This window comes from Acetobacter sp. DmW_125128 (assembly GCF_008704325.1).
In the GTDB taxonomy this organism is placed as follows: Bacteria; Pseudomonadota; Alphaproteobacteria; order Acetobacterales; family Acetobacteraceae; genus Acetobacter; species Acetobacter oryzifermentans.
Genome location: NZ_VHOP01000022.1, coordinates 1 through 57,671 on the forward strand (window position 1 = coordinate 1; position 57,671 = coordinate 57,671).

Sequence of the window (57,671 nt, forward strand, 5' to 3'; positions counted from 1 at the left end):
CCCACCATAATATAACGTCAATCCCTAAAATCAGAAAAAATGTAACCACCTGAAAATAAACAATATCCTTACAAACACCCGATTCCTAGCAGAACGACCACAGCCTCAAAAATGGCAGTTTTCCTAGGTTACCGTGAGATTACCTTTCTGTAGCGCTTTTAAATAAACTGAATTTTCTGCCCTAACGGCGCACCTGATTTCAGGTTACACACGCTTTATTCCCTATTTGCAGGAGAAATTTTTATGCCTTCCTCTCCTCGAACAATCTATCTTTCGACTGCCTTGCTCGTTTCCCCTGCCAAAAACATTCTATTGGTTCGGAAACAGGGAACGCACTTTTTTATGCAACCTGGCGGCAAGCGTGAAACGCATGAAACACCAGAGCAAACACTGGAACGCGAACTACAGGAAGAAATATCGCTGACAGTTTCTGTTTCTGCACAAAACCATATTGGCCGCTTTCGTGCTCCAGCGGCCAATGAACCCGACCACATTATTGAAGCCGAACTATTCCAATTGCCTATTCAGACAGAAATGCTTTCACCCGCGGCCGAGATAGAGCAAATTATATGGATAAACCCTTTTAATTTTGCGGATGATCTGCCTTTGGCGCCATTTACAAAGGACACCGTTATCCCACTAGCACGCACTTTACTTTCTTGAGCATTCATTAGGTTCATTTCAAACCATGTTTCTACGCCAGCTTTCTTATTTGATTGCCCTAGACAAATATCGCCATTTTTCACGCGCGGCAGAGCATTGCGGTGTTTCTCAACCCGCGCTTTCTGCTGGGATACGTCAGTTAGAAAGCGAGCTGGGAATTACCATTATAAATCGGAACAGGCGCTTTAATGGTCTGACGGAAGAAGGCCAACGTGTTCTGGCATGGGCACGCCAAACGGTTTCAGACTTAACTAATTTGCGCCAAGAAGCTGCCTTTGCTCAGGATGTTGCCGGTGGTTCCTTAGCTATTGGCATTATGCCCCCCACCATGCAGGTAATACCATTACTGATAGAGAGCCTGAGAGCCGCTATTCCGGCTTTACATGTAAGCATCACGGTTTATTCCAACGCTGAAATTTTACACCAACTCAGAGAACACCAGATCCAACTTGGCCTGATGTATCTGGATCAGATTCCCCCAGAAGGACCTTTTGATACGCACACCCTCTATCAAGAACAGCACGTATTAGCTGCTGGCGAGGGCATAACACTACCTCACACGCGCCATTGTTCATGGGAAGCAATCAGCCGGTTGCCTTTGGGGCTTCTCAACCCACAGATGCGTAGTCGGCAATTTATAGATGCTGCGTTTCGTGATGCGGGCATAAGACCCCATATCATGCTAGAAACAAATGCTATGGAACTCCTGCATACAGAAGTACTTGCCAGCCGCCTTGCAACAATCTTGCCGGTGGCGGCTCTTCCTGAACGGAGCAGCATATTACAAACACGCTTGTTAGAAAATCTGCCCACCCCTGATGTCGGCATTGTGCGCTTGCAACAAACTATTATGCCCACCCTATCCATGCGCGCCTGGGAAATTTTACAGAAGTTGGATTTTCACCACTCTTACTCTATCTAAAATGTTCACTGAATTTGTTGTGTTTTCATCATAAATATTACTTATGATATAATTACAACAAACACTTGGACGGCTGTTTTTGTATCCGGCAGCGTGCGTTTTCCGACCTGCAGGAAACGTTATGCGCACACTTACCGCCGCAATAGGGCAACCTTTTAACAAATCAGCTTTAGCGTGGCTGCTGGCACCTAGCGTGCCAGATGTTCTGTTCGCACTCCGTACCGCGAGTGCGGCCTGCCTCTCGTTGCTAATTGCCATGTGGATGGAGCTAGACAGCCCCCAATGGGCACCATTGACTGTATGGGTGGTGGCTCTTTCCTCCCGCGGGGAAAGTCTTTCAAAAGCACGGTGGCGTATTGTTGGCACGCTTATTGGCTGCTGCGCCGCTTTTGTATTGATTGCAGCATTTCCCCAAGAACCCGGCCTATTTTTTTGCAGCCTTGCTCTGTGGATTGGCGTGTGCTGCGGATTGGCAACTTTTGGCACCGGTTACCGTGCCTATGGCTTGCTGGTTACCAGTTTCACTTCAGCCATTGTGGCATCTGGCGCCATTATGCAGCCAGACAATATCTTTGATATCGCTATGGCCCGTAGTTCCTACATTATCTTGGGAATTGTGTGTGAGGCCACTTTGGCCGTGGTGTTTATGCCGGGCTTGCAGGAACAAGCACAAAAACGCCTTTTAGAGCGCCTGAGCACAACCCTGCTCAGCACAAACCAAAGTATTGCTTCACTTATCCATCGCCCTCGCGCCATCACACTGGAGCCAGCATTATCTGCACTTCTCAATGCCAATGCGCGCGCAGAATATGATGCGCTGGAAATGGGCCCACATTCTCATGCCGCAGATCACGCACGCGCTGCTTTTGCAGGCATGATTACCATGCTGGCCCGCGGATATGGCCTTGCCCTAACGCATCAACTCACACCAACAAACCATACCATGTTGGCTGATGAAGCTGTAATCCGCCAGCATATTCAGGCTTGTATGCACCCAAAATCAGGAGATCATTTCCGCTTCAGGTTGCAATCTCGCAGGCATGCCGTAGAGGCAATGGATAACGGTATCCGGGCCTGCTTGGGTATTCTAGGGGCCTGGCTTGTCTGGGAAGTGACAGCATGGCCCGCAGGCCCAACGTTTTTTTCTTTTGTTTCTCTCGTATATGGCTTGCTGGCTACGCGTGAAAATCCGCTTTTAGCGGCAGCTCCTTTTTTTAAGGGTGCTTTATGGTGCGGGTTAATTGCTGCTTTGTACGCGTTACTTGTTATTCCCGCCATAACGGCACCAGAACTTCTGGTTCTGCTACTGTTTATTCCAATGATTATTGGTGGACTGGCCGCGCGCCACACACAAACAGCAGGATATGCTTTTTCATTCAACATGTTCCTGCCAGTGCTGCTAGGCCCTGCCAATCAGGGACGATTTGATGAACAATCTTTTTTCAATACTACCCTAGCGTTTCTGGGCGCTGTGTTATTCACCCGGTGGACTTTTCTGATTATCTTTCCATTCCGGCTTGATTCCCACATGCGCCGCACACGCCGATGGATTGAAAAAAGTCTGAACCATCTGGCACGCACGGGTGATAAAACCCAACCCCATATCTGGCTTTCCAGAAATGCCGAAAGCCTTGTGAGAATTATCAATACCTCTAAAGCTCTCCCTCAGGAAAAGACGGAGCAGTATATTCAGGAACAAATCTTATACATGGTGAAAGGCCTGTATCTGATTTTTCTACGGGATACTGTGAAAGACAAAACGTTTCCCGATGCCTTAAAAACCGAACTCAAAAAAATCCTTCGCATCTGGGCATCTGGCAGCTCCATGCGCATGCAACAAACTCAGGATCTTCTAAATAGACTGAAACAGAAAGATGTCATTCCGTCTGCTCCAGACCAAGCGCTCATACAAAAAATATGCACATATCTGCATGTTCTGGCTGCCCCCATGAAATAATGGTTTTTCAGCCCTGTTCACGGTCTTACATATTTGGTGCTGAGACACTTACTGCCCGAGAGAATGCGCCGTATGCCCAAACCTAAAAACGACACACCAAACACAGATCGGGCAACCCAACGGGCATCTTCCTCTCAAACAGGAGCCAACTTGGGAAGTGGCGCGGGTATTACCGTATTTTTGGGTTTTATCGGGTTTATTGCTTCCCCACGCGCAAGCCTGCGTAGCTTGTTAGAAGATGCAAAAGACCATTACCGACGCAAAAAATAGCCAATCATTTCAAAGGATGGTGGACCCGGCGCGATTCGAACGCGCGACCTTTGCCTTCGGAGGGCAACGCTCTATCCAGCTGAGCTACGGGTCCGTGCGCCTTCCCTAACGCAATTCAGGGGTATTTGCCAAGCCTCTATCTGCATTATCCTGATAACTTCCCGTAGATAGATTTTTTTCTTATTCTGAGTCTGTCATTCTGTCTGGATGAATTTAACGCGCCAAACTATCCAACCATGAGGCCGGAAACCACTTTCCCTCTGTCTTTGCCGGGTTTTGTGCTTGCCATGCACTGGCGGCAACATCTCCGCCTGATGGTAAAAAGCTGTCTGGCTGCGTTATCCAGGTCAGCATGTCCTGCATCACCTGTTTTCCGTTCTTGTCACGCAGCAACAAATGATGCCCGCCAGAAATCAGGTCCAACCGTGTGCCTTTGGGCAGAGTTTCCCATACCTTAGCCATTGCCTTGGAAGGCACGAGTTGATCTTTATCTCCATACACACAGAGCAACTGCCCTTTCATTTGCGGTGCTGCCGTGGCTGCCTGTTTCATCAAGCTTACCAACCCACGTAAAGCCTCAAGCTGGGTGGCTCGCAGAGTAAGCGGGTCAAAATACAGGCGCAAAAGAGCTGCCGGATTATCACTTGCCACCACGTGCACGGGCAGTTCTTGCCCCGTTACCAAATGGTGCGGAAAAAGCGTTGCCAGAACATCCAGTGGAATATCGGCCCCAAGCCCCAGATTCCACACAGCAGGTGCCAACAGCAATGTGCCTGCAACAGATGGTGCATCCGTGCCAGACATCAAAAGCATGAGAATAGCGCCACCCATGCTTTCGCCCGTAAGATAGAGCGGTATTTGCGGGTTTTCTTGCTGAAGAATGGCAATTTCCTCCCGCACATCCTGCACCATGCGGTCTGAACCTGCCCATTCTCCACGGTTTGGGGCTTCTCCAAACCCGCGTTGGTCTGGGGCCACCACAGTTATGCCCTGCCCGGCAAAAAATGGTGCAGGTTGCTCCCATGCATCACGGCTATCATTAAACCCATGCAGCGCAAGCAATATGCCACGAGGTTGTCCTTGTGCCTGCCATACGCGCGCAGGAAGATCTGCACCATCCGACAGTGTAAACATACGGTCAGGCGGAACCAACCGGGCGGCTGCCGCAAAGCGTGGGGGAGGCTTGGGGGGATCAGGAAGTTTCATGCTACATCCTGTCATACTCAAAAACACAACCAGTAATGCGCAGCAATAGCGACCATGCTTGCTCACGCGCATGGGAAGATAAGAAAGGTGCAAAACCACAGCCCACCCAGCTATCATGCACACAGCCTGCACATGTCTTTCATTTAGGCATCATAGCAAAAAGGGGATACCACACCTATGTTGATACAACTTGCCAACCCTGTGCCACACCCCAAACTGGGGCATGTTGAAACCATTATGGTGGACAAACGCAAAATTGCCTGTGATGGCGGCTTAAGCGAACTTGGACACCCCCGTGTATGGCTGAAAATTGGCGGACATCAAACTGTATGCCCCTATTGTTCACGCCTGTTTGTGCTGCAACCAGATGCCGAAGGACAGGCAGAACACTAACTGCTTTTTCTGCATCCTTTGCTTTCACCAACAGCAGGTTACAATTACAGGCAAGTTTGGCCTATGCTGCGCGCTCCTTATCGCAGAATGCACCATGAGTTTGCCTGTTATGTCCTTCCCACGTCTTACTGCTTCTGGCCTATCTCATTCTCTTACCTGGATGCAGGCAAGGCGGAACAGGCATGGCTTTACAGGCTGGCGGTCTGGGTTTGTGGCCATTTTGATGATGGCATGTGTTTTTTCCAGTGCTTCAGCAATCGCAGCGGAAAGCCCACAGGTTAAAACCGGCCATAGCATCGCAAGCCTGATAACAGCATCTGATACCGCTGATGCCAGTGCTCCCTTACACATTGCCTTGCGGCTTCAGCTTCAAAACGGTTGGCATACCTACTGGCAAAATCCGGGAGATGCGGGAGATCCGCCAACTATCACCATAAATGCTGATGGCGCACTGCAAGGCAGCACGCAAATCATCCATTGGCCGGTACCTCAGCGCATTCCCGATTCTTCGTTAATGTCTTACGCCTATACAGGCGATGTTATTTTGCCTTTGGATCTTCCCCTTCAGACCGCAGACCAGAAATCAGACAAAATAAACATTAAGGCACATGCAAACTGGCTGGTGTGCGAGCACGTCTGCGTGCCAGAGGAAGCTGATCTTGCGCTTACGCTGAATAAAGGCTCTCCAACGCCCTCCGCTCAAGCACCTTTATTTGAGCAAACCTCACAGCACATGGCTGTGCCCTCACCTTACACGGCAACATTTTCCTCCAACGGTATTTTACAGCTGACTGGCAAGGATCTGAGCCCCACATCCGTATCCGATGCGTGGTTCATGCCAGAACAGCAGGGAAAAATTGCCGAAGCTGCCGAACAAAAATCCACTATCCGCAATGGCTCTGTCACACTGCACCTTAAACCGACTGCGGATTTTTCTGCCCTACGGTTCTTAGCTGGCATTGTGGTTTTGAAGGACAAAGCGGGCACAGAACGGGCACTGCAAATAAATGCCACCCATAGCGCATTAACTGATACACCAGAAAATACGCTCGCTGCTTCCCCCAGCTTTATACAGCAAATGCTGTTTGCCTTTATAGGCGGCATTATCCTCAACCTGATGCCATGCGTCTTTCCCATTCTGGCCATGAAGGCTTTAGCGATCACCCGGCTAGGCCATGCCGCAAAGCGGGAACAGATCCTAAGTGCATCCTGTTACGCGGTTGGGGTTATTGGCAGTTTTACCCTTCTGGGCGCAATCATGATGGCAGCACGTCTTACAGGTGCTGCAACGGGCTGGGGCTTTCAGTTTCAATCCCCTCTTTTTGTGGGGATGGTCTGTTGGCTCCTTTTTGCCATGGCCCTGAATCTTCTGGGCGTATTTTCTTTTTCTGCCGTTTCTATCAGCAGTGCACCACATACGCGCCACAGCTTGTGGAATGATGTTTTAACAGGCGTACTTGCTGTTGTTGTGGCCTCACCTTGCACCGCCCCTTTTATGGGCGTGGCTATTGCAGGAGCACTTTCTGGCCCCCCAATTGCTGGGCTTACCGTATTTGCCGCACTCGGTCTGGGGTTGGCGCTGCCTTATCTGTTGATTGCAGCTTACCCTTCCTGCGCCAGAATGTTGCCCCGCCCCGGCGCATGGATGGTTTATTTGCGCCAGTTTCTGGCATTCCCCCTGTTGGCATCCTGCGTGTGGTTGCTATGGGTTGCCACGCTGGAAGGTGGTGCTTCCATAATTGTGCTGCTTGGGTCTGGTATGGTGCTTTTAGGTCTGGCTGCATGGGTTTATGGTTTGGCCCAAACGCACCAGAACACATTATCTGATCGCAAACGCTTTGCCCTACACGGCTTGGCTTTATTGGCATTGCTTGGCGCATTATCCATGCTGCCCATATTACGGCAACAAACTGCGGCTCCTTCTTCCGCACAAGGCATGTCTTTGCCTGAAGGCGTAGAAGCTTTTTCCGCCACTAAACTGCAAACCCTACATGCCAGCAAAAAAAATGTGTTTGTAGATATGACGGCTGCCTGGTGCATTACCTGTTTGGTAAACGAACGCGTGGCGTTAGATGTGCCGGAAGTGCGCGAAGCCTTCAAAACCCAGAATGTCACCCTGTTGCGCGGAGACTGGACGACACATGATGCCGCTATTACGGCTTTCCTACGCCAACATGGGCGCGATGGCGTGCCTTTTTATCTGTTCATTCCAGCTAACGGAACGCCCGTAACACTGCCACAAGTGCTCACACCGGGGTTGGTTATGAAAACCATCAGTTCCGCACATTAATGTTGTATGGAACCTGAAAACACATTGATCACCAACACCCCGGCCATAATCAGGCCAATGCCAATAAGGGCCGGTGTATCCAGCATCTGTTTGAAAAACAAAGCGCCAATAGCAGAAACAAGCACAATGCCAACCCCGCTCCAAATGGCATAAACAATGCCTGTTGGAATGGTTTTGAGCGGAATGGACAGAAAATAAAAGGCACACCCATACGCTGCCAAGCTGGCAATAGCGTATCCCCAGCGCGCAAACCCATGCGAGGCTGTGAGCAAGGATGTGCCGATCACTTCAGATACAATGGCGATTGCCAAGTATAAGGTGGGTTTGGAAACCATTGTATCTAAGCCTTGCCCTTAGCTGATTTTTTCAATGCCCCCCATATATGGGCGCAAAACATCCGGTACGGTCACAGAGCCATCTTCGTTCTGATAGTTTTCCATTACCGCAATAAGGGTGCGGCCTACAGCAAGGCCAGAACCATTCAGCGTATGCACAAAAGCAGGTGCGGCCCCTGCCTGTGGGCGATAACGGGCGTTCATGCGCCGGGCTTGAAAATCCCGCGTATTGGAGCATGAAGAAATTTCCCGCCAAGCATCTTGCCCCGGCAACCATGCTTCCAGATCAAAGGTTTTTGCTGCACCAAACCCGGTATCTCCAGCGCATAGCAGCATACGACGATATGGGATATTCAGCTTTTCCAGAACTTTTTCTGCACAGCGCGTCATACGCTCATGCTCAGCATCACTTTCTTCTGGCGTGGTGACGGAAACCATTTCCACTTTTTCAAACTGATGCTGACGGAGCATCCCGCGCACATCGCGCCCGGCGGCCCCTGCCTCGCTCCGAAAGCATTGGCTTAGCGCTGTCATACGCAGCGGCAGTGCCGAACCTTCCAAAATATCCCCAGAAACAGAAGCCGTAAGCGGCACCTCTGCTGTGGGAATAAGCCAGCGGCCATCTTCCGTGCGAAAGGATTGATCTGCAAATTTTGGCAGTTTGTCTGTTCCGTACATGGCATCATCATTCACCATGACGGGCACCTGCGTTTCCGTATATCCATGCTCTGTCACATGCAAATCCAGCATAAACTGGCCCAAGGCACGTGCCAGACGGGCAATACCGCCACGCAGCACAACAAAACGTGAGCCAGAAAGCTTGGCGGCTGTTGCAAAGTCCATCTGCTTCAACGTTTCGCCCAGCTCAAAATGTTGCTTGGGTGTAAACGTAAAGGCAGGCTTTGTGCCCCATTCATGCTGCACCACGTTTGCGCTTTCATCCGGGCCTTCTGGCACGGTGGCATCCAAACGGTTTGGCAGGTTGGCGAGAAGGGCTGTGCTTTCACGACCCAGTGTATTAACCTGTTCTTCCAGCGCTTCCATTTCTGCGCGCAAGGCCAAACCTTCGGCCTCCAGATCACTGCTATCGCCACCACTCCGCTTTAGTGTGCCAATTTCACGCGCCAGCGCTTTCCGGCGGCCCTGCTTTTCCTGCAACACAGTTTGTGCTTGGCGGCGTTCTTCATCCCATGCCAGCAGCCGAGCCGAAACTGGCTCAATCCCGCGGCGGGCAAGATCAGCATCAAAAGCAGCGGGATCAGCCCGCAGGGCGCGAATATCATGCATGGGTTAGGGAACCTCCTGCTGGGTGTTGGATGTATCTTCCGCTTGGCTCGCCTTAAACTTAGGTTCAACCAAGCGCGCGCAGATAATGGAAATTTCGTAAAGTAAGACCAAAGGCACGGCCAGACCGATCTGGGTAATGACATCTGGCGGCATCAGAATAGCAGCAATAACAAAGGCACCTACAATGGCATAGCGGCGGAAACGGCGCAGCATATCCGCCGTAACAATGCCCACACGCGCCAGAAGCGTAAGCACCACCGGCAATTCAAACGCCACACCAAAAGCCATGATCAGTTTCATAACCAGAGAAAGGTATTCGGAAACCTTGGCTTGCAGTTCAATCTGCACCCCATCATGCCCAGCGCCTGCTGTTTGGAACGACAGGAAGAAACGCCACGCGATGGGAAAAATAAAGTAATAGGCCAAAGAGGCCCCAACCAGAAATAGAATGGGCGTTGCAATTAAAAAAGGTGCAAAAGCGCGTTTTTCCGATCGGTAAAGGCCGGGGGCTATAAAAATCCATGCCTGCATGGCCACAACGGGAAAAGAGAGGAACGCCGCCCCAAAAAACGCCACACGGATATAGGTAAAAAATGCCTCATACAGTGCCGTATAAATAAGATGTGGCTGTTCACCCTGCTGGCGCATAATTTCGCCCAACGGGCGCGCCAGAAACAGATAAATATCACCCGCGTAGTGGTAACACAGCGCAAAACACAGAATAAAAGCCGCTCCTGCCCACAATAAACGGCGGCGCAATTCCAGCAAATGTTCGATCAACGGCATTGGCTGATCGTGAATAGGATCTTCCCCCACGGTTTCATTCTCGTTCATGGTTGATAATCCACCACCTGCTGTTCTGGCTCAGCCCCTTTCGGCTGCTCTGGCTGCATATCCATATCCTGCTGCCATGCCGGTTTACTTGGGCCAGATACGCTCCCCAATCTTTCACCCGGCGCCACACTGCGCCCACCGTGCATGACGCGCACTGGAGGCAAAAATGCTGGCGGATGCAAGCGTTCCTGCTCCTTCAAAATGCGGCGCACAATATTGGGCGGCAATTCTGGCGGGGCACTAGCAATATCTTCATCTGTTACGGCTGGTTCATATGTACTGGGCACATAAGCCGAAACATTGGTTGTGCTTTGTGTGCTGGAAGTTGGCATATCCAATGCACGAGGGCCCGCAGGAATATGCTGTTCAGCAATTTGTGGCGGAGGTGCGAAAGAACTGCTTAACGTACCATCCGAATCAATGGCCTTCATGATCCGATTACGTACGTTGAGGTTTTTGAGGTCTCGGACTTGATCGCGCACTTCTGTCAGATCAGCTTCACGCACCATCTCATCAACGTGAGATTGAAACTCCCCAGCCAGTTTACGTGCCTTTTTTACAGCTCCAGCCAGCCCACGAATGGCCACGGGCAAATCCTTCGGGCCGATCACGACCAGAGCCACGGCGCCAATTAGCGCAATTTCAGACCAGGCAAAATCAAACATGGGCAGTTCCGTTGCTGCACGCACCGCACGGGAAAAACAAAAACGCCCGCACAACCAGATGCAGAGTATCTATCACGAGCCTTCTGGCGCGGGAACACGCGGTTTTACGCTTTCTTCCGCAACCTTTGGCGTTTTCTCTGCCTGCGCATCTGTATTTTCAGCACCTTCAACTGGATCAGCCTCAGCCTGTAGCTCACTATCCAGCACGGCATCAGCATCTGACGTATTGAGGGTATGCTCTGTTTGGTCTGCGGCCTCTTCCTCGCCCTTTGCAAACGTAATTTCGGTTTGAGGGCGCCCCATTGCTCCCGCATTTTCGGGCACTTCCACCAACAGTTCCTCCCTACGCGGCAGATCCGCCAAGGAGCGTAAGCTAAAGTGACGTAAAAAATCCTGCGTGGTGCCCCACAGCACCGGCCGCCCCGGCACTTCCTTGCGCCCTTTAGGCATAATAAGTGCAGATTCTATCAACGTATCCAGCACATTCTGCCCAAGGCTGACACCGCGTATTTCTTCTATCTGTACGCGTGTACAGGGCTGGTGATAAGCAATAATGGCCAGTGTTTCCATAACTGCACGTGAAAAACGGCGAGGCCGCTCCAATACACGCGTAAGAGCTGGTGCCAGATCTGGCGCTGTCCGAAACTGCCATCCTCCGGCTATTTCAACAGGCATCACACCGCAGCCTTCATAACGCTGCACAAGAGTTTGCAAAACAGCCGTTACAAACGTTGCCAGATTATCCACCCCATCTGGCACAAGCTGACGTAATTCCAGCAATTCCGCCAACCGGCGCGCACTTACGGGTTCGGTAGACGCAAAAATAAGCGCTTCAGCCAGACGCAAAGCCTCTTCTGAAACCATAGTGTTTTCAGACTGAACCACTTTAATGGCTCCTTCACTTTCAGAAGCAGGTTTATCCGCCATGTCAGTGATCATGAAGTTTGCGCTTCTTCTGCTGAAAGTATGTTTTCAGCACTATCATGCTCGGTTTCATGTATTTCTTCATGCGGGCGTAGCATGATCTGCCCAAAAACCTCTTCCTGCCGCAATTCCAGCCTTCCACTTTTTGCCAATTCCAGCCCCGCAATAAGTGTACCCGCCACAGCAGCACGCCGTTGGCGCACCGCATCTGCTCCTTCTGCCTGTTCAGGTAAAACATCTGGCAAAAAAGCATCCAGACTGCTCCAGCCCGGTGGTGTTTCACCTAGCAGACGTGTCAGTCTGCTTAAGGCATCCTGCACAGTCCAGAACCGTAAAGTGCGTGGGGCATAAATACGCTTGCGCGCATTACGCCGCATAGCCACCATATAAGCCCGCATAAGCTGCGGCATATCTAGCGCCAGACCAGAACGGTCTATTTCCACCAGATCTTCTGCCACGCCACGGGCAAATACATCCCGCCCCAATCTGGGCCTGTCATCCAACCAACGGGCCAGCTCACCCATGCAGGCAAGTTCTATCAGCCGCTCCTGCAACAGTTCTGCGGCTTCTTCACCCTCTACAGCAAGTTCATCATCCGGAGGCAGCAGCAGGCGGGATTTAAGCCACGCCAACCATGCCGCCATAACCAACCAGTCTGCGGCCAATTCCAGCCGAACCCGGCGGGCATTTTCTACAACGGCAAGATATTGTTCTACCAGTTGCAGAATGGAAATACGGGCCAGATCAACCTTTTGCGCCCGGGCCAGATCAAGCAGAAGATCCATAGGACCTTCAAACCCCTCTAACCGCAACAGCGGCACACGTGGCACCTGCTCTACCTGGGTATCAACATGAGCAGGCAACACGCCAGAAGCCTCTGCCGGGCTTAGCGCACTTTCAACATCTGCCTGCGTGTGTCCTGCTTCCATTCTGCCAGACCAGTTGCAGCTTACTGCCGCACTACCATGCAGGCCATGCCGCGTTCGCGCACCGCAGAACAGAATTCACGCGCAGTTGCCACAGAAGCAAAACCTTTTACGCGCAAACGATAGAACGTAGCGTTATTCTGCTCCGTCCGCACAAAGGAGGGAGTGCTCTCTCCAAACAAGGTGGGGTAACGCGATTTCAGACGTGACCATTCCTTACGTGCTTCATCTTCATTCTGCACCGCAGCCAACTGCACCTGATACTTTCCACCCTCTACACCGCCATGTGGCACAGTTGATGTTTTTGTATCAGCCGGTGCTGCTTTACTTGCTGCAGCAGTATCCTTATCCTTGGCCGGAACAGCCGCGTCTGGCTTGGGTTTCGGGTTATTGGCAACCGATTGCGCAGCCGCTGTATCCCCTTCCTCCCCGCTGGTAGAAGCTTCGGTTTCTTCCTGCGCAGAGGCGCTTGGTGCGCCTGCCGGAGGTGCCGCAGCCGCCTGCTGATCTGCTGCATGCCCAGCACCTGTCCCTTCTGCTCCTGTCGCCGGAACGGGCACCCCCTCCGGCTTCGCAGAATCACTTTCACCCTGTGCGCCATATTGGGCAGCCAAGGCTTCTGGATTAGGTTTTTCTGGGGCCGGAACAGGGTGTGCTTTTGGATCACCCTCCTCATCGGGCATGGCAACAGAATCAAGCTGCATCCCACCCGGATCAACCGGCTTTGTGCGCATGGAAACCGGTGGCGGCCCCATAATGGCGATACCATGCTGATGGTGCCCTATTAGCGCCCAGCCACCAATCCCCAACACCAGTAAACCACCCAGACCAGCCGCTCCGTAAACCAGCCGCCGCGTACCCGTATCACTGCTTAAAAAGCGGGTCAGCACGTTTTCGGTTGGGCGGCCACCTACAGCCGTTGGCCGTGTTGGTGCCGGGTCTTCATAATCCATGCTCATACGCTCACGCGCACGACTGATCCTGTCATCCGCTGAAAATTTGGGCCGGTCTTCATCACTCATCAGCGCATTTCCTCCACGGGTTCCACACCCATGATTGCAAGACCAGAGCGGATAACCACCGCCGTAGCTGCAACAAGGGCAAGACGCGCACGGGTTGCCTCTACAGCATCTGGCTGAAGGAAGCGCAAAGAAGCATCATCCCGGCCACGATTCCATAAGGCATGAAAATCACCCGCCACATCTGCAAGGTAGAAGGCCACACGATGGGGTTCGCGCGCAAGCGCGGCGGCTTCCACCATACGCGGCCATTCTGCCAAACGGCGGATAAGCGCCATTTCAGCATCCGATGTCAGAGATTCGAGTGATGCTGAGGCAAGGGCTGCATCATCCGTATCACCATATACAGCGGCTTCTGCGGCGGCGCGCAACACGGAGCGACAACGAGCGTGGGCATACTGCACATAAAACACCGGGTTATCACGCTGCTGCGCCACCACCAGATCAAGATCGAACTCCATCTGGGCATCACTCTTGCGGGTAAGCATGGTAAAGCGCACCGCATCACGCCCGACTTCATCAATCAGATCACGCAGAGTAACAAACGTGCCTGCCCGTTTAGACATTTTAACAGGCTGTCCATCACGCAGAATATGCACAATCTGGCACAGCACCACTTCAAGCGGCACCGTATCACCCGTAATCGCCTTAACGGCGGCCTTCATGCGTTTGACGTAACCACCGTGATCGGCCCCCCATACGTCAATCATCATCTGCGCACCACGGGCTACCTTATCTGCATGGTAGCCAATATCGTTCGCAAAATAGGTATTGGTGCCGTCAGATTTGCGCAGTGGACGATCTACATCATCCCCAAACTGAGTGGAACGGAACAAAAGCTGCTCACGCTCTTCCCAATCTTCCGGCAACTTGCCTTTGGGGGGCTCCAGCACACCTTCATATAGCAGGCCCTGCTGTTCCAGCTTGCTGATGGCTGCATCTGTTACGCCACGGCGCAGCACTTCGGCTTCTGATGTAAACACATCGTAGTGCACACCAAGGGCTGCCAGATCCTCCTTGATAGCCGTGAGCATATGCGCCACGGCAAAACCACGCACTGTTTCCAGCCATGTGGCTTCCGGCGCTGGCAAGGGCGCACCATCTGCATCGGCTTCTGTCAGCTTGTTCCCGTATTCTGCCGCCAGCTCCATACCTACTGGAATAAGATATTCACCTTGATATTGCAGGCCACCGGGAGCTAACGCAGAAAAATCATCCTGCGTCATTTTGGTGCCAAGAGCTTGCAGGTAGCGCCAGTAAGCCGCCCATGCCAGCGCTTTTACCTGTGCACCGGCATCATTAATGTAAAATTCCTTGGTAACGGCAAAGCCTGCCTTGGCCATAAGGTTGGCAAGGGCATCCCCCACCACAGCCCCACGGCAATGACCTACATGCATAGGCCCTGTTGGGTTGGCGGAAACATACTCCACATTCACCCGTAAGCCTTTGCCAGCCTGAGATGCCCCATAGGCTTCACCCGCACGCAACACTGCGGGCAGAACACTACGCATGACATCGGGCTTAAGTGTAATGTTTACAAAACCTGGCCCGGCTGCGGCTACAGAGGCAACACCATCCACCTTTTGCAGGGCGGCGACCAGATCGGCCGCAATATCTGATGGTTTGCGGCGTGCCACCTTAGCCAGCAGGAGAGCAGCATTGGTTGCCATATCTCCGTGCGCGGGGTCTCGCGTTGGGGTCAGTTCCACGCGAGCCAGCGTTTCTTCCGGCACATTGGGCAGCAGTTCCTGCACAATGGCCAGAACATGTTGGCGATAACGCTGAAACACACAGTCAGACATAAAACACTTAACCCCGTAATAGTAAGAAAGCGCTGAAAGCGCGTTTATCAGCCTGCAACAGACAGGTCCGTCAACCGTCTATGTTCTTCCATAGCGTAGCGATCTGTCATGGAAGCCACATAATCCGCCACCACACGCCGTAACCCTGTGGCATCTTTTCCCTCTGCCTCACGCTGCCATTCAGCTGGCAGCAGGGATGGCGACTCCGTAAGCGTATCAAAAAGTTCTGCCGTAACGTGCCGGGCCTTGTGCGTCATCCTATTCACGCGCCAATGACGATACAGGTGGGCAAACAGAAACTTACGAATACCTTTATTGGCTTGGGCCATCTGCTCCTGAAAGGCCACAACAGGGCCGGATGCCGCGCGTATATCCTCCACATGCCGAGGGGCCAGATCCTGCAAGCGTTCGCGCGTACAGATCAATACATCTGTCACCAGTTTATGAATAACACGACGCACCATTTCATGACGGATACGCTGCAAAGTGCGTGTATCATGAGAAGGCAGATCAGCCGCAGCCTTCCGCACTTCAAACAGTTCTTCCCCCACTACGGGCACATCCACCAGATCATCCAGCGAGAGTAGGCCTGATTTTACGCCATCGTCCAGATCATGCCCGTGATAGGCAATATCATCCGCCAATGCCGCCACCTGTGCCTCGGCAGAGGCATATGTGGAAAGTTCCAACGGGAACAGTGCATCTAATTCCAGCAATCGTGCAGGAGCACGTTTAACTGGCCCATTATGCTTGGCCAAACCTTCCAATGTTTCCCATGTCAGGTTCAACCCATCAAATGCCAGATACCGGCGTTCCTTCAGCATCACCTGCCGGAGGGCCTGTGTGTTATGATCGAACCCACCCCATTCCTGCATATGGGCAGCCAGCGCATCTTCCCCCGCATGCCCAAAAGGCGTGTGCCCCAGATCATGCGCCAGTGCGACGGCTTCTGTTAGATCTTCATCCAGCTTCAGAAACCGCGCCATGGAGCGGGCCACCTGCGCCACTTCCAAGGAATGTGTCAAACGCGTGCGAAAGAAGTCTCCCTCATGGTTCACAAACACCTGCGTTTTGTATTGCAGGCGACGAAAGCCCGAAGAATGGATTACTCTATCCCGATCACGCTGCCACGGTGAACGTGTGAGAGATTCTGGCTCATCATAAAGGCGGCGCGCCCGGCCTACTCCTGGTTGAACGGCATAGGGCATCAGATCCCTGCATTCTGTCGTGTCTGGCACTCCTGCGGTTTCCTTTGCAGCACGGTCCACCAGCGTGTTGCCGGTATCCAATCCGGATGAAACTTACAGGAGTTTAGAATATTCCGCCAAAGTTGACTATTCTTGGCATCTTGCCCCTTCAAACCAGAGGGCGCGCAAGCTATTTAAGAAAGATGACCCAGCCAACACCCTTCTCCGTTTCGGAATCTGCGGCAAATCGTATTGCCAGTGTAATTGCCAAAAAGCAGGCAACTGCCATCCCAGAAACGCCAGCACCGGTTGCCATGCGTGTCTCTGTAGAAGCCGGAGGATGTAACGGCTTTCAATATCTTTTCACGCTTATTCCCGCGGCTGATATTGCGGCCGATGATACGCGCATAGAAAAAAATGGGGCGTTGGTTGTGGTTGATCCGGCCAGTATGGATTTGCTGTCTGGCGCAGAGCTTGATTTTGCAGACAAGCTGATGGGCGCGCATTTTGCGGTGAACAACCCTAATGCAGCGTCTTCCTGCGGCTGTGGCACAAGCTTTTCCGTGGCATGAAACTTGCAACTTGGAATGTAAACTCCGTCCGTCAACGCATGGATCTGGTATTGGATTGGCTGAAGCGCGAACAGCCAGACGTGTTAATGATGCAGGAAATCAAGTGCGAGACGGATCTATTCCCCAAAGCTGCCTTTGAGGATGCTGGGTATGGCTGCGCCGTAGTAGGGCAAAAATCCTACAACGGGGTTGCTACTCTTGTGCGTGGAGATTTTAGCATCACGACAGATCACCTCCCCGGCTTTTCAGACCCGGCAGCACGATATGTGGAAGTGCGCACCCAACATATTGTGCTGGGCAATTTGTATCTGCCCAATGGCAATTCAGGTGGAGAACAGGGCTATGCCACCAAGCTTGAGTTCCTAAATGCCTTAACAGCGCGCGCGCGCCTTTTACTAGCTGAAGAAACAGATTTTGTGTTGGCGGGTGACTACAATATCTGTCCTGCCCCTATAGATTGCGCCCCCGGAGCCCTTGGCCCAGAAGATGCTCTTGTGCGCCCACAAAGCCGGACTGCGTATCGTCGCTTACTCTGGCTGGGGCTGACAGATGCTTTGCGGGCAGTGCATCCAACAGGCGCAGCTTATACATTCTGGGATTATCAGGCCCGCGCATGGGAGCGGGATTGCGGGCTGCGGATTGACCACATGCTGCTTTCCCCTCGCCTTGCAGAACGTCTGCAAACGGCTGAACCTGATAAAAATGAACGCGAAATGCCGCGCCCATCTGACCATGTGCCCTTTATTGTCACGTTGAAAGACCCAGTAAAACCGGGCGCTTAAGACGCAAAAACCCCGGCGCCATTCTACTATTGCGCTGGGGTTAAACAGACGTGATTAAAGTATCAGGCTTTGCTTAGCCTTACAGAAAGAAAATTCTTTAAAACCGCGTTAAGCAGCTTAGCAAACATTTCCTTCAAACTGCCGGAGGGGGTGTTTGAAAATCTGCAGCCTTACCGGCTTGTATAGCCTGCGCAATCAGCTTCCACCTTCTACACACCAAGTGAGGATGCCGGAAATGATAGTAAATACTCTGCCTATTTTTAAAAATAATCTTTGATATAAAATACAGAATGATATTTGCATCATAAATATACTTATTTTTTACAAAGTTTCTTTCAATATAAACACGGTTTCGAATAGAGAAATAAGTGCGGGAAAAGTTTTCTTCTTCACGCAGCCAGTGTTGCAATACGGAATCATTGACCTGCCATGATAGTTCCAGATCTTTTAGAACACTGTTCTGGCACGCCCAAATTTGCCCTCCGTTTTCTGTAATCCGTAGGGTAAAATCGTAATCATCAAAATAAAGAAAAAGCCGTGCATCCGGCAGACCAACTTTTTGAATCCAGCTTTTATGAAACCAGAAACCACCATAAGCTGACATCTGCATTTGCAGGCATTTCAGCCCATCTTTCTGCCAAACCTTTGCTTTTTGTTTCCGCAACAAAGTCTGCATGGAAAAACCGAAAAATGAGTTTTTTGTAATTCCGTGCAGCTTATAGGTTTTAAAAAGTTTCTTATATGTTGTTTTATCTTCCCTAAAACTACTGAGACATACTTGCTTACTTGCCCCCATACTTATCCATGCTTTGGAAAGAGCTTTCAGGGAGTTTGGCTCAGGCCTGTTATCATCATCCAGCACCCATATATGCTGTGTGCTTTCACGCAAAGCCGCTGCCTGAATAGCCGCATGAAAACCACCGGCTGAACCCGTATTGGTTTGCAGGCGAATAATGGTAAGCCGATCCGCCCCGAATATTTCTGGCAATCTGGCAATTTCTGCCGCCACACTTTCTGCCGTGCCATTATCTACAACAACGGCATGCCCGGCACCGGCGCTAAAAACACCTTCCAAAACCTGTTTTAGAAAATGGACACGGTCACCATACGTAACAATGGCTGCGCATGTTCCTTGCAGAACTGCCTGCTCATTCCGTTCAAGATTATCGTGCATGCACATGTCTGCCCGTTGTGAAATGCCGTTATAAGTCGTCAGCCGAAACAGACTTCTCAATGGCAGAAACCATCAATGTGGCAAACATTGCCACGCTCCCCAGCATATCTAATGCCGCGGCTTATCTGGCAATAAACAAAGGCAGTTTCATGATACTCTCATAACATTTTTGCATATCATCATCCCGCCGCAATGCATCTGGCTGCCACATCAATGCCTGAGAAGAAACCTGTGGTGACACCAAATGGATATAATTCTGCTCGGCCAGAGTGGTATGCCACTTCTCAAAGCATGTCCCACTTCCCAACCAACCAGAACGCACGAGCCTGTTGCGGATAGTGTGTAACCCCAGCCAATCTACGCTGGCTTGCAACCATTCCATGAAGCTTTGCTTAGCCCGTAATGGAAATAGCCATACAGGCGCCCCCGTACGGCACGCATCTGCCAACATGGATGCACTATCCCCAGTTACAACAAACCTGTTGGCCTCCTGCAAAAACCTCTGGAAAGGGTTAACGCCTTTTCGGAACGTGTAAATCTGCATTGGAATGGTTTTACTTATATCCTCCAGCCAACCTTCAGCCTCTACAGGAGTTCTTGGGCTGGTAAGCACATGCAATGGTTCATGGTGTGCCTGTGCCAGTTTATAGCTGAAACTTAGAAGTTTATATGTATCCTGCTTATCCAGAAAAAACTGCTTTGAGGGCGCACCATACAAAACAACCGTGCCGCCATGCCGCGTAACTGGATTTGCTTGCGGTATAAATCTCTGGCCTTTATCCGCGCCATTTAAGGGAAATCTTAAACGCAATACGTTGGAAGCTGCTGGATAATCATCCTGCGGCAGAATAATTATCAGATCCAAATCTGCTGCGGGCACATGGCTTGGCCGCCCTAATTGCACAATGGCTGGCGTGTTTTTACAACGCGTTCGCAACGCCAAGGCAGCCTGCACTGCATTACCAAAAGACAGAATCAACCGGAGGTTTCGGGTATCCGGAATCTGCTCTGGCAAGCTAAAATCTGCCTGGAGTGGAATAATCTGGCACGGCAATCCAAGCATATCCGCCAAAGCCCTGCACTGCGCCATTTCACCGGCACGATGTGTATCCAGTATCCACACCTCATATGTATCAGAAACTGGCGTTGCCTTAGCCATTGCCTCTTCCAAAATCCTGCTTTCGGCTCATCAACAGGTAAGGCACAAGCCGGGTTAGGAAAATTACCAACTCGCCTATTAATGTTGCCAGACCGGCTCCGGTCATCCCTAACCCAGAAGTTAGGAAATACAGCAAGGGCAGTGTTACGCACATTGTAAACAACCGCCCCAGCAAAATCTGATGGGCACGATTAAGAGAAACCAACAAAGGTTCTAGCGGCACATCCCACAAGTCCAGAATGGCAGTTAATGTCATCAGCAGCAGAAGTGTGCGGGTGCCAGACCACGGCACAGTCAGCAGCACATGCAACAACCAAGGCCCCAACACAAACACAATGGCCAGCACCGCTGCCGAGAACACACCAAGCACTTGCAAGATACGATGCGTTACCTGCCGGATAGATGCCCAGTCTCGCTTATCTTTCAAGGCCACCAGTTCTGGATACAAAGCTGGTGTCATCATCTGGGCCGGGCGCGCCAGACCATCAGAAATCTGCCACGTTACATTATAAATGGCAGCACTCTGCGGGCCAAGAACGGCACCTACAATCATCACCGTTAAGCGCGAAGAAAGCCGTGCAAGCGCCTGATTGATGCTGACAGAAAAAATAAAGCGCCAGATACCCTTGATAGGGCTTACCCAAGGCACGCCGAATATACGGAAATTCTGCAACCCATCTGAGCGCAAAAGCAGATACGCGCCCATGCCATAATTGATAAAAAATGATGCAACAGTTGAGAAATACCAGATCACCAAAAAACTGGTAAAAGACCAATGCCAGAACAGCCCCGCAAGGCTACCCACCAAACGGATCAACCCGCTTCCGCTATCTGCCAGCACAGAGAGTTCGTACCGATCCAGCAACCGCATCACGCCCATAGCGCCACCTGTGTTCATGAACAGAATAACTGTCATGTACCAAAACGGTGTAGCGGAAGACGCATCTCCCCAGCCTAAAAGATTTCCGAACCATTCACACAGCAGCAAGGCAACACCCATACCTGCCACAGCGCCTACGCCATCCAGCAGCATGCAATGGCGTAAGAGCATCTGAAACGGATGCCTGTCCCCCTTACGGTACAAGCTACTGCCGTATTGCAGCAAAGGTTGCCAAGATTGAAACCGCAACCCTGCTGAACAGGAGAGAACAAAAGAATTGATAAGCAGCAGAACACCATAATCCTGCAAGCCCAATGCACGTGCGCAAACTGCTGTGGTTATAAGTGATAGAGCCGCGCAAAACCCACGCCCCCCCAGAATATACCCGGTATTGCGAAAGACACGGACAAACAGAGCCTTAACCTGACTATTCATCATGCGTGCGTCTTACCCCAACCCGTATCTGGTCACTCATCTGTTTCCTCCCCGGCATAGTGACCCCGCTGGGCTGAGGCCTTGCCTGTTTGGGCTGCTTTAGAAGACTCCGCCAGCCAAGACAAATCTTGCACGCATTTTGTGCTGTTGTGCTGTACAGCCCTTCTTTTATTCACAGTTGCGTGAAAATAGCCCCTCTACGCGCCTCTTTGGGGGGTAGAACCCTTGCGTGATAGCCATTTTTCATCACACTGCAAGGCGCAAAAGCGGCTTTTTCCTGCGGATCTTTATCTGGAGAGCCTGTAGGAATCTGCTCTGTTTCAACTCAATCAAGGAGACAGGCTTATGGCTTGGACTGCACCAAAAGTTACCGAAATTCCGTTGGGCGCTGAAATCAACAGCTACGTTTGCGGCCAGAAGAAATAAGTCGGGGTTATGCCCAGCTTAGCCGCCAGCCATTACCGGTTTTAACGCCGGTTTTGCACTGGCGGCTTTTTTATTTAGATGTGTTGTTATGCTTGAAATTGTTGTTCTTGGTGCAGGTGCGGGTGGCGGCTTTCCGCAATGGAACTCTAACGCCCCAGCTTGCCGCCGCGCCCGTGCGGGAGACCCCGCAGCCCCTTCCCGCACGCAGGCATCTATTGCCGTAAGCGGAGATGGCCAGCACTGGTATGTACTCAACGCCTCGCCCGATCTGCGCACCCAGATCAACCAGACACCGGATATGTTCCCGCGTGAAGGGCTACGCTCCACCCCCATTTCTGGCGTTGTGCTTACAAGTGGGGAAATAGACGCCATTACGGGCCTGCTCACCCTGCGCGAGCGGCAGCACTTTAATCTATATGCCACACAACCTGTGCTGGATCAGCTTAACGCAAATCCTATTTTTAATGCACTAGATCGCACGCTTGTGCCACGCCGCGCCATGCAACCGGAGCACCCTATTTCCTTGGTTCCGGCTGAGTTTAGCATCATGCCCTTTATTGTACCGGGCAAAGTCCCCCTTTACGCAGAAAAGGCCGAAAACCCTGCTGAAATCATGAGCAATGGGGAAAACATTGGGCTGGAGATAACGGATGGCCACGCCCGAGCCCTGTTTATTCCCGGCTGCGCGATGATGACAGATGCCCTACGCAACCGCATAAATGGCGCAGATGTTGTGTTTTTTGATGGCACGTTGTGGACAGATGATGAAATGATCCGCGCCGGACTGGGCAGCAAAACCGGGCACCGCATGGGCCACATGTCCATTGCAGATGAGCCCGATGGCACCATTGCCGCCTTCCGCCCTTTACATGTGAAACGTAAAATTCTCATCCACATCAATAATTCCAACCCTATTCTCTTGGCCGATTCACCAGAGCGCCATGCCGTAGAGCAAGCAGGATGGGATGTTGCATTTGATGGAATGAAAGTCTCGCTATGACCACCCAACTGCTCACCCCGAATGAACTGGAACAAGCCCTGCGTGCCATAGGCGCAGAACGCTACCACAATCTGCACCCTTTCCATCGCGCATTGCACGATGGCAAACTGAACAAAGGACAGGTTCAGGCATGGGCGTTGAACAGATATTACTATCAGGCCAGCATTCCCGCTAAAGATGCCTCTCTTCTCGCACGCCTTCCCACTGCCGAATTGCGGCGTGAATGGCGGAGACGGTTAGAAGACCATGATGGCACAGAACCGGGCTCCGGCGGCGTAGCGCGCTGGCTGAAGCTTACGGATGGCCTGGGGCTAGATCGTGCCTATGTCGAATCACTCGAAGGTCTGCTGCCTGGCACAAAGTTTGCTGTAGAGGCGTATGTGCATTTTGTGCGCGAACGTTCTGTGCTGGAGGCTATTGCTTCCTCCCTGACAGAACTGTTCTCTCCCACCATTATCAGCGAGCGTGTTTCGGGCATGTTGCGGAACTATGCCTTTATTACCGAAGAAACACTGGCTTACTTTAAGCCGCGCCTGACACAGGCACCACAGGATTCTGCTTTTGCGCTTGCTTATGTAAAGGAGCACGCTCGCACAGTGGAACAACAGCAGAGTGTGCTCAACGCACTTAAATTTAAATGCGGCGTGCTATGGTCCATGCTGGATGCGCTGGATTATGCTTACGTCACGCCCGCTCGTATTCCACCGGGTTCTTTCCGCCCAGAAACTGCAGCATGAGCCAAACACCCGATACTTCCATGATTTCTGAAAGCAGTATCCTTCGATTTGCGCGAGGCACACGCCTGCAATATGACCGCGTGCGGGAAGTATGGTTCATTCAAGCGCCTGAACGCGCCTTTCATGCAGACCCTATCGCGGTTGAAGTGCTACAACTCATAAATGGTACCCGCAATGTGGGAGATATATTAGAGCTGCTCTGCCAAAAATTTTCCGCCCCGCGGGATATTATTGCACGGGATGTGCTAGCCCTTTTACAGGATCTAACCACCAAGCAGGTGTTGCTGGCAGTATGAACATGCCTCCCCCTCCCATGAGCCTGCTTGCAGAACTCACGCACCGTTGCCCTTTACAGTGCCCTTACTGTTCCAACCCTTTACAACTGGAACCCCGCACGCAGGAACTCAGCACACAAGACTGGAAACGTGTGCTGAGCGAAGCATCTGAAATGGGCGTATTGCAGGTTCACTTTTCTGGCGGTGAGCCTATGGCAAGGCCAGATCTACCCGAACTTGTCGCTCATGCCGCCAAAGCAGGATTATATAGCAACCTGATTACCTCTGGCGTGCTGCTCAATGCCAAAAGCCTGCAAGAACTGGCTGATGCTGGGTTGGACCATATCCAACTTTCCTTTCAGGATGCCGAAGCTGAAAGCGCAGACCATATTGCCCATATGAAAGGTGCCCACGCCAAAAAGCTGGAAGCGGCACAACTTATTAAGGCCGAAGGGCTGCCCCTTACACTGAATTTTGTAATCCATCGGCAAAACTGTGAACGTGTGCCAGCTATGCTGGCCTTAGCTGAACAGCTTGGGGCCAGACGCATAGAAATTGCGCATACGCAATATTATGGCTGGGGGCTACTCAACCGTAATGCGTTACTGCCCAGCCGTGCTCAGGTTGAAGAAACAGAAAAAATTGTTGCTGAAGCACGCACCCGTCTCGCTGGCCGCATGAGCATAGATTTTGTAACGCCAGATTATTATGCAGACCGGCCCAAACCCTGCATGGGTGGGTGGGGCCAACGCTTTCTAAACGTTTCTCCTGTAGGCAAAGTGCTGCCATGCCATGCTGCAGAGAGCATTCCGGGCATTCAGATGCCTTCTGTTGCAGAAGGTTCTCTGGCCGATATCTGGGAAAATGCACCCCTGTTCCGCCTGTTCCGTGGCACAGATTGGATGCCCGAACCATGCCAGTCCTGCGCGTTCAAAGAAGATGATTGGGGCGGATGCCGCTGCCAAGCCTTGGCTCTAGCGGGAGATGCTACGGCGACTGACCCTGTGTGCCACCGTGCACCGGATCATGATCTTATTGCCCAAGCTATAACAGAACGCCCAAAAACGCCCCCACCTTTCCATTATAGGCGCTATGGCAACGCCAAAGCCTCAAGCAGATAAAAAATTACCCAACCAACCCAAATAAGACAATCGGGCTGGTTGGGATAAACCTTAAAACAGATTAAGCTGCTGTTTTACGATTTGCCTTGAAAACACCGCTAGCAAATTCCCAGCACCGCCCAACATCACGAATAACGCGTGCAATGGCAGGCGTGGTTGTTGGGCGCAGCAGGCGTGGATCATAGCCGGAAAAACGCCGGTCATCCTCATCCAGACAAAGCTGCATGAAATCAGGCAGATTGATCTGAATGTTGGTAACTTCCTTGGTGCCTGTTACCGTAAAATTGTTGTCCTGCGTATGTACCTGGCCGTTATCATCCACCGTGCGCACAAGAGACAAGCGCTCGTAGCCAAGGAATGCCCAAACAGCCAGAACCTTCAGCTCAAAGTAAGGCCGACGCCACCAGGGCATAACAGCCCGGTTCCATGCCAACCAGTTGGCAAACAGAAGAATATGGCGGCATTCCTCCTGCATGATAGGTTCAAACGTGTCTGTCAGTTCAGGCGGAAAATAGCCAGAACGCTTGGCCAGTTCGAACATGCCAAAGGCAAAAAAACTGTCCGCACATTCGGAAAAACCTGTCACCAGATACGCCCACTCAACATCCTTGGGCTCAACGTAAGGAGGTTCCGGCGCCATAGGGATATCATAGGCTGCCACCATTTTGGACAGCACTTCCTTATGCCGGTTTTCCTCCCACGCATTGCGGGAGATGGCATCCTTCATATCCGGGTCTGTAACCAGATTAGCATAAGCAGCCATGCGCAGGCGCGCTTTGCCTTCCGTCTGCACGGCGATATCCCAGATAGGCAGGGACATTATGCGCTTGAGCGTTTCCGGGTCCAATTTAGGCCAATTGATAACGGATGGCCTGTAAGGATTAAACGTCTCGCGGAACATTTCCGCCAAGGCATGTTTATGCGCCTCAGACCCCGGCGTAAGCGGCCCTTTTACGGGGCTTACCCAATGGCGGGCACGATAATCAGCCTCTTCCACTGCGGCCTCATTGGGCGGCGGAGGCAAATCATCCATGCTTTCAGGCAGATGAGAATAGATATCGCTCAGAGAACCCATGTGAGGAACCTGTTTTCTAGGGATCTTGCCTCATACGACACCCAACCTTTTGGGCAGACATTCTGGCAGATCCAGTAACGCAAACGCGCCTGCCTCGCCCAATCCAAAGTTGGAAATGCGAAGCAGGCGCGATGTGTATTAGTGCAGATCAGATAGCTTTGAAATGATCTTGGTCACTAAGCCGTAATCAATCGCTTCCTTGGCAGACATCCAATAGTTGCGATCCGTATCTTTTGCGACTTTTTCATAGCTATGGCCGGTTTCTTTAGCGAAAATCCGGTTTAGCCGTTCACGCATCTTGATAATTTCACGCGCTTCAATGTCGATATCCGTTGCCGGACCACGCACGCCACCCATCGGCTGATGCAGCAAAAAGCGTGTATTGGGTAAGCAGAATCGGCGCTCTTTATGCCCGGCGGCAAAAATCAGCGCACCAGCAGATGCCACCCAGCCTGTGCCAATCATGTTGATCGGGGCAATCGAATCGACAAAGCGGATCATGTCATGGATTGTGTCACCACTTTCCACATGCCCACCGGGAGAATTGACATAGACATCAATCGGCTGGTCAGATTCACCAGCCAGCGCCAAAAGGCGGCCCGTTACATCGCGGGCGATTTTATCATCAATTCCGCCAAAAATCAGCACTTTCCGCTGCTTGAACAACTTGTGTTCCAGTTCGCCATGCGGGGCGCCGGCTGTTTTTTCTTCTGCCTTCTCCGGGGCTGCCGGAGTTTCCGGTTCGTCATCCATCTTGATGGCGTTACGGGGGAAAATGCCCGTCATTGCTTTCTCCGCATGTTCTGTATCTGTGTACATTCTCTTATCCTGCGCTGCCTAAGGCTGCCTGCCAAGGGGCAATCATGTGCTGTCTCGCCAGCCGGGACGGAAAAGGGTAAGGTGCGCTCTGTCTTACTGTCTGGTTTCCATTAGTCGGAGTATCCGCGCTGCCATGCCGCAACCCAGCTTAGAACACAAGCGGACACCCCGCAGCGCCATAGGTCTAAATGCTGTACGGCTTGGGGTGCTCATGGCTTCTGGTGCGCTTCTTCTTGGCGGATGCAGCCCCCATAAGGATGCCGTTGATGGCACGCTTTCTTGGGTGCAGCATATGCGCGGTGGGGTTATTGCTTCTCAACGCCCCCCGCCGCCCGGTATTTACGATCCCTACCCGCATGTTGGCCTTACCCCCACACAAGCGCCGGAAATGCCCTCCCCCCAAGATCGCGCGCTGGTAACTCAAGGGCTGATTCGTGAGCGCAATCTGGCTTACCGGACAGTCGCTGCCAATGGCAGCATTATCCCCAATATTCCGCCTCCGCCTTCTGCTACAGCACAGCCTCCGGCAAAAGCGGCCCCTTCTGCTGCGTCCTCCCCCCAGCAAAATGGCACGGCACAAGATGGCTCTCAACAGGCCAGCCTGCCAGAAGGCGTAAGTGGTGCCATTATGGATGCTGCGGATTCCTCACCAAACCAAAATACGCAAAACGCTGCGTCCCCAACCGGCAAGGCATCTTCCAAGGATAGCCACGCTAACAAGGCGCAGGATAAAACGGCAGAAGCCGAACCAGAAGTTGGCATGCCAGCAGTGCGCCCAAAAGCCGCACAAACAGAAATACCGGCCTCTGATATTCCGCAGATTCCAGATGGCCCACCCACAGCCCCATCTTTTCCGGGCTTTGATGTGCCTTCCGATGCGCATGTGCCAGATACCATCAAGCCAAACTATGATCTGGTTGATGTAAAAGGCACTTCTTTCCATTTTGTGCCACAGTCAGATGTGCTGTCCAGCGGGCAGGAAAATACGCTCAGCAAACTCAAAGCGGATCACCCTAATGGGCCATTCTTTATCCGTGGGTTTGGTAATGCCCTTTCATTAAGCGCGCAGGATCAGTCTGATGCTGTAAAACTTGGGATTTTGCGGGCTCAACGTTTGGCAACAGCACTGGTAAATCTTGGCGTGCCTTCCTCCAGCATTCATGTACGGGGGGATGCCTTTGGCACAGGTGCCAAAGTGGCGACCAGCCCCTGAAACTCACTTACAAAAGTGTCATTCCAGCATTTTGGGCAGAGTGAGGAGTTGCCTGTTCTGCTCTGACGATTACTATGCTTCTTCCCACAAACCTGCGGGGGGTTCCTTACCTCCTGTTTCTTTAGAGCATTAAAAACCCATGACTGAAGAATTCCATCGCATCCGCCGTCTGCCGCCTTATGTATTTGCCTCGGTAAACCAGGCCAAGGCAGCAGCCCGCGCGCGGGGCGAGGATATTATTGACCTCGGCATGGGCAATCCAGATACCCCCACCCCGCAGCACATTGTTAATAAACTGCTGGAAACGGTGCAGGATCCTCGTACCCACCGTTATTCTGTTAGTCGCGGTATTCCGGGGCTACGCAAGGCTGTTGCTGGGTATTATGAACGTCGCTTTCACGTTGGGCTGGACCCGGACAAGGAAGTGATTGTCACACTGGGCTCCAAGGAAGGGTTAGCCAATCTGGCTTCCGCTATTACCAGCCCGGGGGACACCATTTTGGTGCCTAACCCCTCCTACCCCATTCATCAGTTTGGCTTTATTATTGCCGGGGCTTCCATCCGCTCCATTCCGGCAACGCCGGATGAAAACATGCTGCGCGCGCTAGAGCGGGCTGTACGCCATTCCGTGCCCAAGCCCACCGCGTTGATTGTAAACTTTCCGTCCAACCCAACGGCCTATCTGGCTGATCTGGATTTTTATAAGGAATTGGTTGCTTTCTGCCGCAAGGAAGAAATATGGATTCTGTCTGATCTGGCATATGCTGAAATCTATTTTGGTGATCTTGTGCCTCCTTCCATTTTGGCCGTGCCGGGCGCGAAAGATATTGCTGTAGAATTCACATCTCTTTCCAAAACCTATTCCATGGCTGGGTGGCGCGTAGGCTTTGCTGCGGGTAATGAGCGCCTAATTGCAGCACTTACCCGCATTAAATCTTATCTGGATTATGGCGCCTTCACGCCTATTCAGGTAGCTGCTGTAACCGCCCTTAACGGCCCGCAGGACTGTGTGGCTGACTTGCGTGCTCTTTATAAAGACCGGCGCGATGTGCTGATTCGCGGCCTACACGGAGCCGGATGGGATGTTCCTTCTCCAGAAGGTTCCATGTTTGCTTGGGCCCCTATTCCTGAGCCGTTCCGTGAAATGGGCAGTGTTGCCTTTTCCAAACTCCTTCTGGAAGAAGCTGGCGTGGCTGTGGCTCCTGGCCTTGGCTTTGGTGAATATGGTGATGACCATGTTCGTATTGGGTTGGTTGAAAACACCCAGCGCCTGCGTCAGGCCCTGCGTTCCATTCGTGGGTTCCTGTCTGCGCATGGTATCTCGCCATCTTCTTCTTCCTCTACCAAAAAGCCGGAGCCTGTTGCACCGTGACATCCTGTTCCAATTCTTCTCATCTTCGTCTTGGTATTGCCGGTCTGGGCACGGTTGGCGCTGGCGTTATTCGCCTGCTGCGTATGAATGCAGATCTGCTGAGCGCCCGCGCAGGCCGCAAACTGGAAGTGGTGGCCGTAAGCGCTCGAGACCGCACGCGCGACCGCGGCATAGATGTTTCCACGTTACATTGGCATGATAACCCGCTGGATCTGGTTTCAGACCCAGATGTGGATGTTGTTGTAGAGTTGATTGGTGGAAGCGAAGGCCCGGCCCGTGCGCTGGTAGAAAAAGCTCTGGCTGCTGGCAAACCAGTTGTAACCGCCAATAAAGCTCTTCTTGCTGTTCACGGCTCCGCCCTTGCCAAGCTTAGTGCAGACAACAACGCTCCCCTGTTGTTTGAAGCCGCCGTAGCAGGCGGCATCCCTGCCATTAAAACAGTGCGAGAAGGCTTGGCCGCAGACAAATTCCTGCATGTTGGCGGCATCCTGAACGGCACGTGCAACTATATTCTTACCGTAATGCGTGAAACGGGTAAGGATTTCGATCTGGTGCTGAAAGATGCACAGGATCTGGGATATGCAGAAGCCGACCCTTCCACCGATATTGACGGCATAGATGCAGCCCACAAACTGACAATTCTGGCAGGCTTGGCTTTTGGTCGCCCAGTAGCATTTGATTCCGTGCAGGTAGAAGGCATCCGCCAAATTGGCGCCATTGACTTTGCTTTTGCTCGCACCCTTGGCTACCGCATCAAACTTCTGGGCCTTGCCCGGCTGACAGATGCAGGCCTGCAAGCGCGTGTTGCACCTTGCTTGCTGCCACACAACGCACCTATTGCGCAGGTGGATGGCGTGTTTAACGCCGTTGTGGCTGAAGGTGAATTTGTTGGCCGTATCATGCTGGAAGGCCGCGGTGCCGGTGCTGGCCCAACAGCCTGTGCCGTAACCGCGGATCTGATTGATATTGCCCGTGGCCACACCATTCCGGTATGGGGCGTGCAGGCCAGTGCAGAACCTGCATTGCGTGCTTGCCCTGCTGGCACCGGAGCAGGCGCTTTCTATCTCCGCCTCATGGTAGAAGACCGCCCCGGCGTTATTGCAGACATTACAGCTGTCTTGCGTGATTGCGGTGTTTCCTTGCGCAGCATGCTTCAGCATCCTGCGGAAAATGAGACAACACCGTATGTTCCGCTTGTTCTGGTTACGCATCAGACATCAGAAGCCGCCATGCAGGATGCCATCACCAAAATAGATGCATTGAGCGTGGTGACGGACAGCCCTGTGATGATTCGGATCGAAACAGCCTGATTCTAGCCACCTTTTCCGGTATCATAGACTTTTAAGCAAGGATCCTGTTTCTGATGTCTGATTCCATAGGCCCCTCTCCTTTTGTTGTTTCTGACCGCAATCTGGCGCTTGAGCTGGTGCGTGTCACGGAAGCCGCTGCTCTGGCTTCCGCCCGGTGGACAGGGCGTGGCCGCAAAAACGATGCGGATGGCGCTGCCGTAGAAGCCATGCGCACAGCATTTGATACCGTAGCCATTGATGGCATGGTGGTGATTGGTGAGGGGGAAATGGATGAAGCCCCCATGCTTTATATTGGTGAAAAAGTAGGCTCTGGCGGCCCCGGCATGGATATTGCCGTGGACCCGCTAGAAGGCACCAATCTTTGCGCCAAAGATATGCCAAATGCCATTACCGTGGTGGCACTGGCAGAACGTGGTAACTTCCTGCATGCGCCAGATATTTATATGGACAAGATTGTGGTTGGCCCCAATCTGCCCGAAGGTGTTGTTGATCTGGATAATTCCATTGAAAACAACCTGAAAAATCTGGCCAAAGCCAAAGGCAAAAGTGTTCAGGATCTTCTGCTCTGCACACTTGACCGGGAACGGCATGAAGAAATGATTGCCCGCGCCCGTGCTGCCGGTGCGCGTGTGCGCCTGCTGACAGATGGCGATGTGGCAGGCGGAATTGCCGCCTGCCTTGATACCAGTCAGGTTGATATTTATGTAGGCTCTGGCGGTGCACCTGAAGGTGTGTTGACTGCGGCTGCCATTCGCTGCGTAGAAGGGCAAATGCAAGGACGGCTGCTGTTTGAAGATGAAGGACAGCGTGAACGCGCCCGCAAAATGAACCCTGGCAAAGACCCCGATCGCAAGCTGGGCCTGCATGATCTGGCTGCTGGCTCTGTGCTGTTTTCTGCCACGGGGGTAACCACTGGCACGTTGCTGCGTGGTGTTCGGCAGTTGCCGCATCAGGCCATTACGCATTCTCTGGTTATGCGTTCCAAATCTGGAACGGTGCGCTTTATTGAAGGCCACCATAATTTCAAAACTAAAACATGGGCTCCGCAATAAACAGCTCTGAATTGTGATGCAAAGCAGCACCTTGCAACTTACCGAACAACCAGAAGAAACTTCCACGCTTGCTGTATTAGGGGTGGATGCCAGCTTTGGTGGGCGGCGTTGGGTTTGGCGTGCCGGGGCAGAAGATCCTGCCCTGATGCGTCTGGGGGCTGCTTTGGCTCAACAACTGGGTATTCCAGAAATTGTTGGCCGTTTGCTGGCCATGCGCCAGATTACCCCGGATCAAGCCCCTCATTTTCTGGAACCCAAGTTACGGGCACTTATGCCCGATCCTTCCACTCTCACGGATATGGATAAGGCTGCTGCCCGCATGGCAAAAGCTGTCCAGAATCGTGAAGTAATTGGGATTTTTGGTGATTATGACGTGGATGGTGCCTGCGCCTCCGCCATTCTTGCCTCTTTTTTTGAAGAACTCGGCTGCACTGTTCATACCCATATTCCAGACAGAATGACCGAAGGATATGGCCCTAACGTAGCCGCACTGGATAATTTGGTGGCGCAGGGCGCTTCCATATTGATTTGTGTGGATTGCGGCACCGCTTCAGCAGATATTTTGTGTCAGATGACAGACAAAGCCGATGTGATTGTGCTGGACCATCACAAATCGGAAGATGCCCTTCCCCCTATTCTGGCAACGGTCAACCCTAATCGGCCAGACTGCCCCTCTGGCCTGCATCATATTTGCGCAGCAGCCCTTGCCTTTCTTGCCGCAGTTGCCACTACGAGAGATCTGAGGCGTGCAGACTGGTTTACAGCAAACCAGCCTCCGCCCGATCTTATGCGCCAGCTTGATCTGGTGGCTTTGGCAACGGTTTGTGATGTTATGCCACTGCATGGGCTTAACCGTGCGTTTGTAACGCAAGGGCTTAAAATTATGGCCCGCCGCCAACGTACTGGCCTGAATGCACTTATGGAAATTGCTGGCGTTACCAAAGCGCCAGATGCTTTTTCCTGCGGCTTTGCGTTAGGGCCTCGTATTAATGCGGGTGGCCGTATTGCAGAAGCAGCCTTAGGCCTCCGCCTACTGCGTTGCCCAGATAACTTTGAAGCACGCCAGATGGCCGAACGTCTGGATGCTGTAAACCGTCGTCGGCAAGGTGTTGAGGCCGATATTCTGGATCTTGCCATGCAACAGGCAGAAGCTCAGAAAAAAGCCGGACACGCTGTTATCATGTTAGCGGGGAAAGATTGGCATCCCGGTGTTGTCGGTATTGTAGCGGGGCGTATTAAGGAACGGTTCAATCGCCCTGCCCTTGTAGGCGCAGAACAAGAAGATGGCACGATTAAAGGTTCTGGCCGCTCTGTTCCCGGCTTAGATCTTGGCACCGTGATTATTGCAGCCCGTCAGGCAGGTATGTTGAAAACCGGCGGGGGCCATGCCATGGCTGCTGGTTTCTCCCTTACAGCAGATAAGCTGGAAGACTTTCATACCTTTCTAGATACTCGGTTGGCGCAGGCTGCCACGCTTCCAGAAAAAGTGCCGCTTACAGTAGATGCGGTGGTGGCCATTTCTGGCGCCACGGCTGAATTAGCGCAAGACATGGGTGCCCTTGCGCCGTTTGGTGCTGGAAACCCAGAACCTCTGCTGGCCATACCACGCGTAACAGTTATACGTGCAGATCGCATTGGCCGCGATGGCAATACGCTGCGTCTGCTTTTAAAGGGTGAAAATAACGGCCGATTGAAAGCGCTTCTGTTCCGCGCGCATGAAAACCCACTCGCAGCCAAACTGGAAGATACAACACGCCCGGCCCTGCATCTTGCAGGGTATTTGCGGGCAGAAAGCTGGAACGGCAGAACAGACGCCACATTTTTCATTCAAGACGCTGCGGCTGCCTGATCATAAGCATTCCCTTATACGCTCAAACAAATATAAGCATCTTGGCGTTTCCTGCCTGCATGGCCTGCAATTAGGAAACGCCAAAGCTTATTATGTATTCTGGGAGGTTTCTTCGCGCCGGGCCTGAACTTCCTTCTTCATAGCCGCCTGCACTTTTTCAAACGCACGCACCTCAATCTGGCGCACCCGCTCGCGCGAGATACCATATTCGTGCGCCAGTTCTTCTAACGTTGAGGGATCATCCTTTAACCGGCGTTCCGTAAAAATCCGGCGTTCACGTTCGTTCAGGTTTTCCATAGCGGAAGAAAGCAGCGCTTTCCGGCCAGAAAGTTCCTCATTCTCAGCGTAAACGTCTTCCTGATTGGTGTGATCATCAACCAGCCGGTCTTGCCATTCACTATCCTGATCGGCCCGCATGGGTGCATTCAGGCTATGGTCTGGGGCTGCCATGCGGCGGTTCATATCCACCACATCCTGTTCAGAAACACCCAGTGTTGTAGCAATCTTGTTCACCTGCTCTGGCTTCAGATCACCATCATCAATGGCCTGCATCTGCCCTTTCAGGCGGCGCAGATTGAAGAACAGCTTTTTCTGAGCCGCAGTGGTGCCCATTTTCACCAAAGACCAACTATGCAGGATGTATTCCTGAATGGCTGCACGAATCCACCACATGGCATATGTGGCCAAGCGGAACCCTTTTTCTGGATCAAACCGCTTTACGGCCTGCATCATGCCAATATTGCCTTCACTAATCAGTTCATTGATTGGCAGGCCATAACCACGGTAACCCATGGCAATTTTTGCAACCAAACGCAGATGAGAGGTTACAAGCTGATGCGCGGCTTTAACGTCTCCTTTATCGCGCCACAGACGTGAAAGGCTGAGTTCCTCTTCTGGTGTGAGGAGAGGATATTTGCGGATTTCCTGAAGGTACCTTGAAAGATTGTTTTCAGGCCCAACATTGATAACGGAAGATACCATGTGCTGACTACTCCCCTGAACTGGAAACTCCCTTGAATGCTTTGGGTTCCCGTAACGCCCGCAATGCATTCATAAAAAGAGGCAAGATCCAGTCATGCGATGGACAGATGTCTTAACCCTCAATTCCTCTGCCCTCCGTATGAGCGGCAAACTGAAAAGAGGCTCTCCCACCAGTTCGGCTACGGTTTCCAAGGCCTAGTGGGTGCAATAGGGTGCGCTGGAAAAAGCACATGTGTCAAGAATTCTAAGATGCATGGCAGAAGACAGCCATATTTCTGGACCTGTGCAGTCCTGTTTCTCGTTTCCGAATCGAAAAACCTATTCCTGATCAGCCTTCAAGCTGCGTTCCAATGCCTGCATATCTTCCGGCATAGGGGTTTCAAACAACAATTTTTCACCCGTTCTGGGATGTATAAACCCCAACCGCGCTGCATGAAGAGCTTGGCGCGGAAAGTCCAGAGCAGCAGCACGGGCTGCAGAAGGCATTACACGAGAGGCTGCGGGAATCCGACGCAGATACAGCGGGTCACCTATCAAAGGGTGTCCGTTCGCAGAAAAATGCACACGGATCTGGTGTGTGCGCCCTGTGGCCAACTTGCAGGCCACAAGGGCAGCCCCCGTGCCAAAAGCCTGCAACGTGCGGTAATGTGTGAGCGCCCATTTTCCGCCTTTGGGGGTAAGCGCCATGCGCTTGCGGTCTCGCTTATCGCGCCCGATTGCCCCTTCAAAATCTCCCTCCGCCGGATTGGGTAACCCCCAGCAAAAGGCCAAGTAGGTACGGTCTATCCGACGAGCGGCAAAATCTTCTGACAAGGCTTGATGTGCCATCTCTGTTTTAGCTGCCACCATAACGCCAGAGGTATCTTTATCCAGCCGATGCACAATACCCGGGCGGCGTTCTCCCCCAATACCTTTCAGGCTTTCACCACAATGGGCAATCAGGCCATTAACCAGCGTACCTGTCTCATTCCCCGGCGCGGGATGCACAACAAGACCCGCGGGCTTATCCAGCACAATCAGATCATCATCTTCATACAAAACGGTGAAAGAAATATCCTCTCCTTGCGGCACTGCGGGGGCTGCGGGTGGAATGGTCAATTCCACTTTCATGCCAGCACGAGCTATGGCTGCTGGTTCTCTTATGCACACGCCATCACACTTAAGGTGCCCTTCTTCAATTAGGCTTTTAATGCGTGAGCGTGAAAGTGTTTCCATTATAGCTGCCAGAAAACGGTCAATCCGCTCTCCTGCCTGCTCTGGCGTTACTGTAAAGGAGAAGGATGTTTCCTTTACGGGCAAAGATGGATCATAACCATTTTGCATTATAATCATCTGTGCCAACACCTATCCGTTTTTCGAGTTTCATGCAGAAGGAAAAGATGAAAACGCACAAAGCCTTTTCCACTGCACACCGTCAAGCACAGGATACTATGCCGGGCCTCAAGAACACGCTGCCAGACCTTACTGCTGTGCAAGTTACATATCGTGCCAGCATCTATAAACGGCTGTTTATCCTTGGTTGTCTGGCTGTTGGGGTTGTACTTTCACTTGGTGCCAATTTTCTGGTTGGGCCTGCTCATCTCTCTCCAACCCTCTTTTTGCATACACTGTTCAATTCAGCATCTGTGCCGCAGCAAACTGCCATTATTGTATGGCAAATTCGGATGCCTTATGCCCTCATGGCTGCCTGCATAGGTGGCGCTCTGGGCTTGGCAGGTGCAGAAATGCAGACAGTTCTGGCCAATCCATTAGCCAGCCCATTTACATTAGGTGTTTCCGCTGCCGGAGCGTTTGGAGCTTCTTTAGCTATTGTTTTGCAATGGCACATTACAGGCGTGCCCGATAACTGGCTGGTAGCAGGGTGTGCCTTTGTGTTCTCGGTCTTCTCCGTTTTTGCATTGGATATGCTAACACGCTTCCGACAAGCCGATACCAGCACGGTTATTCTTTGTGGGGTTGCGCTTGTTTTTTCGTTTCAGGCGCTTGTTGCTCTTATGCAATTTGTTGCCAGTGAAGATACACTGCAAGATCTGGTTTTCTGGACACTCGGCAGCCTCAGCCGCGCTACATGGGCCTCTTTAGCTTTGTTGGCTGGCAGTCTGGTTCTTATTTTCCCACTCTCTTTGCGCTCTGCTGGAAGGCTGACTCTTTTAAGAATGGGAGAAGAGCGCACCGCCAGTCTTGGGGTGGATGTCCCGCGGCTACGCCGAGCAACGCTTTTACGTATCAGTTTTTTATGCGCTCTTTCCGTTGCTTTTGTGGGCGTGATCGGGTTTGTGGGGTTAGTAGCCCCACATATTGCACGCAGACTGGTGGGAGAAGATCATCATTTCAGCCTACCCGGCAGCTTACTCACCGGCGCGCTTATTTTGTCTGTTTCTTCTTTGGTTGCGCGTATTTTGGTGCCGGGCATTGTGGTGCCTCTTGGTATTATTACCTCACTGGTGGGCATTCCATTCTTTCTGGCCATTATCCTTAAACAGCGGCCAATGGTATGACAGCAGGCAAATATTCCTCTGGCCTGATAGCACAAAATCTCACCGTCCATTATGGACGCAATACGGTGCTGGATGATCTCACAACACCTAGCTTTCCACATGGGCGTATCTGTGCCCTGCTGGGGCCAAATGGCAGCGGCAAATCCACCTTGTTACGCGCCATGAGTGGCCTATTACCTGCTCAAGGCACTATTGCGCTGGATGGTCTTCAGCTTACCAGCATGCGTTTGCCTGAACGTTCCCAACACTGCCTGTATCTTCCGCAAGCCCTGCCCGCACCTGTTAATATCACTGCGCTAGAAGCTATGCTGGCTGCAAAACGTGTTATGCCCAACAAGCAGGGGCAACGTTTTGCTGATACCCCAAATGAAGAAGATATTGAGGTTTCACTAAGCCTTTTGGAGCAATTTAATATTGCCCATCTGGCATTGCGAAAATTGAATGAGCTTTCCGGCGGTCAACGTCAGCTCATTGGTCTGGCTCAGGCTCTTGGCCGCCAACCGCAGGCCTTGTTGCTGGATGAACCACTTAGTGCGCTAGATCTGCATTATCAGTATGCTGTTACAAAACTACTCACGCAGATCACGCGTGCAAACAACCTTGTTACAGTGATGGTGCTACATGATCTGAACATCGCGTTAAACTTGTGCGATCTGGTTTGTGTGCTGCACGAAGGCCGTATTATTGCCTCCGGCCCTCCGGCGGAGGTTTTAACTCCAGCATTGTTACGCACTGTGTACCGCGTAGCAGCACGTATTGAAACCACAGCCGATAACCACCGCTTTATCGTCATTACCGGTTGCGTATAAGCGGTGATTACGTACCACAGAATGTATATCTTACGCGCTCTTCAGGCTGGGGTGGTTGCGCATACCGCGCCATATCTGCCTGCTCTGTATAAGGTGATGCGGTAAGGCGCAGCATTTCCTCAAACAGCGTATAATCATCATTATTTACAGCAGTGCCGATCATGGACTCTATCAGATGGTTGCGCGGGATATAACACGGGTTTACGCGGCGCATATTCTCTGCCCGTATCGCTGGTGCATCTTCCGCTTCCTGCGTTAAGCGCTGCCGCCATTGATGCAGCCAGGGCTGCATACCCTCTAACGTATCGGGCACATACTCACCCGCTATCACACGCTCATCACTCAAACTGCGGAAGGTATTGGTGAAATCAGCCTGATGCTCCTGTATCTGAGCAAACAAAGTATGGAAGAATGTTTCATCCTTGGCTTGCTGTGTTTTTAAACCAAGTTTTGCACGCAATCCCGCAAAATATGCGCCATGGAACAGTCCACCAAATTGCTCAAGCGCCTGCCCGGCCAAGGCCACGCCTTCATCTTCATCCTCAGAAAGAAGTGGCAACAAGGCTTCCGCCAAGCGCGTAAGATTCCACAAGGCGATTGTTGGCTGATTGGTAAAGGCGTAACGCCCGCGCTCATCAATAAAACTGAACACGGTATTGGGGTCATACTGATCCATAAAAGCGCAGGGACCATAATCTATGGTTTCCCCTGATACGGCCATATTATCCGTATTCATTACACCATGAATAAACCCAACCAGCATCCACTGCGCGATAAGCTTGGCTTGAGCCGCAATAACCTGCTGAAGAAACTCCAGATACGGCGCTGGGCCTTGTGCTACCTGCGGGTAATGCCGGGCAATGGCAAAATCCGCCAAAATCCGCAGTCCTGCCAAATCCTGCCGCGATGCAAAATACTGAAACGTGCCAACCCGGATATGGCTGGAAGCCACACGTGCCAGAACAGCCCCAGGCAACATAGTTTCACGTAAAACAGCCATGCCTGTTTTTACGGCAGCCAACGCACGAGTTGTGGGAATACCTAAGGCGTGCATGGCCTCACTGACCACATATTCACGCAACACAGGCCCCAGCACAGCGCGGCCATCCCCCCTGCGTGAAAACGGTGTAGGGCCAGAACCTTTAAGCTGCACTTCCCACACATGGCCCTGAGCGTCCTGCACATCCCCCAGCAACAAGGCGCGCCCATCGCCCAAATGCGGATTAAAGCTGCCAAACTGATGCCCCGCATACGCCGTGGAAAGTGGATCCACACCTTCTGGCATTGCACTGCCAGATAACATAGCCACGCCCTGCGGGCTGGCCAGCCATTGTGCATCCAGCCCAAGTTGTTCTGCCAAGGCGTAATTCAACCGGATCAGCTTGGGATCTGGCACAGGAGAAAGAGGCGCGCTAGCATAAAACCGCTCTGGCAATGCTGCATAGCTTTGTTGGAAAGGAAGTGGTGCCATAACGCATTTCTCCGGAAAAAGACGGAAGTGCCCAGGTGGCCCGATAACAGCCTGCCTTGCCGAAAACAGCCACCTATTCCGCCAGATGCAAAACCGCCCTACGGGGCATGCCTGTCTGGCTCTCTGGCACATAAAGCATGAACATGATAGGAAAAGCCCCATCAAGCCTGCCAACTCAGACCTAAGATATAAGAACGTCTGATAGCAAAAAAAGAACCGAGGCAACGGAGCCGCCAGACTATCTGGCTCAGACCCCAGCGCCGTGGAGACAGCAGAACCCATGACCACCGAATCTGACACCGCCTTCAAGATTACCCGCAAAACAGACATTACCCCCGCAGCAGAGCGGGAAGCCATGCTGGCCAATCCGGGTTTTGGCCGCGTTTTTACCGACCACATGGCTGTTGTCACCTATACGGAAGGTAAGGGTTGGCATTCTGCTGAAATCCTGCCCCGCCAGCCGTTGATGCTGGATCCTGCGGCATCCGTATTGCACTACGCGCAGGAAATTTTTGAAGGCATGAAGGCCTATCGCACTCCAGATGGCAGCGTGCAGCTTTTTCGCCCAGATGCAAATGCCCGCCGCTTCCGCCATTCTGCCGAACGTATGGCTATGGCGCAGGTGCCTGAAGAACTTTTTCTGGAAGCAGTCACCCAGCTTGTAAAACTGGATAAGGACTGGGTACCCAAGCCAGAAGTCGGCACACTGTATATCCGCCCCTTCATGATTGCCACAGAAGCCGCGTTGGGCGTGAAACCGGCATCTGAATTCAAGTTTATTGTGATTGCCTGTGCCGCGGGTGAATATTTCTCCAAGGATGCCGGCCCGGTTTCTGTATGGGTGGAAGAACGCACTGTTCGTGCCTCCCGCGGGGGAACAGGTACGGCCAAGTGTGGTGGCAACTATGCCGCCAGCCTAACGGCCCAGATGGAAGGCAAGGAACATGGCTGCCATCAGGTTCTGTTCCTTGATGCGCAGGAACGCCGCTGGCTGGAAGAAATGGGTGGCATGAACGTAATGATGGTGTTTGAAGATAGCACTCTGCAAACACCTCCGCTGGATAGCGGCACCATTCTGCACGGCATTACGCGCGATTCCCTTCTCACCTTGGCGCGTGATCGTGGTCTTAAGGTAAAAGAAGAACGCTATGCTATTGATCAGCTTTATGGTGATGCCGATTCCGGCAAGCTGAAAGAAGTGTTTGCCTGTGGCACAGCCGCTGTTGTGACACCCATTGGCACCTTCAAAAGCACAGAAGGCGGCTGCACCATTGGTAACGGCCAGACAGGTGAGGTCACCAGCAGCCTACGTAAAGCTTTGTGCGATATCCAGTTTGGCCGCGCAGCAGACCCGCATGGCTGGGTTAAAAAAATTGGCTAACTTGCAGGTGCCTTTCCTGTAAACATACCCCCTATACCCCGGCCTTTGCCGGGGTATTTGTCTGTTACGGGCCTTAACACCCTCCAGAAAGCCAGGTGCCCAGTGCTGGACATCAAAACCCAAGGGGCATATCCAAACCCTATGGCTTTCTTTCTGCCTTCCCTTCCGCTTACACGGTTTGCATCAGTATGACAGAAACACCCCATCTGGTTCTGGTAGATGGCAGCGGCTTTATTTTCCGCGCCTTTCATGCCCTCCCGCCCATGACCAGCCCAGAAGGTGTGCCCGTAAATGCCGTTTATGGCTTTACCACCATGCTGGCCCGTTTGCTTAAAGACCATGTAGGCACCCATCTGGCTGTGTTATTTGATGCCAGCCGCCAGACATTCCGTTCAGAAATTTATCCGCAGTATAAAGCACACCGGCCCGAACCGCCTGAAGACCTGCGCCCCCAGTTCAGCCTGATCAGGGAGGCCACACAGGCCTTCAATGTACCGGGCATCGAACTGCCCGGATGGGAAGCAGACGATCTTATTGCATCCTACGCAACAGCCATTCGGGCACAGGGCGGTACCTGCACCATTGTTTCTTCAGACAAAGATCTCATGCAGTTGGTGGGGGATGGCGTTTGCATGCTGGACCCAATCAAGCAAACACCTGTTGGTCCTGCAGAAGTGGAAACCAAATTTGGGGTGCCTCCTACAAAAGTAGTGGATGTGCAAGCCCTGATGGGAGACCCCACAGATAACGTTCCCGGTGTGCCCGGTATTGGCCCCAAAACAGCAGCAGCCCTTGTGCAGGAATATGGCACACTGGAAGCTGTTTTGAATGCCGCGCCGGAAATGAAAAAATCCAAGCGGCGTGATATGCTGATTGAACACGCCGAAGCCGCTCGCGTTTCTCTGCAATTGGTAACACTTGCTACAGATGTTCCCCTCCCCGTGCCGGTGGATGAGCTCAACACGCGTGAGCCAGACATGCTAATGCTGGCAGACTGGCTGGACCGCATGGGCTTTCGTTCCATCCTCAGCCGTATGGGGCTTGGGCATTCCTCTGGCGCCCACGCACATCGTGCAGCAAAAAAAGTGGCTGCAGCATCTATTGCCGGAGCCACCACGCCTGCTGCTGATGCCGCGCCAACCACCGATGCTTCTGTACTTTCTGCGCCATATCATGACTATGAAACCATACGCACAGCAGAAGCTTTGCAAAAATGGATCAGCACAGCGCAGGAAGCCGGTATCTGTGCCGTTGATACAGAAACAGATGGGTTAGACCCGCTGGCGGCTAATATTGTTGGGTTTTCTATTGCAACGGCTCCGGGCAAAGCCTGCTATGTGCCATTAAAACATGAAGGCACTCTGGAAGCTCCCACGGGTGAACAACTTGCTGTTGATGCGGCCCTTAAACTTCTGGCACCACTTTTGCAGGATGATGCCGTTTTAAAGATCTTCCATAACGCCAAGTTTGATCTGCTCATTCTGGATCATGCGGGCATTCCGCTTTCCAGCATCACCGCTGTTGATGACACTATGCTAATCTCTTACAGCCAGTCTGCCGGGTTGCATGGGCAAGGTATGGATGAGCTTTCTAACCTGCATTTAAACCATACGCCCATTACGTATGACAGTGTGACCGGCACAGGCCGTAACCGCGTGCCTTTTGCGCAAGTTCCTGTTGAAACAGCTACCAAATATGCGGCTGAAGATGCCGATGTAACCTTGCGCCTCTGGTATGTGCTGCACCCCACGCTGCGCACCAACAAGGCACTGGCACTTTATGAACAGATTGAACGCCCGCTTTCAGTTATTCTGGCCGATATGGAAAAAGCTGGCATTGCTGTAGATCGTACAGAGCTTGACCGGCTTTCCAAAGATTTTGAAGCCCGTATGCAAGGCATGGAAAACGATATTTACGAAGCCGCCGGGCGACAGTTCAATATCGGCTCCCCCAAACAATTGGGGGAAATCCTGTTTGACGAAATGGGCCTGAAGGGTGGCAAACGCGGCAAGGCCGGAGCGTGGAGCACAGATTCCTCTGTATTGCAGGATCTAGCCGACCAAGGGCATGATCTGCCTGCGCGTATTTTAGCATGGAGACAACTTGCCAAGCTGAAATCCACTTATACGGATGCGCTCTTGCGCCAAGCCGGGCGGGATGACCGCGTGCATACATCTTTCCAAATGGCTATCACCTCCACCGGGCGCTTATCTTCGACTGATCCCAACCTGCAAAATATTCCAGTGCGAACGGAAGAAGGCACACGCATCCGGCAGGCCTTTATTGCGCCATCTGGCAAGAAGCTAATTTCTGCTGACTATTCGCAAATCGAACTGCGGCTACTGGCCGATGTTGCCAATATTCCTGCATTGCGTGAAGCTTTTCAGCTCGGGCAGGATATTCACGCCCGCACGGCATCGGAAGTGTTCAATATCCCGCTCGAGGGTATGGATGCCCTTACGCGACGGCGCGCGAAAGCCATTAATTTTGGCATTATTTACGGCATTTCAGCCTTTGGGCTAGGCAAACAGCTTGGCATTCCTGCTGGTGAAGCGCGCACTTATATAGATGCCTATTTTGCCCGTTACCCCGGCATTCGTGATTACATGGAACGCATGCGGGAAGAAGCACGCACCCATGGCTATGTTCTCACGCCTTTTGGCCGCCGCTGCTATGTGCCGGGCATTCATGAAAAAAGTGCTGCCAGACGCCAATATGCCGAGCGACAAGCTATCAATGCTCCCTTACAAGGTGGTGCTGCAGATATTATAAAACGCGCCATGGTTCATTTGCCACTGGCTCTACAAAAAGCAGGCTTTGGCGCAACACGCATGTTACTGCAGGTGCATGATGAACTGTTATTTGAAACAGATGAATCAGACGCTGAAGCTGTGGCAGAAATTATTAAAAACGTTATGGAAGCAGCAGCAGATCTTGCTGTTCCGCTGGTTGTAGAAACCGGAATAGGCCAAAATTGGGCGGAGGCACATTAAGACCATGACACCGGCTGGAAAACGTATAGCCCTCATGACCTTTGGCGTGCTGGCTCTGGCAGCCGCCGGAGGCTACACGGCCACTCACCTGGCCTTAAAACACGGCGTGCAACTAAACACTTATGGTAACGAGGTGGGAGGTTCCTTCCGCCTGATGGATTCCACAACTGGCACCATGACGGATCAGACCTTCCGTAACCGTTGGATGCTTGTTCTGTTTGGCGCCACACACTGCGCAGAAGACGCCTGCGCCCCAGCCCTGCGCAATATGTCTGCCGCATTGGATCAGGTAGAAGGTGGCAGGCACAATGCGGTTATTATTTTTGTAAGCCTGGACCCAGACAGAGATGATGCAGAACGCCTGCGCCAATATGGTGAAAGTATTGGCCCGCGCATTGTAAGCGGCACAGCAGCGCCCTTTGCTTTGGCTGATCTGGCAAAGGAATATCATGCCCCTATCGAAAAGGTGCCTGATCCTGAATGGACATATACCATGCGGATGTCTCCACAGTTTGTGGTGATGGGGCCGGAGGTACGTTATAAGGGAATGGTTGATGCCCGTGCAGATAGCGCCCATATGGCAGCGGATCTACGCCGTATTATGCAATCTCAGAACGGTGAATAATCTACTCTAAATATACATGACGCCATACCCTCTATAGCGTGGCGTCATGTATGTGTTCTGCATGTCTTTTCTTCTTGCCAGAGCTGTACTGTATTCTCATGTCATTGTTTTCAACACTTGGTACCAGCTTACGGTTTTATGCATCACTTGCCGTTATTGGTATTATTTTTCTGGCGCTGGATGCAGGATCTTTCCTTCTTCGGCACGCTTTGCCAGAAGGGCCAAAACGCCGCAAAATAGGCCAAGCATGGCTATGTTTCATGGCACGGCTTGCCGTGCGTTATCTTGAAGCTGCCGATATTTTGGAATGTGATCTAACAGAACTCAATACACTTAAAAACGTTCCCAACATTATACTGGTTGCCAACCATCCTTCACGGTTGGATAGCCTTATTCTGGCCTCTGCCTTGCCGCATCTGGTTTGCGTTACCAAAGCCTCCATCTGGGAACGCCCAACTTTGGGCAGTACATTACGCACTGCGGGCTATATCCGGCATGATAGTCTTTTGCGGCTCATTGGCCCTGCCTCTGAACGTCTGCAAGAAGGCAATCAATTACTATTGTTTCCTGAGGGCACGCGCTCCCGCGCGGGAACAGAACCCAGCCCCATGCAGCCAGGCTTTGCTGCTATTGCCCAACGCACACGCCTGCCAGTGCAGACCATTTTGATCAAAACAGATTCACCCTATCTTTCGCAGGGTTGGTCTTTTCTAAAACAACCGCCCCTCCCCATGCGTTACCAGATACAAACTGGCCCGTGCTTTCCCGCTCCTACCAGAGATGAAGCCAGTGGGCGCGCATTACTTGAGACTGTTGAAAACTGGCTGAAAGACCATCTAACTTAAATGCAAAACAGGCCCAGCATGAGAGTTTCATGCTGGGCCTGCATCCTACGAAGTGTTCCTAACTTTACCTTATTCCTGAGGAATAGACGGTAACGTAGAATCCACTGTGATAGGGTGATCCCCCTGAAGGATCTTTTTAACTTCAGCCTCGCTTCCCACTGCGGGTGGTGATCCACGCAAAGGCATACAGGCGGTTTCCTTTACTGTCAGCATTGTCACAATACCAATACCCCCTGCAAACATGAGATAATATGCAGGCATTAGCAAATTACCCGTATGCCCAACCAGCCATGCTGTTACCAGCGGTGTTGTGCCGCCAAACATTGAAACAGATACGTTAAACGCCATGGAAAGCGCCGTATATCTGATCGGAGTATAAAAAAGTGCTGGCAGAGTAGAAGGCATACTGCTGGTAAAACAAACAAGTGCTAGGCCAAGAAGCATCAAACCCAAAAAGATCAACCAATCATTTCCGCTCTGCAACAGCAGAACAGAAGGAATAGAGAGAACCAAAAGGGCAACACAGGCCCCAATAATCATTGGTCGGCGGCCTAGTTTATCGCTTAAATACCCACCCATAACATTCAGTGGCATCATCAGCATGACAATGATAATCAGCAAAAGCCCTTTGCTTTCGGCGTATCCCAAAGCAACCGTCAAATAGCTGGGAATGTACGTCAGCAACATGTAATCGGTTACGTTAAATACCAGAACAAGACCCATACACTTTAGCAACTGCCGCCAATGCACACGCAGCAGTTCACCCCAACCCGGCTTTTCATCATCCCGCTGCGCAGCCTGTTCGGCATATGCCTGAAAAGCTGGCGTTTCTTCTAGCCGGGAGCGCATATACACACCCAAAAGCCCTAGTGGGCCTGCAATTAAAAAAGGAATACGCCATCCCCATTTCAGCATGGCCGTATGGCTAAGGCCAATCTGCAAAGCTGTTACAATACCAGCACCTGCCACATAACCAGCCAGAGTACCAAACTCCAGCCAACTCCCCATAAGCCCCCGATTTTTATCGGTCGAATATTCTGCAATAAAGGTGGCTGCCCCGGCATACTCACCGCCAGTTGAGAACCCCTGCACCAAACGGGCCAGCAGCAATAGCAAAGGCGCCCATAAACCAATTTGAGCATAAGACGGGATAAGGCCAATGGAGAAAGTGCCGATTGCCATTGCAATCATTGTAAAAGCCAGAACTTTCTGGCGGCCGTACTTATCTCCCAGCGGTCCAAAAACCATACCGCCAAGAGGCCGCACCAAAAATGCTACAGTAAATGTAGCAAAAGTTGCAATCAGACGGGAGGCAGCATCATCCGATGGAAAAAAGACCTGCCCCAGTGTGACAGCAATATAGCCATAGACACCAAAGTCGAACCACTCCATGGCATTACCCAAAGCAGCCGCGCCTACTGCCTTGTTTAACATCTGGGCATCAACAACAGTAATATCCTGCGGCTTCATCTGTTTACGGCGCTTAAACCAACCAAAATGCGCGTGCGCCGTTCCAGAATCTTTCATAAAATATTTCCTCACCTCTTATTTCATACATAATGTGCATCTAAAATATTATCATTATGCAGAAATTTATTCAATATTTTTCTAAGTTATACTATTTTATGATATTCCATACGATATATTCATTTATATATTTAAAATCAATACTTTAAATTACCCAAATAAATCCAGATTATATAAAACAAACCGATAGATCAGAGACGAAATACCAATACGAAGGTTGCATTTTTGAATGAAAAATTTTTGCGCTCCCAGAGGAACATCTCATAGTCATGAGTGGTTATAAGAAGGCTTCTGTTTTGATAGGCCCATCATCTCTCACCTGCCTATACTCAGCAAAGAGAAAGCCCTCATGTCACGCATAAACCAAATCATATATACTGGAATGGCTTTGGGATGCCTGATACTGCCAGCTTTGGCGCACAGCGCTCCTAAAATGCAGAAGCCTACCCCCATGCCGCAATCTTCCATTTATTCTGATGGAACGGGTAATAATATGGTCGACAAGCTTAATAACGCTCAGCTCGATCAAAATTACCGGGGGCCTTACTACTTTCCTGGGCAAAAAATCCCGCCTTTTAAAAGCACACCACGCAATCAATTAGAAAATGCTGAAGATTTTTCTAAAACAGACAAAAATAATCCTGTAAAACAACAAAGAGAAAATACTGCTATCTCAAAATAAAATACACTCGTTAAGATATTCCCCTATTTGTAATTTAAAATAGGGGAAATTAAAGCCTAATTTATTTCGGTATTATCAAGTGTAACAAAGAAGCCCCAGCAACAAATACTATGGTACTCAGTGTCCAGATCGCTACAAACCATCCAATCCGTGCCCCAATATTTTTTGGGGCACCATCTCCATTTCCCTGAACAATTTTAGTGATAGCCATCTGTTTCCGTTACCTTTCCGCGAAACACACGATAGGAATAAATTGTGTAGGTTAGGATAATCGGCAGCAGAATAACTGTGCCAACAAGCTGGAACAATTGGCTACTTGGGGGAGCAGACACATCCCAAAGTGTCAGACCCGGCGGAACAATATAAGGCCAAACCGTAATCCCCAAACCAGAAAGGCATAAAAAGAACCAGCCCAGAGCACATAAAAATGGGCCCTTGGAATGCTCATGCCGCAAACCGCGTACAAACAGCACCCCCAACACAGCTACAAGAATTGGCACAGGAAGAACGAAAACGACATTTGGCCAATCTGTCCAACGGCGTAAATAAGGTGCATGCAAAAGTGGTGTCCAAAGACTTACTGCAATAATCCCCAGAAACAGCCCTATGGCCAATTTACTGGCCCAACGGCGGCAAGAAGCTTCCAGCACTCCGGTAGTGCGCCAGATCAGCCAAGTTGCCCCCAACAGGGCATAACCACACATCACGGCTATACCGCATAGAATACTAAACGGCGTCAGCCAATCAAACGCGCTTCCGGCAAAAGCTCCATCAACAACTTTTACGCCCTGAACAACACCTCCAAGAATGGCACCCTGACAGAACGCCGCAATACCAGATCCAAGCATGAAACCAACATTCCACAATGTCTCACGGCCTGTGCCATGCGTCATAACCCGGAATTCAAATGCCACACCACGAAAAATCAGCGCCAACAACATAAGAATGATCGGGAGGTAAAATGCTGGCAGAAGCGTGCCATACGCCCCGGGAAATACGCCGTAAAGCACAGCCCCACCAAGTACCATCCATGTTTCATTACCATCCCATACCGGCGCAATGGTGCTGACCATTACATTCCGGCGGCCTGGATCCCGCTCCAATGCAAACAGCATACCAATACCAAGATCAAAACCATCCAGAATGACGTAGATCGAAATAGCCGCCACCAAGATAACGGCCCATATAACCGGGAGCCAATATGTAAGATCCATTGTGCTCAAGCTCCTTTACCAGAAGAAGATTCAATAACTTCCGGGTGCATGCGTTCTGCCAAAATATCGGATGCATTTGCGGAACTTGCTTCTGGCTCTCCCTCTTGCGGCTCATGCCCTAATTGGCGCACCAAAATGCCAATGCCAGACCCAAACACAATGACATACACCACAACAAAAGCTGTCATTGTTACAGCCATACTTGGCAGCATAATTGGTGAAACGCTCTGTGATGTTCTTAAAAGACCATAAACAGTCCAAGGCTGCCGCCCCACTTCCGTGGTAACCCAACCGCAGAGCAGGGCCAGAAAACCAGCCGGAGCCATACACACCGCAACACGATGAAACACAGCATTTGTAAACAAGGTGCGTGTGCGCCGCAGCCACAGAGACCAAAAGCCAACCAGCATCATGAGCACACCAAGCGCAACCATGATACGAAAGGAAAAGAAAATAACCTGTGAAGGTGGACGTTGATCGCGCGGGAAGTCTTTTAGCCCCGGCACTTTACCTTCCAGACTATGTGTTAAAATCAGGGAACCCAGCAGCGGAACTTTTACTGCATAATCCGTGTATTCGGTTTTCATGTTGGGGATGCCAAACAAAAGCTCTGGCGCGCGGGACGTGGAATCCCAATCCCCTTCCATAGCTGCAATTTTTGCTGGCTGATATTTCAGGGTATTCAGGCCATGCGCGTCACCCGCCATAATCTGTAGCGGGGCCACAATAGCTGCCATCCACATGGCCATGGAAAACATGGTGCGCACTGGAGCCGTGGCCACTTTTCCTTCACGCCGTGCCTTAAGCATGTGCCACGCACCTGTTGCGCCAACAATAAAGGCAACAGACAAAAAGGCTGCCAACCCCATATGTACCAGCCGGAAAGGGAAGGACGGATTAAAAATAATAGCCAGCCAATCTGCTGGCAGAAAACGCCCAGTTGCGGGGTCTATCATATAGCCACGTGGCGTTTGCATCCATGAGTTGGAAGAAAGAATCCACGTCATGGAAATTAAAGTGCCTATAGATACGCAGCATGTGGCGGCAAAGTGCAGTTTACGCCCCACCTTGTTCATGCCGAACAGCATGATGCCTAAAAATCCGGCTTCAAGAAAAAATGCTGTCATAACTTCATAAGACAAAAGAACCCCGGTAATGGGGCCTGCCTTTTGAGAAAAAACCGACCAGTTCGTGCCGAATTCATACGACATCACCAGACCGGACACGACACCCATACCAAAAACGATCGAAAATACCTTGATCCAGTATCGATACAGATCAAGAAAAACAGAACGTCCGGTTTTCAGCCAGCATCCTTCCAATACAGCCAAGTAAGCTGCCAGCCCGATTGAAAAGGCCGGAAAGATGATATGAACACCTACAGTAAAGGCAAACTGGAAGCGCGCCAAAAGAAGCGCAATATCATGCGCAGGTTGCATAGGTTCTTTCCAAACTTATAATTAGTGGTATTTTGACCGAAAATTGACATTGGATAGCAACAAAAATTCTATCTATACGCCATAAATTCTATAATTACGCATTATGCACCGGAAACAACACCTCCATGATTTGGTATTTAAAATAAATCAACAGAAAATGTCCGTCCAAGACCTTTTGTTTATCTTATGATAAAAGATACTTATCATGAAAATTTATTATCCGATGGATGCGTTTATTTGATACCACCTTCCATCTTGCCTCAAATATTCATCTGCCTATGCTAGGCATCAGTCGTGATTATATAACGCGTTATGCATTCAGGAGTTCCCTCACAGTGGTTACACCGCAGCCAGTTGATACGAAATTAACACAATCAGCCCTTTTCCTTGTGATGACCCTGAATGATGCCCCTACAGTTCGCACTCAGGTTTTAGATCTCCTTGGCGATATTTCGTCACTTGTGCGAGGTGTCGGATTTCGTATTCCAGATGGCAAATTAAGTTGTATTACCGGTATTGGATCAAACGCATGGGATCTGCTTTTTGGAGCTCCTCGCCCAAAGGAACTCCATCCCTTTCAGGAAATTAACGGCGTGCACCATGCCCCCTCAACACCGGGAGATCTTCTGTTCCATATCCGTGCCACGCGTATGGATTTATGCTTTGAAATGGCAACAGCCCTGACTTCCCGCTTGGAAGGTGCTGCAACAGTTGTAGATGAAGTGCACGGTTTTAAATATTTTGATGCACGAGATCTGCTCGGTTTTGTTGATGGCACCGAAAATCCAACAGGCCAAGCGGCGTTTGCGGCAACAGTTATTGGAGATGAAGATCCATCTTTTACGGGTGGCAGTTACGTTATTGTGCAGAAATACCTGCATAACCTTAAAAAATGGAATGCCATCCCAACTGAAGTTCAGGAACACATCATTGGCCGCAAAAAAGTATCCGACATAGAGTTGCCCGAAGCAGCCAAGCCCAGCTACGCGCACAATGTTCTTACAAACATTGAAGAAAACGGACAGCAACTTCAGATTGTACGTGACAACATGCCTTTTGGAGAAGTGGGTAAAGGAGAGTTTGGCACATACTTTATTGGCTATGCGCGTTCTCCTGCACGCACAGAACAGATGTTACAAAATATGTTTATCGGCAAGCCTCCTGGCAATTACGATAGAATTCTGGATGTAAGCACAGCGGTAACTGGGTCACTTTTCTTCATTCCCACGAGTGACTTCCTTGACGATGCTCCCAACATGAGCACAGAAAATATTCAGGCATCTCCAGAACCTGCATCTGCTTCTCAAAACACAAAACCTCTTCACGGTTCCCTTGGAATTGGATCATTAAACAATAAGGACGCCTGAAATGAACAACCTGCATAAACATCTTGCACCCATTTCCCACGTTGCCTGGGCCGAAATTGAACAGGAAGCTTCTCGCACAATCTGCCGCAATCTGGCCGGACGGCGCGTGGTTGACACACCAGAACCAAAAGGCACAGCATTTTCCAGCGTTGGTACTGGTCGCAATAAACAAATCAGCTCCCTGAGCGATGGCATACAGGCCGTACAGCGCGAAGTGCTTCCCCTTGTGGAACTGCGGGTTCCCTTTACCTTATCGCGCGAAGAAATTGATGCTGTAGAACGTGGCTCTCTGGATTCTGATTGGCAGCCCGTTAAGGATGCTGCCCAGAAAATTGCTTTCGCAGAGGATCGTGCCATTTTTGATGGCTATGCCGCTGCCGGCATTACAGGCATTCGGCAGGGATCATCTAACCCACATACAAAGCTGCCAGCTTCTGCAAAAGATTATCCGCATGCCATTACTGCTGCATTGGATACCTTGCGCCTTGCTGGCGTGAATGGCCCCTATTCTCTTGTTCTTGGCACCAAAGCCTATCAGGCTGTAAGCGGTGGAGATGATGTTGGCTACCCTGTTCTCAAACATATTGAGAGCCTGATTGAAGGTGAACCCATCTGGGCGCCGGCTATTGAAGGTGCTTTTGTTATCTCCAAGCGCGGTGGGGATTTGCAGCTTGATATCGGGCAGGACTTTTCCATCGGTTATCTAAGCCATACGGCAGAAACCGTTGAGCTGTATCTTCAGGAAAGCTTTACTTTCCGCGTGCTTACAAGCGAAGCGACTGTCTGCATCGAGTAACTTTTTGATGAGGTGTCGTGCCATTTACAATAAAATGGTAACGACACCTCACTTAAACGCCTAATAAATATCAGTATTTATCAGCTTTTATAAATTAACTATTTATTCGCATTCAGAAAAAACAAATCTTGATTGAGATATTATAATATATTTTCAACTTCACTATATAATATATAAAAAAATTTTTACTTTGTGATTTGCATTTTAATTTAAGTAAATTCGATAATACTCACCTATAAAGTCAATATATATTTAAATAATACATATTAAGTTTATTTTTGTAAAACATTTTATACATTAACTCTATGGCATTTCGATTCTGCAATGACTTCCCTGATCCTGCGATTACTGTTATTGCATTATCGAAACAAGGTGCGTTCCATAAAATATATTGCAGATTTCGCACTGTCTGTTGTCATGGAGATAGAAATTTTGGACACAAAAACTTCTTCATCCCACCCTCTTCAACAGACTTCAGAAGGATACAAACAAGCTTTAGGCAAACGTCAGATCCAAATGATCTCTATCGGAGGCGCTATTGGAACTGGTCTTTTTCTGGGTGCGGGAAGCAGGCTTCAGGCTGTAGGGCCTTCTCTTGCAATAGTTTACCTAGTTTGCGGTATTTTTTCCTTCCTTATGCTCAGAGCACTAGGGGAATTGGTTATGTACCGGCCTACCAGCGGTAGTTTTGTTTCCTATGCGCTGGAATTTCTAGGGCCTCGTGCTTCTTATGTCGCAGGTGCGCTTTCATTCTTTAGTTGGGCCATGACAGGTATTGTCGATATTACCGCCATAGCCCTTTACATGCATTTCTGGGGTGTATTTGCTGCTGTTCCGCAATGGGTTATGGCGTTTATGGCCCTTATGGTTATTACATCAATGAATCTGATTGGTGTAAAATGGTTTGGCGAGATGGAATTCTGGTTCTCGCTTATTAAAGTTGCAGCACTTTTAATTTTTCTTGTTGTTGGAAGTGCTATTTTAGGCCTGCGCGTTCCGATTGATGGACATACGACTGGCCTACAGTTGATTACTGAGCATGGAGGACTGTTCCCTCATGGGGCACTTCCTGCACTCGCCCTGATGCAAGGCGTTGTATTTGCCTATTTCGGCATTGAGATGATTGGCACTGCCGCTGGTGAATGCCAGAATGTACGCGAAATCCTGCCATCCGCCATTAACAATGTTATTTGGCGGATCATTATTTTTTACGTTGGCACTGTTACTCTTCTTGTGCTGCTTCTGCCATGGTCCTCTTATCAGGCAGGCATTAGCCCATTTGTTACATTTTTTTCCAAACTCGGTATTCCGGGGATGGATTCCGTTATGAACATTGTGGTGCTCACCGCAGCACTCTCCAGTCTAAACTCAGGCCTCTATTCCACAGGCAGAGTACTTCGGGCTCTGGCACTTAACGGTTCCGCACCACGTTACCTATCATATATGAACAAACAATCTGTTCCAGCAGCAGCCATTCTCACAACTGTTGCCATTTATCTGGTTGGTGTTGGATTAAATTACCTGTTGCCATCACAAATTTTCGAAATCGTAATCAACATGGCATCTCTGGGGATTATCAGCACATGGTGCTTTATTCTCTTATGCCAGATCAAATTACGTCAGGCCATTAAGGCAGGTCGTATTGCCCCTACGGGTTTTGCAATGCCCGGTGCCCCTTTTACATCTTGGTTAAGTATTGTGTTTTTCCTTTGCATTTTACTGCTGATGGCACTGGATTACCCAACCGGCACCATGTCTATCGCTGCCATTCCATTATTGGCTCTTGTGCTGATTATTGGGTGGAAAACCTCCAACCAGAAACCACAGAATATTGTTCCACAAACACTCTCCTCTGTGGAACTTACCGATGATGCAGGCTTTCCATGTGCGGAAAACAATCAAGTTTCCAAGGAGCACATTTGATGAGCACTATTTTCAGATATTTTTCTGATAAATCTCTGCGTTTTCTTCTGCCCCTTGCCCTATCTGCCATCACTGTAAACACATATTCCCAAAGCGCATGCGCGGCCGATCAATGGTACACTGGCTCTCTGGTTTCTCCTTCAGGCCCCCTCTCTAAACAGGGCATGTTTCTTTTAGAACCCTATATGTACTACTCTGTACCTTCAGGTATGATCGGTCCGCACAATAACAATGTGCCCATGTCCTCCCCGCGTCAGCAATCGGTTACCAGCTTTACCATTTATCGGTACGCCTTAACGGATTACCTGAGCATTCAGACCACGCCAGCTATCAGCTACCGGTGGAAGCATGGAGATACAACCAGTAGCGGCCTGAAAATTGGAGATGTGCCAGTTGATCTCATGTGGCGCTATCTTACGGCAGATCCCAAACGGTTTATTCCCACACTCAACCTTATTACCGGCGTTTCCTTTCCTACAGGTGATTACTCTCACCTCGGACGCTCACAGGATGGCGTTGGCAGCGGCGTTTACACATATCGCGCAACATTAACTGAACAATCCACATACACCATGCCCAATAACCATGAGTTGCGGTTACGGCTATGGGCAACCTTCCGGCGCGCTCTTAATTCTGCTCATCTAAGAGATGTTACCAGTTATGGCACCACACGCGGCTTTCGCGGCCATGGACAGCCCGGCATGTATGGTGAAGCAGGATTTTCCTTGGAATATGGCATTACACAGCGATGGGTTTTTGCAATTGACGTGGCACGAGATTGGGCTAATGGCACCCGCCTAAAAGGCCATTATGCTTCTGGTTTGAAAGTAGATGAACTGAGTTCCGGTTCGGGAGATTGGCAGGTTGCCCCAGCACTAGAATACAACTGGACACCTAATTATGGCGTTATTGCTGGTGTTTCCGTGTATTATGCGGGACATAACACATCCCGCATTGTATCACCACAATTTGCCTTTAACGCATTATACTAACTAGATTTACAGAACTCAGGTCATTTCCCTTATTCATTATTTTCCTACCCCCCACTCATGAGTGGGGGTTTTTCTTCAGCGCCTCAGCCAGTAGCTGTTCCAGTATAAAAATCATCGCTTGTAATTGTGCCCATAAAAGGCATTTCCATATGAGTATGCGGGTCTATACCTCCCAGCATTACCAATAACCCCGCGGCATCCACAACATCACACCCCGTTGGTGTTTCTATCGTGTTTGCTACATGAGCAATTTTTCCATCTGGGCCACACAGAATGTCCGCCCGCATACTGCCTTCTGCTATAATAAGCGCTCCGCCTTTAACATGAAGCAGGAAGAGGACTGCCTTTCTGTTTTCCAATCGTTAAAGGGTAAATGATATTTTGTATCGAAATCGTATTTTTATTCTGGCTAATTGGTCAATAATATATTTCGTATTCGAATCGTAATGTAGGAAAGCATTATGGATGGAACACATCATGCAACACATAATAATCGTTTAATAAATGAAGACTTAGCACCATCTGCTACATGCACATGGCAAGGAAAAGATTATCTGTTTTTATGGATGTCGGACATTCATAGTGTAGCAGGATACATCACCGTTGGAAGTCTATTCACTTTAGGCCTTCCACTATACGATGTATTTGCGGCCCTACTTTTTGCTATCCTACTCGTACAATTAGCCTGCAACCTTATAGCCGTACCAAGCTTTAGGGCATCGGAAAATATTGTATGTATCTTGTGATACGGAACAACATCACAAAACGCTGTAGCTCTACAGCTCAATTGAACTGACTATTTTTAAGGGAAAATTACGTTATGGCGGAGAGAGAGGGATTCGAACCCTCGGTACGCTATTAACGTACACACGCTTTCCAAGCGTGCGCCTTAAGCCACTCGGCCATCTCTCCGACGCGAGAGAGGTAATAGCAAAATTTTCGGAACAAACAAGACCTAAAGCGGAAAAAATAAAGTTTTTATCTCAATCAACGGCTGAAGTGCGCGCATTATGGATAAAACGCGCAATTGCATCCGGATTCTTAATGCCAGGCGCACTTTCAACGCCGGATGAAACATCCACCGCTGCTGCTCCAGTTGTTGCAACGGCTTGTCCTACATTTTCGGGATTTAGCCCCCCCGCCAACATCCACAAATAAGCAGGTTTCCAACCTTGCAGCATATCCCAGTTCAAGCGCTGCGCATTACCACCCGGGCGTGTTGCATTAACTGGGGGCTTAGGCTCAATCACAAGCCGTTCCACTATGTTTTGTTGTGGCAAGTCAGCCTGTGAGGCAACTGGAATGGACAACCAAACAGGCAGCCCAAACTTGGCTTGTATCTGCAAGGCGCGTTCAGGCGTTGTATACAGCTGCAATATATCTAGATCGACCTGACCCAACACGCGTTCCAAATCAGCATCGTCAGGGCGTACAAAGAGCCCGACTTTCTTGATGCCGTCTGTAACCTGGGCAGCTAAAACCTTTGCCCGCAATGCATTTATATAGCGAGGAGAGCGTTCAAAAAAAACAAAGCCAACCCAATCTGCGCCATATTTCATGCAGGCTTCCAGCCCGGCTTCTTCTGTAATGCCGCAGATTTTTACGCCTGTCCGAACGCTGCTCATAACCTACTCCAGCTATATGCAGCAGATTTATGCTGCCAGTTCCGCAGCAATTGCTGCTGCTGCTGCTGCTGGATCTGCAGCCTGAGTTATGGGTCTTCCCACCACAATCCAGTCTGCTCCGGCAGCGCGTGCTTCCGCAGGCGTCATAACACGTTTCTGATCACCCTTAGCTGCTCCTGCGGGCCGAATACCTGGCGTTACCAACACAGGCTTGTCACCCAGAACTTCTCGCAGTGCCTTGAGTTCATGCGCGGAGCAGATCAATCCATCCATCCCGGACTTCATTGCCAGATGCGCCAAGCGCAAAACCTGCGTGCGCGTATCATCCGGCACACCTACTTCTGCCAAGGCCTGATCATCCATACTGGTCAACACAGTTACAGCCAGCAGTAATGGGCGCTCTCCTTCCGGGAAAGCCTCATCACATGCCTTGCGTGCAGCTTTCATCATTTCTGCACCGCCAACAGCATGCAGTGTCAGCATACGAGGGCGCAAATGAGAAAGCGCTTTTACAGCGGCTCCCACAGTATTGGGAATGTCGTGCAGCTTAAGATCCAGAAATAAAGGCCTCT

At 50.9% G+C, this 57,671-nt stretch carries 52 protein-coding genes, 2 tRNA genes and 2 pseudogenes (1 of these 56 running past the window's edge); 30 read left to right on the forward strand and 26 right to left on the reverse strand.

Annotated elements, in window-relative coordinates:
• The first annotated feature begins 243 nt into the window (after positions 1-243).
• The 4 genes from FKW19_RS08870 (at position 244) to FKW19_RS08885 (ending at position 3,812) form a co-directional block, all read left to right on the forward strand.
• The gene (locus tag FKW19_RS08870; RefSeq protein WP_089179474.1) at positions 244-663 is read left to right on the forward strand and encodes an NUDIX domain-containing protein; all 420 of its coding nucleotides are present in this window, start codon (positions 244-246) and stop codon (positions 661-663) included.
• 25 nt (positions 664-688) lie between these two features.
• Entirely contained in the window at positions 689-1,585 is an 897-nt protein-coding gene (locus tag FKW19_RS08875) for a LysR substrate-binding domain-containing protein (protein ID WP_089179475.1), read from the forward strand.
• Positions 1,586-1,706: 121 nt separating this feature from the next.
• Positions 1,707-3,542 carry an FUSC family protein gene (locus FKW19_RS08880; RefSeq protein ID WP_035353377.1) on the forward strand — a complete coding sequence of 612 codons (1,836 nt, stop codon included), beginning with the start codon at positions 1,707-1,709 and terminating at the stop codon, positions 3,540-3,542.
• Positions 3,543-3,605: 63 nt separating this feature from the next.
• Positions 3,606-3,812, forward strand: coding sequence for a hypothetical protein (locus FKW19_RS08885; protein ID WP_035353375.1), 207 nt, complete (start codon positions 3,606-3,608; stop codon positions 3,810-3,812).
• 17 nt (positions 3,813-3,829) lie between these two features.
• On the opposite strand, the gene FKW19_RS08890 is transcribed toward FKW19_RS08885, so the two are convergent.
• Positions 3,830-3,906: transfer RNA gene (locus FKW19_RS08890), tRNA-Arg, on the reverse strand.
• Between the two features lie 119 nt (positions 3,907-4,025).
• Positions 4,026-5,135, reverse strand: a complete 1,110-nt coding sequence (locus tag FKW19_RS08895; protein WP_089179476.1) for an alpha/beta fold hydrolase — start codon at positions 5,133-5,135, stop codon at positions 4,026-4,028.
• A gap of 60 nt (positions 5,136-5,195) precedes the next feature.
• On the opposite strand from FKW19_RS08895, the gene FKW19_RS08900 reads away from it, so the two are divergent.
• Together FKW19_RS08900 and FKW19_RS08905 are read left to right on the forward strand one after the other, a co-directional pair.
• Positions 5,196-5,411 carry a zinc-finger domain-containing protein gene (locus tag FKW19_RS08900; protein ID WP_089179477.1) on the forward strand — a complete coding sequence of 72 codons (216 nt, stop codon included), beginning with the start codon at positions 5,196-5,198 and terminating at the stop codon, positions 5,409-5,411.
• Between the two features lie 94 nt (positions 5,412-5,505).
• Positions 5,506-7,701, forward strand: coding sequence for a protein-disulfide reductase DsbD (locus FKW19_RS08905; RefSeq protein WP_089179478.1), 2,196 nt, complete (start codon positions 5,506-5,508; stop codon positions 7,699-7,701).
• Here FKW19_RS08905 and FKW19_RS08910 read toward each other — a convergent pair.
• The 9 genes from FKW19_RS08910 to FKW19_RS08950 form a co-directional block, all read right to left on the reverse strand.
• Positions 7,698-8,036, reverse strand: coding sequence for a multidrug efflux SMR transporter (locus FKW19_RS08910; protein WP_063354503.1), 339 nt, complete (start codon positions 8,034-8,036; stop codon positions 7,698-7,700). The genes FKW19_RS08905 and FKW19_RS08910 overlap by 4 nt on opposite strands.
• Positions 8,037-8,054: 18 nt before the next feature.
• Entirely contained in the window at positions 8,055-9,323 is a 1,269-nt protein-coding gene (gene serS / locus FKW19_RS08915) for a serine--tRNA ligase (RefSeq protein WP_089179479.1), read from the reverse strand.
• 3 nt (positions 9,324-9,326) lie between these two features.
• Positions 9,327-10,157: a twin-arginine translocase subunit TatC gene (gene tatC / locus FKW19_RS08920; RefSeq protein ID WP_089179480.1), complete on the reverse strand. Its 831-nt coding sequence runs from the start codon at positions 10,155-10,157 to the stop codon at positions 9,327-9,329.
• Entirely contained in the window at positions 10,154-10,822 is a 669-nt protein-coding gene (gene tatB, locus FKW19_RS08925; RefSeq protein ID WP_162870692.1) for a Sec-independent protein translocase protein TatB, read from the reverse strand. Before tatB ends, tatC begins: the two co-directional genes overlap by 4 nt.
• 72 nt (positions 10,823-10,894) lie before the next feature.
• On the reverse strand, positions 10,895-11,761 hold the full coding sequence (scpB, locus tag FKW19_RS08930; protein WP_089179482.1) for an SMC-Scp complex subunit ScpB: 867 nt from the start codon (positions 11,759-11,761) through the stop codon (positions 10,895-10,897).
• Complete coding sequence (locus tag FKW19_RS08935) at positions 11,758-12,675, reverse strand: ScpA family protein (RefSeq protein WP_089179483.1); 918 nt, start codon at positions 12,673-12,675, stop codon at positions 11,758-11,760. Before FKW19_RS08935 ends, scpB begins: the two co-directional genes overlap by 4 nt.
• Positions 12,676-12,695: 20 nt before the next feature.
• Positions 12,696-13,694, reverse strand: coding sequence for an SPOR domain-containing protein (locus tag FKW19_RS08940; RefSeq protein ID WP_089179484.1), 999 nt, complete (start codon positions 13,692-13,694; stop codon positions 12,696-12,698).
• Positions 13,694-15,493, reverse strand: a complete 1,800-nt coding sequence (gene argS, locus FKW19_RS08945) for an arginine--tRNA ligase (protein WP_089179485.1) — start codon at positions 15,491-15,493, stop codon at positions 13,694-13,696. The genes FKW19_RS08940 and argS overlap by 1 nt, the downstream gene beginning before the upstream one ends.
• A 47-nt stretch (positions 15,494-15,540) precedes the next feature.
• A complete protein-coding gene (locus FKW19_RS08950) occupies positions 15,541-16,761 on the reverse strand; it encodes a deoxyguanosinetriphosphate triphosphohydrolase (RefSeq protein ID WP_089179956.1) in 1,221 nt (406 codons plus the stop codon).
• A 122-nt stretch (positions 16,762-16,883) separates the two neighbouring features.
• Here FKW19_RS08950 and FKW19_RS08955 point away from each other — a divergent pair, with 122 nt between their 5' ends.
• Together FKW19_RS08955 and FKW19_RS08960 are read left to right on the forward strand one after the other, a co-directional pair.
• Positions 16,884-17,252 carry an iron-sulfur cluster assembly accessory protein gene (locus FKW19_RS08955; RefSeq protein WP_089179486.1) on the forward strand — a complete coding sequence of 123 codons (369 nt, stop codon included), beginning with the start codon at positions 16,884-16,886 and terminating at the stop codon, positions 17,250-17,252.
• Positions 17,249-18,034: an exodeoxyribonuclease III gene (locus tag FKW19_RS08960; RefSeq protein WP_089179487.1), complete on the forward strand. Its 786-nt coding sequence runs from the start codon at positions 17,249-17,251 to the stop codon at positions 18,032-18,034. The genes FKW19_RS08955 and FKW19_RS08960 overlap by 4 nt, the downstream gene beginning before the upstream one ends.
• Positions 18,035-18,167: 133 nt before the next feature.
• On the opposite strand, the gene FKW19_RS08965 is transcribed toward FKW19_RS08960, so the two are convergent.
• The 3 genes from FKW19_RS08965 to FKW19_RS08975 form a co-directional block, all read right to left on the reverse strand.
• Positions 18,168-19,214: a glycosyltransferase gene (locus tag FKW19_RS08965; protein ID WP_338076441.1), complete on the reverse strand. Its 1,047-nt coding sequence runs from the start codon at positions 19,212-19,214 to the stop codon at positions 18,168-18,170.
• Positions 19,215-19,329: 115 nt separating this feature from the next.
• Positions 19,330-20,367, reverse strand: a complete 1,038-nt coding sequence (locus tag FKW19_RS08970) for an ELM1/GtrOC1 family putative glycosyltransferase (RefSeq protein ID WP_089179489.1) — start codon at positions 20,365-20,367, stop codon at positions 19,330-19,332.
• A complete protein-coding gene (locus tag FKW19_RS08975) occupies positions 20,360-21,685 on the reverse strand; it encodes a lipopolysaccharide biosynthesis protein (RefSeq protein ID WP_006115945.1) in 1,326 nt (441 codons plus the stop codon). Before FKW19_RS08975 ends, FKW19_RS08970 begins: the two co-directional genes overlap by 8 nt.
• A 342-nt stretch (positions 21,686-22,027) precedes the next feature.
• On the opposite strand from FKW19_RS08975, the gene pqqA reads away from it, so the two are divergent.
• From pqqA to pqqE, 5 genes are all read left to right on the forward strand, one after another.
• Positions 22,028-22,108 (forward strand): pyrroloquinoline quinone precursor peptide PqqA, encoded by an 81-nt coding sequence (gene pqqA, locus FKW19_RS08980; protein ID WP_014457297.1) that lies wholly within the window; start codon positions 22,028-22,030, stop codon positions 22,106-22,108.
• An 88-nt stretch (positions 22,109-22,196) separates the two neighbouring features.
• Positions 22,197-23,108, forward strand: a complete 912-nt coding sequence (pqqB, locus tag FKW19_RS08985; protein WP_089179490.1) for a pyrroloquinoline quinone biosynthesis protein PqqB — start codon at positions 22,197-22,199, stop codon at positions 23,106-23,108.
• Positions 23,105-23,845, forward strand: coding sequence for a pyrroloquinoline-quinone synthase PqqC (pqqC, locus tag FKW19_RS08990; protein ID WP_089179491.1), 741 nt, complete (start codon positions 23,105-23,107; stop codon positions 23,843-23,845). Before pqqB ends, pqqC begins: the two co-directional genes overlap by 4 nt.
• Before the next feature lie 20 nt (positions 23,846-23,865).
• The gene (gene pqqD, locus FKW19_RS08995) at positions 23,866-24,141 is read left to right on the forward strand and encodes a pyrroloquinoline quinone biosynthesis peptide chaperone PqqD (protein ID WP_081461428.1); all 276 of its coding nucleotides are present in this window, start codon (positions 23,866-23,868) and stop codon (positions 24,139-24,141) included.
• On the forward strand, positions 24,138-25,241 hold the full coding sequence (gene pqqE, locus FKW19_RS09000) for a pyrroloquinoline quinone biosynthesis protein PqqE (RefSeq protein WP_089179492.1): 1,104 nt from the start codon (positions 24,138-24,140) through the stop codon (positions 25,239-25,241). The genes pqqD and pqqE overlap by 4 nt, the downstream gene beginning before the upstream one ends.
• 61 nt (positions 25,242-25,302) lie before the next feature.
• Here the strand turns inward: pqqE and FKW19_RS09005 are convergent, their stop codons facing one another.
• Together FKW19_RS09005 and FKW19_RS09010 are read right to left on the reverse strand one after the other, a co-directional pair.
• On the reverse strand, positions 25,303-26,316 hold the full coding sequence (locus FKW19_RS09005) for a hypothetical protein (protein ID WP_089179493.1): 1,014 nt from the start codon (positions 26,314-26,316) through the stop codon (positions 25,303-25,305).
• Between the two features lie 138 nt (positions 26,317-26,454).
• Positions 26,455-27,135, reverse strand: a complete 681-nt coding sequence (locus tag FKW19_RS09010) for an ATP-dependent Clp protease proteolytic subunit (RefSeq protein WP_006115939.1) — start codon at positions 27,133-27,135, stop codon at positions 26,455-26,457.
• Positions 27,136-27,181: 46 nt separating this feature from the next.
• Between FKW19_RS09010 and FKW19_RS09015 the strand changes: the two genes are divergently transcribed.
• The 5 genes from FKW19_RS09015 to recJ all read left to right on the forward strand — a co-directional run bounded on the left by FKW19_RS09015 (position 27,182) and on the right by recJ (position 33,931).
• On the forward strand, positions 27,182-28,348 hold the full coding sequence (locus tag FKW19_RS09015) for a hypothetical protein (protein WP_089179494.1): 1,167 nt from the start codon (positions 27,182-27,184) through the stop codon (positions 28,346-28,348).
• A 139-nt stretch (positions 28,349-28,487) separates the two neighbouring features.
• The gene (locus FKW19_RS09020; RefSeq protein WP_035353357.1) at positions 28,488-29,720 is read left to right on the forward strand and encodes an LL-diaminopimelate aminotransferase; all 1,233 of its coding nucleotides are present in this window, start codon (positions 28,488-28,490) and stop codon (positions 29,718-29,720) included.
• Positions 29,717-31,030 (forward strand): homoserine dehydrogenase, encoded by a 1,314-nt coding sequence (locus tag FKW19_RS09025; RefSeq protein WP_089179495.1) that lies wholly within the window; start codon positions 29,717-29,719, stop codon positions 31,028-31,030. The genes FKW19_RS09020 and FKW19_RS09025 overlap by 4 nt, the downstream gene beginning before the upstream one ends.
• Before the next feature lie 53 nt (positions 31,031-31,083).
• A complete protein-coding gene (gene glpX, locus FKW19_RS09030; protein WP_006115935.1) occupies positions 31,084-32,082 on the forward strand; it encodes a class II fructose-bisphosphatase in 999 nt (332 codons plus the stop codon).
• A gap of 16 nt (positions 32,083-32,098) precedes the next feature.
• Positions 32,099-33,931: a single-stranded-DNA-specific exonuclease RecJ gene (recJ, locus tag FKW19_RS09035; RefSeq protein ID WP_089179496.1), complete on the forward strand. Its 1,833-nt coding sequence runs from the start codon at positions 32,099-32,101 to the stop codon at positions 33,929-33,931.
• A 90-nt stretch (positions 33,932-34,021) separates the two neighbouring features.
• On the opposite strand, the gene rpoH is transcribed toward recJ, so the two are convergent.
• Together rpoH and FKW19_RS09045 are read right to left on the reverse strand one after the other, a co-directional pair.
• Positions 34,022-34,981 (reverse strand): RNA polymerase sigma factor RpoH, encoded by a 960-nt coding sequence (gene rpoH, locus FKW19_RS09040; RefSeq protein WP_006115933.1) that lies wholly within the window; start codon positions 34,979-34,981, stop codon positions 34,022-34,024.
• A gap of 249 nt (positions 34,982-35,230) precedes the next feature.
• Positions 35,231-36,244 (reverse strand): RluA family pseudouridine synthase, encoded by a 1,014-nt coding sequence (locus FKW19_RS09045; RefSeq protein ID WP_193561106.1) that lies wholly within the window; start codon positions 36,242-36,244, stop codon positions 35,231-35,233.
• A gap of 47 nt (positions 36,245-36,291) precedes the next feature.
• Here FKW19_RS09045 and FKW19_RS09050 point away from each other — a divergent pair, with 47 nt between their 5' ends.
• Both FKW19_RS09050 and FKW19_RS09055 read left to right on the forward strand, forming a co-directional pair.
• Positions 36,292-37,410 carry an iron ABC transporter permease gene (locus FKW19_RS09050; protein ID WP_162870691.1) on the forward strand — a complete coding sequence of 373 codons (1,119 nt, stop codon included), beginning with the start codon at positions 36,292-36,294 and terminating at the stop codon, positions 37,408-37,410.
• A complete protein-coding gene (locus tag FKW19_RS09055) occupies positions 37,407-38,219 on the forward strand; it encodes an ABC transporter ATP-binding protein (protein WP_089179498.1) in 813 nt (270 codons plus the stop codon). The genes FKW19_RS09050 and FKW19_RS09055 overlap by 4 nt, the downstream gene beginning before the upstream one ends.
• A gap of 7 nt (positions 38,220-38,226) precedes the next feature.
• Here FKW19_RS09055 and FKW19_RS09060 read toward each other — a convergent pair whose 3' ends face one another.
• Complete coding sequence (locus FKW19_RS09060) at positions 38,227-39,690, reverse strand: YdiU family protein (protein ID WP_089179499.1); 1,464 nt, start codon at positions 39,688-39,690, stop codon at positions 38,227-38,229.
• A 280-nt stretch (positions 39,691-39,970) separates the two neighbouring features.
• Between FKW19_RS09060 and FKW19_RS09065 the strand changes: the two genes are divergently transcribed.
• The 4 genes from FKW19_RS09065 to FKW19_RS09080 all read left to right on the forward strand — a co-directional run bounded on the left by FKW19_RS09065 (position 39,971) and on the right by FKW19_RS09080 (position 45,534).
• Positions 39,971-41,071: a branched-chain amino acid aminotransferase gene (locus tag FKW19_RS09065; protein ID WP_162870690.1), complete on the forward strand. Its 1,101-nt coding sequence runs from the start codon at positions 39,971-39,973 to the stop codon at positions 41,069-41,071.
• A gap of 188 nt (positions 41,072-41,259) precedes the next feature.
• Positions 41,260-44,064 (forward strand): DNA polymerase I, encoded by a 2,805-nt coding sequence (gene polA / locus FKW19_RS09070; protein WP_089179501.1) that lies wholly within the window; start codon positions 41,260-41,262, stop codon positions 44,062-44,064.
• 4 nt (positions 44,065-44,068) lie between these two features.
• A complete protein-coding gene (locus FKW19_RS09075; RefSeq protein WP_006115926.1) occupies positions 44,069-44,689 on the forward strand; it encodes an SCO family protein in 621 nt (206 codons plus the stop codon).
• A gap of 98 nt (positions 44,690-44,787) precedes the next feature.
• A complete protein-coding gene (locus FKW19_RS09080; protein ID WP_089179502.1) occupies positions 44,788-45,534 on the forward strand; it encodes a 1-acyl-sn-glycerol-3-phosphate acyltransferase in 747 nt (248 codons plus the stop codon).
• Positions 45,535-45,603: 69 nt separating this feature from the next.
• Here the strand turns inward: FKW19_RS09080 and proP are convergent, their stop codons facing one another.
• Positions 45,604-47,061, reverse strand: coding sequence for a glycine betaine/L-proline transporter ProP (proP, locus tag FKW19_RS09085; RefSeq protein WP_150150580.1), 1,458 nt, complete (start codon positions 47,059-47,061; stop codon positions 45,604-45,606).
• 349 nt (positions 47,062-47,410) lie between these two features.
• Between proP and FKW19_RS09090 the strand changes: the two genes are divergently transcribed.
• Positions 47,411-47,743, forward strand: a complete 333-nt coding sequence (locus FKW19_RS09090; RefSeq protein ID WP_193561105.1) for a hypothetical protein — start codon at positions 47,411-47,413, stop codon at positions 47,741-47,743.
• Between the two features lie 197 nt (positions 47,744-47,940).
• Here FKW19_RS09090 and cydB read toward each other — a convergent pair whose 3' ends face one another.
• Together cydB and FKW19_RS09105 are read right to left on the reverse strand one after the other, a co-directional pair.
• Positions 47,941-48,957 (reverse strand): cytochrome d ubiquinol oxidase subunit II, encoded by a 1,017-nt coding sequence (cydB, locus tag FKW19_RS09100; protein ID WP_089179505.1) that lies wholly within the window; start codon positions 48,955-48,957, stop codon positions 47,941-47,943.
• Positions 48,958-48,962: 5 nt separating this feature from the next.
• Positions 48,963-50,396: a cytochrome ubiquinol oxidase subunit I gene (locus tag FKW19_RS09105; RefSeq protein WP_089179506.1), complete on the reverse strand. Its 1,434-nt coding sequence runs from the start codon at positions 50,394-50,396 to the stop codon at positions 48,963-48,965.
• 335 nt (positions 50,397-50,731) lie between these two features.
• Between FKW19_RS09105 and FKW19_RS09110 the strand changes: the two genes are divergently transcribed.
• The 4 genes from FKW19_RS09110 to FKW19_RS09125 all read left to right on the forward strand — a co-directional run bounded on the left by FKW19_RS09110 (position 50,732) and on the right by FKW19_RS09125 (position 55,474).
• Complete coding sequence (locus tag FKW19_RS09110; protein WP_089179958.1) at positions 50,732-51,763, forward strand: Dyp-type peroxidase; 1,032 nt, start codon at positions 50,732-50,734, stop codon at positions 51,761-51,763.
• Between the two features lies 1 nt (position 51,764).
• Complete coding sequence (locus FKW19_RS09115; RefSeq protein WP_006115920.1) at positions 51,765-52,559, forward strand: family 1 encapsulin nanocompartment shell protein; 795 nt, start codon at positions 51,765-51,767, stop codon at positions 52,557-52,559.
• A gap of 432 nt (positions 52,560-52,991) precedes the next feature.
• Positions 52,992-54,482 (forward strand): amino acid permease, encoded by a 1,491-nt coding sequence (locus FKW19_RS09120; RefSeq protein ID WP_369870176.1) that lies wholly within the window; start codon positions 52,992-52,994, stop codon positions 54,480-54,482.
• The gene (locus tag FKW19_RS09125; RefSeq protein ID WP_193561104.1) at positions 54,482-55,474 is read left to right on the forward strand and encodes a hypothetical protein; all 993 of its coding nucleotides are present in this window, start codon (positions 54,482-54,484) and stop codon (positions 55,472-55,474) included. The genes FKW19_RS09120 and FKW19_RS09125 overlap by 1 nt, the downstream gene beginning before the upstream one ends.
• 86 nt (positions 55,475-55,560) lie before the next feature.
• Here FKW19_RS09125 and FKW19_RS09130 read toward each other — a convergent pair.
• Positions 55,561-55,806: pseudogene (locus FKW19_RS09130) on the reverse strand (dihydropyrimidinase); the annotation flags it as partial.
• A gap of 129 nt (positions 55,807-55,935) precedes the next feature.
• On the opposite strand from FKW19_RS09130, the pseudogene FKW19_RS15950 reads away from it, so the two are divergent.
• Positions 55,936-56,190, forward strand: a pseudogene (locus tag FKW19_RS15950) (cytosine permease); the annotation flags it as partial.
• A gap of 105 nt (positions 56,191-56,295) precedes the next feature.
• Here the strand turns inward: FKW19_RS15950 and FKW19_RS09140 are convergent.
• The 3 genes from FKW19_RS09140 to pyrF all read right to left on the reverse strand — a co-directional run.
• Positions 56,296-56,386: transfer RNA gene (locus tag FKW19_RS09140), tRNA-Ser, on the reverse strand.
• Between the two features lie 71 nt (positions 56,387-56,457).
• On the reverse strand, positions 56,458-57,099 hold the full coding sequence (locus FKW19_RS09145) for a phosphoribosylanthranilate isomerase (protein WP_089179507.1): 642 nt from the start codon (positions 57,097-57,099) through the stop codon (positions 56,458-56,460).
• 27 nt (positions 57,100-57,126) lie between these two features.
• On the reverse strand, positions 57,127-57,671 hold the 3' portion of the coding sequence (gene pyrF / locus FKW19_RS09150; protein ID WP_089179508.1) for an orotidine-5'-phosphate decarboxylase. It continues 169 nt past the right edge of the window; the window shows 545 of its 714 coding nt (coding positions 170-714); the start codon falls outside the window, past its right edge; it ends in the stop codon at positions 57,127-57,129.

What these genes read in the sequence shown, in the direction of transcription:
- FKW19_RS09105 (WP_089179506.1), bottom strand. Translation starts at nt 50,396, where the DNA reads ATGCAACCTGCGCATGATATTGCGCTTCTTTTGGCGCGCTTCCAGTTT.
- FKW19_RS08935 (WP_089179483.1), bottom strand. Translation starts at nt 12,675, where the DNA reads ATGGAAGCAGGACACACGCAGGCAGATGTTGAAAGTGCGCTAAGCCCG.
- serS (WP_089179479.1), bottom strand. Translation starts at nt 9,323, where the DNA reads ATGCATGATATTCGCGCCCTGCGGGCTGATCCCGCTGCTTTTGATGCT.
- FKW19_RS08895 (WP_089179476.1), bottom strand. Translation starts at nt 5,135, where the DNA reads ATGATAGCTGGGTGGGCTGTGGTTTTGCACCTTTCTTATCTTCCCATG.
- pqqC (WP_089179491.1), top strand. Translation starts at nt 23,105, where the DNA reads ATGACCACCCAACTGCTCACCCCGAATGAACTGGAACAAGCCCTGCGT.
- FKW19_RS08965 (WP_338076441.1), bottom strand. Translation starts at nt 19,214, where the DNA reads ATGTGCATGCACGATAATCTTGAACGGAATGAGCAGGCAGTTCTGCAA.
- FKW19_RS08875 (WP_089179475.1), top strand. Translation starts at nt 689, where the DNA reads ATGTTTCTACGCCAGCTTTCTTATTTGATTGCCCTAGACAAATATCGC.
- pqqD (WP_081461428.1), top strand. Translation starts at nt 23,866, where the DNA reads ATGATTTCTGAAAGCAGTATCCTTCGATTTGCGCGAGGCACACGCCTG.
- FKW19_RS09020 (WP_035353357.1), top strand. Translation starts at nt 28,488, where the DNA reads ATGACTGAAGAATTCCATCGCATCCGCCGTCTGCCGCCTTATGTATTT.
- FKW19_RS09075 (WP_006115926.1), top strand. Translation starts at nt 44,069, where the DNA reads ATGACACCGGCTGGAAAACGTATAGCCCTCATGACCTTTGGCGTGCTG.
- glpX (WP_006115935.1), top strand. Translation starts at nt 31,084, where the DNA reads ATGTCTGATTCCATAGGCCCCTCTCCTTTTGTTGTTTCTGACCGCAAT.
- FKW19_RS08900 (WP_089179477.1), top strand. Translation starts at nt 5,196, where the DNA reads ATGTTGATACAACTTGCCAACCCTGTGCCACACCCCAAACTGGGGCAT.
- FKW19_RS09065 (WP_162870690.1), top strand. Translation starts at nt 39,971, where the DNA reads ATGACCACCGAATCTGACACCGCCTTCAAGATTACCCGCAAAACAGAC.
- scpB (WP_089179482.1), bottom strand. Translation starts at nt 11,761, where the DNA reads ATGATCACTGACATGGCGGATAAACCTGCTTCTGAAAGTGAAGGAGCC.
- FKW19_RS08870 (WP_089179474.1), top strand. Translation starts at nt 244, where the DNA reads ATGCCTTCCTCTCCTCGAACAATCTATCTTTCGACTGCCTTGCTCGTT.
- FKW19_RS09045 (WP_193561106.1), bottom strand. Translation starts at nt 36,244, where the DNA reads ATGATTATAATGCAAAATGGTTATGATCCATCTTTGCCCGTAAAGGAA.
- FKW19_RS09125 (WP_193561104.1), top strand. Translation starts at nt 54,482, where the DNA reads ATGAGCACTATTTTCAGATATTTTTCTGATAAATCTCTGCGTTTTCTT.
- tatC (WP_089179480.1), bottom strand. Translation starts at nt 10,157, where the DNA reads ATGAACGAGAATGAAACCGTGGGGGAAGATCCTATTCACGATCAGCCA.
- argS (WP_089179485.1), bottom strand. Translation starts at nt 15,493, where the DNA reads ATGTCTGACTGTGTGTTTCAGCGTTATCGCCAACATGTTCTGGCCATT.
- FKW19_RS08975 (WP_006115945.1), bottom strand. Translation starts at nt 21,685, where the DNA reads ATGATGAATAGTCAGGTTAAGGCTCTGTTTGTCCGTGTCTTTCGCAAT.
- FKW19_RS08970 (WP_089179489.1), bottom strand. Translation starts at nt 20,367, where the DNA reads ATGGCTAAGGCAACGCCAGTTTCTGATACATATGAGGTGTGGATACTG.
- pqqE (WP_089179492.1), top strand. Translation starts at nt 24,138, where the DNA reads ATGAACATGCCTCCCCCTCCCATGAGCCTGCTTGCAGAACTCACGCAC.
- FKW19_RS08885 (WP_035353375.1), top strand. Translation starts at nt 3,606, where the DNA reads ATGCGCCGTATGCCCAAACCTAAAAACGACACACCAAACACAGATCGG.
- FKW19_RS09055 (WP_089179498.1), top strand. Translation starts at nt 37,407, where the DNA reads ATGACAGCAGGCAAATATTCCTCTGGCCTGATAGCACAAAATCTCACC.
- tatB (WP_162870692.1), bottom strand. Translation starts at nt 10,822, where the DNA reads ATGTTTGATTTTGCCTGGTCTGAAATTGCGCTAATTGGCGCCGTGGCT.
- FKW19_RS09080 (WP_089179502.1), top strand. Translation starts at nt 44,788, where the DNA reads ATGTCATTGTTTTCAACACTTGGTACCAGCTTACGGTTTTATGCATCA.
- FKW19_RS08880 (WP_035353377.1), top strand. Translation starts at nt 1,707, where the DNA reads ATGCGCACACTTACCGCCGCAATAGGGCAACCTTTTAACAAATCAGCT.
- FKW19_RS09090 (WP_193561105.1), top strand. Translation starts at nt 47,411, where the DNA reads ATGTCACGCATAAACCAAATCATATATACTGGAATGGCTTTGGGATGC.
- FKW19_RS09050 (WP_162870691.1), top strand. Translation starts at nt 36,292, where the DNA reads ATGAAAACGCACAAAGCCTTTTCCACTGCACACCGTCAAGCACAGGAT.
- rpoH (WP_006115933.1), bottom strand. Translation starts at nt 34,981, where the DNA reads ATGCATTGCGGGCGTTACGGGAACCCAAAGCATTCAAGGGAGTTTCCA.
- recJ (WP_089179496.1), top strand. Translation starts at nt 32,099, where the DNA reads ATGCAAAGCAGCACCTTGCAACTTACCGAACAACCAGAAGAAACTTCC.
- pqqA (WP_014457297.1), top strand. Translation starts at nt 22,028, where the DNA reads ATGGCTTGGACTGCACCAAAAGTTACCGAAATTCCGTTGGGCGCTGAA.
- FKW19_RS08910 (WP_063354503.1), bottom strand. Translation starts at nt 8,036, where the DNA reads ATGGTTTCCAAACCCACCTTATACTTGGCAATCGCCATTGTATCTGAA.
- FKW19_RS09060 (WP_089179499.1), bottom strand. Translation starts at nt 39,690, where the DNA reads ATGGCACCACTTCCTTTCCAACAAAGCTATGCAGCATTGCCAGAGCGG.
- FKW19_RS08940 (WP_089179484.1), bottom strand. Translation starts at nt 13,694, where the DNA reads ATGAGTGATGAAGACCGGCCCAAATTTTCAGCGGATGACAGGATCAGT.
- FKW19_RS09145 (WP_089179507.1), bottom strand. Translation starts at nt 57,099, where the DNA reads ATGAGCAGCGTTCGGACAGGCGTAAAAATCTGCGGCATTACAGAAGAA.
- FKW19_RS09010 (WP_006115939.1), bottom strand. Translation starts at nt 27,135, where the DNA reads ATGTACACAGATACAGAACATGCGGAGAAAGCAATGACGGGCATTTTC.
- FKW19_RS09005 (WP_089179493.1), bottom strand. Translation starts at nt 26,316, where the DNA reads ATGGGTTCTCTGAGCGATATCTATTCTCATCTGCCTGAAAGCATGGAT.
- cydB (WP_089179505.1), bottom strand. Translation starts at nt 48,957, where the DNA reads ATGGATCTTACATATTGGCTCCCGGTTATATGGGCCGTTATCTTGGTG.
- FKW19_RS08960 (WP_089179487.1), top strand. Translation starts at nt 17,249, where the DNA reads ATGAAACTTGCAACTTGGAATGTAAACTCCGTCCGTCAACGCATGGAT.
- FKW19_RS08955 (WP_089179486.1), top strand. Translation starts at nt 16,884, where the DNA reads ATGACCCAGCCAACACCCTTCTCCGTTTCGGAATCTGCGGCAAATCGT.
- polA (WP_089179501.1), top strand. Translation starts at nt 41,260, where the DNA reads ATGACAGAAACACCCCATCTGGTTCTGGTAGATGGCAGCGGCTTTATT.
- FKW19_RS08905 (WP_089179478.1), top strand. Translation starts at nt 5,506, where the DNA reads ATGAGTTTGCCTGTTATGTCCTTCCCACGTCTTACTGCTTCTGGCCTA.
- FKW19_RS09115 (WP_006115920.1), top strand. Translation starts at nt 51,765, where the DNA reads ATGAACAACCTGCATAAACATCTTGCACCCATTTCCCACGTTGCCTGG.
- pqqB (WP_089179490.1), top strand. Translation starts at nt 22,197, where the DNA reads ATGCTTGAAATTGTTGTTCTTGGTGCAGGTGCGGGTGGCGGCTTTCCG.
- proP (WP_150150580.1), bottom strand. Translation starts at nt 47,061, where the DNA reads ATGAAAGATTCTGGAACGGCGCACGCGCATTTTGGTTGGTTTAAGCGC.